This is a genomic window from Streptomyces sp. HUAS MS02 (assembly GCF_055702265.1).
Map to the genome: position 1 here is coordinate 2,908,216 of NZ_CM146747.1, position 57,671 is coordinate 2,965,886.

46 protein-coding genes and 1 pseudogene (2 of these 47 only partly in view) are annotated in these 57,671 nt (G+C 69.9%); 21 read left to right on the plus strand and 26 right to left on the minus strand.

Features of this window, described 5'->3' with window-relative positions:
- Positions 1 to 1,595 carry the 5' end (the start) of a polymorphic toxin-type HINT domain-containing protein gene (locus tag ACZ9QC_RS12195; protein WP_472920172.1) on the minus strand. It extends 5,353 nt beyond the left edge of the window, so only the first 1,595 of its 6,948 coding nucleotides appear in the window; it begins with the start codon at positions 1,593 to 1,595; its stop codon lies off the left edge, out of view.
- 104 nt (positions 1,596 to 1,699) lie between these two features.
- Positions 1,700 to 5,059, minus strand: coding sequence for a laminin G domain-containing protein (locus tag ACZ9QC_RS12200; RefSeq protein WP_472920173.1), 3,360 nt, complete (start codon positions 5,057 to 5,059; stop codon positions 1,700 to 1,702).
- A 67-nt stretch (positions 5,060 to 5,126) separates the two neighbouring features.
- On the opposite strand from ACZ9QC_RS12200, the gene ACZ9QC_RS12205 reads away from it, so the two are divergent.
- Complete coding sequence (locus tag ACZ9QC_RS12205) at positions 5,127 to 5,492, plus strand: hypothetical protein (protein WP_472920174.1); 366 nt, start codon at positions 5,127 to 5,129, stop codon at positions 5,490 to 5,492.
- A gap of 533 nt (positions 5,493 to 6,025) precedes the next feature.
- Here the strand turns inward: ACZ9QC_RS12205 and ACZ9QC_RS12210 are convergent.
- A complete protein-coding gene (locus ACZ9QC_RS12210) occupies positions 6,026 to 8,662 on the minus strand; it encodes a glycosyltransferase family 1 protein (RefSeq protein WP_472920175.1) in 2,637 nt (878 codons plus the stop codon).
- Positions 8,663 to 9,007: 345 nt separating this feature from the next.
- On the opposite strand from ACZ9QC_RS12210, the gene ACZ9QC_RS12215 reads away from it, so the two are divergent.
- The 5 genes from ACZ9QC_RS12215 (at position 9,008) to glgB (ending at position 18,986) form a co-directional block, all read left to right on the plus strand.
- On the plus strand, positions 9,008 to 10,219 hold the full coding sequence (locus ACZ9QC_RS12215) for a S8 family peptidase (RefSeq protein WP_472920176.1): 1,212 nt from the start codon (positions 9,008 to 9,010) through the stop codon (positions 10,217 to 10,219).
- Between the two features lie 229 nt (positions 10,220 to 10,448).
- Positions 10,449 to 12,587, plus strand: coding sequence for an alpha-1,4-glucan--maltose-1-phosphate maltosyltransferase (locus ACZ9QC_RS12220; RefSeq protein ID WP_472920177.1), 2,139 nt, complete (start codon positions 10,449 to 10,451; stop codon positions 12,585 to 12,587).
- A complete protein-coding gene (gene treS / locus ACZ9QC_RS12225; RefSeq protein ID WP_472920178.1) occupies positions 12,584 to 14,284 on the plus strand; it encodes a maltose alpha-D-glucosyltransferase in 1,701 nt (566 codons plus the stop codon). Before ACZ9QC_RS12220 ends, treS begins: the two co-directional genes overlap by 4 nt.
- A 93-nt stretch (positions 14,285 to 14,377) precedes the next feature.
- Positions 14,378 to 15,856 carry a maltokinase N-terminal cap-like domain-containing protein gene (locus ACZ9QC_RS12230; RefSeq protein WP_472920179.1) on the plus strand — a complete coding sequence of 493 codons (1,479 nt, stop codon included), beginning with the start codon at positions 14,378 to 14,380 and terminating at the stop codon, positions 15,854 to 15,856.
- Positions 15,857 to 15,884: 28 nt separating this feature from the next.
- Entirely contained in the window at positions 15,885 to 18,986 is a 3,102-nt protein-coding gene (glgB, locus tag ACZ9QC_RS12235; RefSeq protein ID WP_472920180.1) for a 1,4-alpha-glucan branching enzyme, read from the plus strand.
- Positions 18,987 to 19,313: 327 nt separating this feature from the next.
- Here the strand turns inward: glgB and ACZ9QC_RS12240 are convergent, their stop codons facing one another.
- The 5 genes from ACZ9QC_RS12240 to ACZ9QC_RS12260 all read right to left on the minus strand — a co-directional run bounded on the left by ACZ9QC_RS12240 (position 19,314) and on the right by ACZ9QC_RS12260 (position 25,781).
- A complete protein-coding gene (locus tag ACZ9QC_RS12240; protein WP_472920181.1) occupies positions 19,314 to 20,753 on the minus strand; it encodes a cytochrome P450 family protein in 1,440 nt (479 codons plus the stop codon).
- 143 nt (positions 20,754 to 20,896) lie between these two features.
- Positions 20,897 to 23,146, minus strand: coding sequence for a HelD family protein (locus ACZ9QC_RS12245; protein ID WP_472920182.1), 2,250 nt, complete (start codon positions 23,144 to 23,146; stop codon positions 20,897 to 20,899).
- 177 nt (positions 23,147 to 23,323) lie between these two features.
- Positions 23,324 to 23,656, minus strand: a complete 333-nt coding sequence (locus ACZ9QC_RS12250; protein WP_184899556.1) for a thioredoxin domain-containing protein — start codon at positions 23,654 to 23,656, stop codon at positions 23,324 to 23,326.
- Positions 23,653 to 24,087, minus strand: a complete 435-nt coding sequence (locus ACZ9QC_RS12255) for a MerR family transcriptional regulator (RefSeq protein WP_467313349.1) — start codon at positions 24,085 to 24,087, stop codon at positions 23,653 to 23,655. Before ACZ9QC_RS12255 ends, ACZ9QC_RS12250 begins: the two co-directional genes overlap by 4 nt.
- A gap of 308 nt (positions 24,088 to 24,395) precedes the next feature.
- Positions 24,396 to 25,781 carry a cation:dicarboxylate symporter family transporter gene (locus tag ACZ9QC_RS12260; RefSeq protein ID WP_472920183.1) on the minus strand — a complete coding sequence of 462 codons (1,386 nt, stop codon included), beginning with the start codon at positions 25,779 to 25,781 and terminating at the stop codon, positions 24,396 to 24,398.
- 535 nt (positions 25,782 to 26,316) lie between these two features.
- On the opposite strand from ACZ9QC_RS12260, the gene ACZ9QC_RS12265 reads away from it, so the two are divergent.
- Entirely contained in the window at positions 26,317 to 28,077 is a 1,761-nt protein-coding gene (locus ACZ9QC_RS12265; protein WP_472920184.1) for an ATP-binding protein, read from the plus strand.
- Entirely contained in the window at positions 28,074 to 28,763 is a 690-nt protein-coding gene (locus tag ACZ9QC_RS12270; RefSeq protein WP_472920185.1) for a response regulator, read from the plus strand. Before ACZ9QC_RS12265 ends, ACZ9QC_RS12270 begins: the two co-directional genes overlap by 4 nt.
- A 9-nt stretch (positions 28,764 to 28,772) precedes the next feature.
- Here the strand turns inward: ACZ9QC_RS12270 and ACZ9QC_RS12275 are convergent, their stop codons facing one another.
- Positions 28,773 to 29,330 carry a hypothetical protein gene (locus tag ACZ9QC_RS12275; RefSeq protein ID WP_472920186.1) on the minus strand — a complete coding sequence of 186 codons (558 nt, stop codon included), beginning with the start codon at positions 29,328 to 29,330 and terminating at the stop codon, positions 28,773 to 28,775.
- A gap of 157 nt (positions 29,331 to 29,487) precedes the next feature.
- On the opposite strand from ACZ9QC_RS12275, the gene ACZ9QC_RS12280 reads away from it, so the two are divergent.
- Genes ACZ9QC_RS12280 through ACZ9QC_RS12290 form a run of 3 tightly spaced genes read left to right on the plus strand, consistent with a single transcriptional unit; the run spans position 29,488 to position 32,640 of the window.
- The gene (locus tag ACZ9QC_RS12280) at positions 29,488 to 30,897 is read left to right on the plus strand and encodes an extracellular solute-binding protein (RefSeq protein ID WP_472920187.1); all 1,410 of its coding nucleotides are present in this window, start codon (positions 29,488 to 29,490) and stop codon (positions 30,895 to 30,897) included.
- 10 nt (positions 30,898 to 30,907) lie between these two features.
- On the plus strand, positions 30,908 to 31,810 hold the full coding sequence (locus ACZ9QC_RS12285; protein WP_472920188.1) for a carbohydrate ABC transporter permease: 903 nt from the start codon (positions 30,908 to 30,910) through the stop codon (positions 31,808 to 31,810).
- A gap of 5 nt (positions 31,811 to 31,815) precedes the next feature.
- Positions 31,816 to 32,640, plus strand: coding sequence for a carbohydrate ABC transporter permease (locus ACZ9QC_RS12290; protein WP_472920189.1), 825 nt, complete (start codon positions 31,816 to 31,818; stop codon positions 32,638 to 32,640).
- 9 nt (positions 32,641 to 32,649) lie between these two features.
- Here the strand turns inward: ACZ9QC_RS12290 and ACZ9QC_RS12295 are convergent, their stop codons facing one another.
- The gene (locus ACZ9QC_RS12295; protein WP_472920190.1) at positions 32,650 to 32,841 is read right to left on the minus strand and encodes a hypothetical protein; all 192 of its coding nucleotides are present in this window, start codon (positions 32,839 to 32,841) and stop codon (positions 32,650 to 32,652) included.
- A gap of 51 nt (positions 32,842 to 32,892) precedes the next feature.
- Positions 32,893 to 33,186: pseudogene (locus tag ACZ9QC_RS12300) on the minus strand (regulator); the annotation flags it as partial.
- Positions 33,187 to 33,288: 102 nt separating this feature from the next.
- Between ACZ9QC_RS12300 and ACZ9QC_RS12305 the strand changes: the two are divergent.
- Positions 33,289 to 34,167, plus strand: coding sequence for a 5'-methylthioadenosine/S-adenosylhomocysteine nucleosidase (locus tag ACZ9QC_RS12305; protein WP_472920191.1), 879 nt, complete (start codon positions 33,289 to 33,291; stop codon positions 34,165 to 34,167).
- A gap of 139 nt (positions 34,168 to 34,306) precedes the next feature.
- Complete coding sequence (locus tag ACZ9QC_RS12310; protein WP_472921668.1) at positions 34,307 to 36,223, plus strand: tetratricopeptide repeat protein; 1,917 nt, start codon at positions 34,307 to 34,309, stop codon at positions 36,221 to 36,223.
- Between the two features lie 8 nt (positions 36,224 to 36,231).
- Here ACZ9QC_RS12310 and ACZ9QC_RS12315 read toward each other — a convergent pair whose 3' ends face one another.
- Positions 36,232 to 36,735, minus strand: coding sequence for an ATP-binding protein (locus ACZ9QC_RS12315; protein WP_472920192.1), 504 nt, complete (start codon positions 36,733 to 36,735; stop codon positions 36,232 to 36,234).
- Between the two features lie 235 nt (positions 36,736 to 36,970).
- Here ACZ9QC_RS12315 and ACZ9QC_RS12320 point away from each other — a divergent pair, with 235 nt between their 5' ends.
- Both ACZ9QC_RS12320 and ACZ9QC_RS12325 read left to right on the plus strand, forming a co-directional pair.
- Positions 36,971 to 37,768 (plus strand): helix-turn-helix domain-containing protein, encoded by a 798-nt coding sequence (locus ACZ9QC_RS12320; protein WP_472920193.1) that lies wholly within the window; start codon positions 36,971 to 36,973, stop codon positions 37,766 to 37,768.
- A 16-nt stretch (positions 37,769 to 37,784) separates the two neighbouring features.
- Positions 37,785 to 37,976 (plus strand): hypothetical protein, encoded by a 192-nt coding sequence (locus tag ACZ9QC_RS12325; RefSeq protein WP_472920194.1) that lies wholly within the window; start codon positions 37,785 to 37,787, stop codon positions 37,974 to 37,976.
- Here the strand turns inward: ACZ9QC_RS12325 and ACZ9QC_RS12330 are convergent.
- The gene (locus ACZ9QC_RS12330; protein WP_472920195.1) at positions 37,973 to 38,440 is read right to left on the minus strand and encodes a PPOX class F420-dependent oxidoreductase; all 468 of its coding nucleotides are present in this window, start codon (positions 38,438 to 38,440) and stop codon (positions 37,973 to 37,975) included. The two genes, ACZ9QC_RS12325 and ACZ9QC_RS12330, sit on opposite strands and share 4 nt — an antisense overlap.
- 103 nt (positions 38,441 to 38,543) lie before the next feature.
- Between ACZ9QC_RS12330 and ACZ9QC_RS12335 the strand changes: the two genes are divergently transcribed.
- Positions 38,544 to 39,269, plus strand: coding sequence for a helix-turn-helix domain-containing protein (locus tag ACZ9QC_RS12335; RefSeq protein WP_472920196.1), 726 nt, complete (start codon positions 38,544 to 38,546; stop codon positions 39,267 to 39,269).
- A 50-nt stretch (positions 39,270 to 39,319) separates the two neighbouring features.
- Here ACZ9QC_RS12335 and ACZ9QC_RS12340 read toward each other — a convergent pair whose 3' ends face one another.
- Positions 39,320 to 40,345, minus strand: coding sequence for an ATP-dependent 6-phosphofructokinase (locus tag ACZ9QC_RS12340; RefSeq protein ID WP_472920197.1), 1,026 nt, complete (start codon positions 40,343 to 40,345; stop codon positions 39,320 to 39,322).
- Between the two features lie 261 nt (positions 40,346 to 40,606).
- Between ACZ9QC_RS12340 and pta the strand changes: the two genes are divergently transcribed.
- The 3 genes from pta (at position 40,607) to pyk (ending at position 45,541) form a co-directional block, all read left to right on the plus strand.
- Positions 40,607 to 42,742 carry a phosphate acetyltransferase gene (gene pta, locus ACZ9QC_RS12345; protein ID WP_472920198.1) on the plus strand — a complete coding sequence of 712 codons (2,136 nt, stop codon included), beginning with the start codon at positions 40,607 to 40,609 and terminating at the stop codon, positions 42,740 to 42,742.
- 29 nt (positions 42,743 to 42,771) lie between these two features.
- Positions 42,772 to 43,983: an acetate kinase gene (locus ACZ9QC_RS12350; RefSeq protein ID WP_472920199.1), complete on the plus strand. Its 1,212-nt coding sequence runs from the start codon at positions 42,772 to 42,774 to the stop codon at positions 43,981 to 43,983.
- 127 nt (positions 43,984 to 44,110) lie between these two features.
- A complete protein-coding gene (gene pyk, locus ACZ9QC_RS12355; RefSeq protein ID WP_472920200.1) occupies positions 44,111 to 45,541 on the plus strand; it encodes a pyruvate kinase in 1,431 nt (476 codons plus the stop codon).
- A 129-nt stretch (positions 45,542 to 45,670) separates the two neighbouring features.
- On the opposite strand, the gene ACZ9QC_RS12360 is transcribed toward pyk, so the two are convergent.
- From ACZ9QC_RS12360 to ACZ9QC_RS12375, 4 genes are all read right to left on the minus strand, one after another.
- Positions 45,671 to 47,071, minus strand: a complete 1,401-nt coding sequence (locus tag ACZ9QC_RS12360; RefSeq protein ID WP_472920201.1) for a hypothetical protein — start codon at positions 47,069 to 47,071, stop codon at positions 45,671 to 45,673.
- Positions 47,061 to 47,684 (minus strand): DUF6114 domain-containing protein, encoded by a 624-nt coding sequence (locus ACZ9QC_RS12365; RefSeq protein WP_472920202.1) that lies wholly within the window; start codon positions 47,682 to 47,684, stop codon positions 47,061 to 47,063. Before ACZ9QC_RS12365 ends, ACZ9QC_RS12360 begins: the two co-directional genes overlap by 11 nt.
- Positions 47,685 to 47,849: 165 nt before the next feature.
- Positions 47,850 to 48,485, minus strand: coding sequence for a DUF6230 family protein (locus ACZ9QC_RS12370; protein ID WP_230220458.1), 636 nt, complete (start codon positions 48,483 to 48,485; stop codon positions 47,850 to 47,852).
- A 695-nt stretch (positions 48,486 to 49,180) separates the two neighbouring features.
- Positions 49,181 to 50,158 (minus strand): tetratricopeptide repeat protein, encoded by a 978-nt coding sequence (locus ACZ9QC_RS12375; protein WP_316725768.1) that lies wholly within the window; start codon positions 50,156 to 50,158, stop codon positions 49,181 to 49,183.
- A gap of 187 nt (positions 50,159 to 50,345) precedes the next feature.
- Here ACZ9QC_RS12375 and ACZ9QC_RS12380 point away from each other — a divergent pair, with 187 nt between their 5' ends.
- The gene (locus tag ACZ9QC_RS12380; RefSeq protein WP_472920203.1) at positions 50,346 to 50,972 is read left to right on the plus strand and encodes a TetR/AcrR family transcriptional regulator; all 627 of its coding nucleotides are present in this window, start codon (positions 50,346 to 50,348) and stop codon (positions 50,970 to 50,972) included.
- Between the two features lie 87 nt (positions 50,973 to 51,059).
- Here the strand turns inward: ACZ9QC_RS12380 and ACZ9QC_RS12385 are convergent, their stop codons facing one another.
- The 8 genes from ACZ9QC_RS12385 to ACZ9QC_RS12420 form a co-directional block, all read right to left on the minus strand.
- Positions 51,060 to 52,760 carry an acyl-CoA mutase large subunit family protein gene (locus ACZ9QC_RS12385; RefSeq protein WP_472920204.1) on the minus strand — a complete coding sequence of 567 codons (1,701 nt, stop codon included), beginning with the start codon at positions 52,758 to 52,760 and terminating at the stop codon, positions 51,060 to 51,062.
- Between the two features lie 73 nt (positions 52,761 to 52,833).
- Entirely contained in the window at positions 52,834 to 53,172 is a 339-nt protein-coding gene (locus ACZ9QC_RS12390) for a DUF3817 domain-containing protein (RefSeq protein WP_184899520.1), read from the minus strand.
- Positions 53,173 to 53,228: 56 nt separating this feature from the next.
- Positions 53,229 to 53,738 carry a MarR family winged helix-turn-helix transcriptional regulator gene (locus ACZ9QC_RS12395; RefSeq protein ID WP_472920205.1) on the minus strand — a complete coding sequence of 170 codons (510 nt, stop codon included), beginning with the start codon at positions 53,736 to 53,738 and terminating at the stop codon, positions 53,229 to 53,231.
- Positions 53,739 to 53,962: 224 nt separating this feature from the next.
- Positions 53,963 to 54,595, minus strand: a complete 633-nt coding sequence (locus ACZ9QC_RS12400) for a TetR/AcrR family transcriptional regulator (RefSeq protein ID WP_472920206.1) — start codon at positions 54,593 to 54,595, stop codon at positions 53,963 to 53,965.
- A gap of 47 nt (positions 54,596 to 54,642) precedes the next feature.
- On the minus strand, positions 54,643 to 55,368 hold the full coding sequence (locus ACZ9QC_RS12405; protein ID WP_472920207.1) for a DUF4166 domain-containing protein: 726 nt from the start codon (positions 55,366 to 55,368) through the stop codon (positions 54,643 to 54,645).
- A gap of 5 nt (positions 55,369 to 55,373) precedes the next feature.
- The gene (locus ACZ9QC_RS12410) at positions 55,374 to 56,120 is read right to left on the minus strand and encodes a hypothetical protein (protein ID WP_472920208.1); all 747 of its coding nucleotides are present in this window, start codon (positions 56,118 to 56,120) and stop codon (positions 55,374 to 55,376) included.
- A gap of 180 nt (positions 56,121 to 56,300) precedes the next feature.
- Positions 56,301 to 56,600: an MTH1187 family thiamine-binding protein gene (locus tag ACZ9QC_RS12415; RefSeq protein WP_472920209.1), complete on the minus strand. Its 300-nt coding sequence runs from the start codon at positions 56,598 to 56,600 to the stop codon at positions 56,301 to 56,303.
- Positions 56,597 to 56,941, minus strand: coding sequence for a DUF3817 domain-containing protein (locus ACZ9QC_RS12420; protein ID WP_472920210.1), 345 nt, complete (start codon positions 56,939 to 56,941; stop codon positions 56,597 to 56,599). The genes ACZ9QC_RS12415 and ACZ9QC_RS12420 overlap by 4 nt, the downstream gene beginning before the upstream one ends.
- 154 nt (positions 56,942 to 57,095) lie before the next feature.
- Here ACZ9QC_RS12420 and ACZ9QC_RS12425 point away from each other — a divergent pair, with 154 nt between their 5' ends.
- Positions 57,096 to 57,671 carry the 5' portion of an AIM24 family protein gene (locus ACZ9QC_RS12425; protein ID WP_184903697.1) on the plus strand. 57 nt of this gene lie beyond the right edge of the window, so only the first 576 of its 633 coding nucleotides appear in the window; its start codon is at positions 57,096 to 57,098; the stop codon falls past the right edge of the window.

Here is a 57,671-nt window from a genome sequence, read left to right on the forward strand (position 1 = left end):
TTGCGCTGGCCGTAGCGGATCTCCTTGAGGTATCCGCCGCGAACGTACTCGGTGCCGGTGGTGTCGTCGCCGAGCATGTCGTAGTGGTTGGTCTCGGCCTGGTACCAGTAGCTCATCGCGTTGCCGTGGGTGTCCTCGACGTAGTCGAGGTTCCACCGCCAGGCCTGCTTCTTCTCACGGCCGGAGAGGCCGCTGCCACTGCCGTAGCCGGGTTCACCCGAGTCGTCGCCGAAGACCGGGACGGTCCAGACCGACTCCGTACGGTCGCTCGCGCCCGCGCCGTCGAGCTTGTTCAGGCCGAAGACGTATTTGGTGCCGTCGCCCGTGACGACCGTCCAGTACTCGCCCTTGTCCCCCGCCGAGGTGTCGGTCTTCGCGTCACCGTCATCGCCGTTGTCGGCGCCGACGGAGTGCGTGACCGTGGAGGCGTCGTCGTTCTTCAGGCGCCACTGCTTGGTGGTGTCGTCCTTGACGAGCTCGGTGGCCTTGCCGTTCAGGACGAGGGAGGCGTTGTCGTACTTCCAGCACAGGTCGAACTTGTCGTCCTGCCCGTCGTCGTCACAGGAGCCGTACTTGCGCTCGACATACGAGGACGTGAGGTCGAAACCCTCACCGACCTGGCTGCTCTGGTTGTTCGTGTTGGCGGTACGGCCGTCCACAGCGCCGGAGTCGTACGAGATCGACAGCCCCGGGGCGGGACCGGCCGCGGCCGGCGGCGTACGCAGGGGGTAGGACCAGGTAAACGTGCCGGCCGAGCCGCCCGCCTCCCAGGTCGAGGAGGACGCCAGGGGTGTCGCCTTGTAGTCGCCGCCGCCGGACTGCGTGCCGGCGGCCAGAGCGAGGACCATCGTCTCGGCACGGGACGCAGCGGGTTTGAAGGTCAGCGTCGACGAAAGCTGCTCCTCGGCACGGTCGTTGACCGACACCAGAGGCTTGGGCGCACGGCACTTGCCCGTGTCGCTGTCGCCGAGCAGGCACGCCGGGAACTTCAGCAGGTTCAGCCGGCCGGCCCAGTCACCGCCGTAGGCGGAGGCGAACGCCGCGTAGTCCAGACCGAGTTGAACCCTTCCGCCCGTCTTCGGTCCGGTGACCTTGAGTACAACGCCCTTGATACCGAGCTTGTTCGCCGTCTTCTGATCGAGGACCTCAACTTTGACGGAGCCCGCGCTGCGCGGTTTCTTCTCGGCCTTGGTCGCCTTCGGTGCCGTAAGCGTGACGGGCAGCGAACCAGGGGTGCCCTTGGCCTTGCCCGATCCGTCCAAAGAGAGTGTCGCCGAGCCGCCGACAGGCCAGGTGACCTTTCGCGCGCGGTCCTGACCGGCGCGCTTCACCGCAGCGCGGTTGGCGACTTCGATCTTCTCGGCGAGCGCCGCGACCTTCTTGTTCGTCCTCACCGTCCACGGGGAGACCTTGGTCGCCTTCGGGGCCTGCAGATCAGGCCTGCCGAGCGGATCCACTTCAGCCGCGAACACCACCGGTGTCAGCAGGCCAGGCAGCATCGCGAAGCCCACCACCGAGGCGATGCGCCTCGTCCAGACGCGTCTGCCAGATGTGGCTGTCCCCGCTCCGGACGAGCCTGGGGCGAACTGGGTCATGACAAGTCTCCTTGCGGCGGCGGCTCCGCTGAAACGGCCGCGCACCGTTGAAGGTCAATGGAAGAGAGAGCAGGGGGAAGCTCGCTGAGGCGGGCCCGCGCGATCTACGTGGACGGCTGGGCGATCTGGCTCAGTACCTGTTCCTTCGGCATGGCACCGGACCACACACGGAACTTCGCCAAGTCACCCGGCAGGTAGTGTCCGGTGGTGCCACCCGCCGACCCCCGACCGACCGAGAGTGTGCCCGAACCCTGCTGAGCGGTTTCCAGCCCGTCGTCTTCCTCGCTCTGCTGGGGAAATTGACCGACGTACAGCTTGGCCACGCCGAAACCCTCTGTCCCGTCAGAGGCGCTGAAGGGCTTCACGGCATCGAAGACTCCGGTGACATCGACCCATGTGCCGAACTCCTCTTTGCCGATCAGCTCCTGGGCCACGGAGACGGCGCTGTCGACCACCTTTCCGGTGGAGTCGACTGCCGTCCGACCGAACTTCCACTGATAGACGCCGTCCGCCGCCTTCTCAACCCACAGGGCCCAGGAGGACTCCTTGCCCGCCGGGGTCGCCTGTGCGGCGACCACTCCTCGGTAGCCGTCAGGCTTGGAGTCCAGCAGAGCCTTGCTGAGTCGTACGCGGGCGGACACCGTGAAGGATCCGGTCTCATCGATCACTGGGCCCGTCCTGTACGCGTATGCGGAGGTGCCGTTGAGCACGAGCGCCGTGGCATCCTCACCGGCCAGCTTGGCGTCGCCGGCCAGCGTCAGACCACCGCGTTGGTACGGGAACGAGGTACTGGCCGGGTTGTCGGGGTCCTCCGGGCTCTCCGAGACCTTCGCACCGGACGAGATCGTGGCGTCCCAGTGGGCGACCAGTTCATTGGTCGGCACGTCGTCCATCTTCAGCTGGTGTTCCTCGCGGATCTGCTCAGGCTGCTGCGCCTCCTGCCACACCGCGACCTCGTCCACCCGCCCCCGGAAGTATTCGCCGTACGTACCGCCGACCTTCGAGACTCCGAACATCAGGTTCCGGTCCGCCGCCCAGGGCGTGTACGTCGACGCGGCGTCGGACAGCACGACCGGATCGCCCTGGGGCTTCCCGTTGACGTACAGCTGGATCGTGTCGTTGCTCTTGTCGGCGTCCCTCTTCGCATCGAAGACAGCGGCCAGGTGCGTCCAAACCCGCAGTGGAGGATTGGCCGCATCGGCCACCGAGCGGATGTAGACAGGACTGTCCTTGTCCTGGTCGGTCCGGTTGAACACCCACTTCTTGTACGTGGACGAGTAGTAGAGCGTGAACGCCGAACCCCGGTCGCCGGGCGCGGACAGCACCGTCCTGTTCGCAGAGGCATCCGTGAGGTACGTCCACGCCGACACGGTGAAGGAGTCCTGCGTGTTGACGGCGGGTCCGTCCGTCGACGCGTAGCCGCTCTGCTTGGCCGGGTCCGTACTGTCGTTCAGCCAGAGCGAGTAGTCACCCGCGCCACGGCGTGCCATCGTCGACCAACCGGTCCCGGCCGCGTCACGCAGCACAGCCTTGTGACGTGTCCCGGCCTCGCCGGTGTCCTGGGCATCCGTCACGCCGGAGCCCGGCGTACCGTCGTCGAAGCGCCAGCGGCCCGTCGGGCCGGGCGGCAGCCCCACCTTGAGGACGAACTCCGCCGGCGGTCCCCAACGCACGCGCCCGTCCTTGTCCAGCTTGAGATCGCTGGCTTCCACCGACAGGGTCTGCGTACCGGACAGACCGGGAGTGATGTCCTTTCGTGTCACCGGCTCGTTCGTCTTCGGAGCATTGACCTGCTTCGCCCCACTCGCGCCCGTGGTGAGGAAGCGCCAGCGGTAGGCCATCACGTCCTTGTCGGCGGCGTTCGGTCCGAAGGTGAAAGTGCCCGCCACACCCGGGGCGCCCTTCGGAGCACAGGCATTGACCGTGCACTCGGTGTACGGCTGCCCGGGCACGATGGTCGGCGCCTTGGGCGCGGTCGAGTCGATCCTCAGGTAACACCAGGAGGAGTACGGCGAGAACAGATCACCGGACCGACCGTCATAGCTCCAATGGGACTGGGTGCGAGCACGGAACCGATAAAGGCCTCCGTCCGCCCGGTTGGTCGTCGTGATCGACAGCAGGTCACCGTCCGTGGCCCACCCCTCAGCCGGTCTGTACCCGCTCCACACCTGGGACCAGGTCCCCTTGGTCGTGTCATTGCTGGAGCGCTGCATGACGAACTCCGCCTGCAGGGCGGGCGTCGTCTCGTCCGCACCAGGCTGCACCAGGGTCTGCACTCGCGCGTGAACCGTCGGCGCGAGCACCGTCACCGTCAGCGGGTCCGACAAGGGGCGGCATGGCCCTGTCTTGTTGCCGGTCCCGGGGATGGCGCCCACTGTGGTCGGCACACCCGGCTTGTGCACGTACCAGACCTTGAGTTCCGCGTTGTTGTCGAACCGCTTCCACGCACGCGGCTCGGTCTCGTCCTTGGCCCGCAGCATCAGGGTCAGCCGGGGGAACTTGCCCGCGGCGAAAGCCCGCACGGTGGAGGCGAGATTCTCGTCCGCCTCAGCAGGGTTGTCGTTGAACTCGACCCATGCGTTCGGCTGCTCGGGGCTGCACAGGTCACCGCGGCCCGCCGAGACGTACCTGTCGCCCATCTGATCCAGCTGTTTCGGGCCCGGCCAGCGAGTGCCCTCCGAGATGTTGTCCGTACGCTCCAGGTCGACCCAGTACGGAGTGCAGTTGAACGACCAGGTCTCCCTCGCCCGGAACGTCGCGTCCAGCACATGCTTGCCGGCCAACTTTCCGGGACCGAACTCGAAGTACATGCGGTCCGTGTAGCCGGGACCGCAGGCGTAACCGTCCGCGACACCACACCGGCCGACGCCCTTGGGCTCGGTGAACTTCCAGAACTTGTCACCGTCCGACGACAGCTTCGTCCACTCGGATACACCCAGCCCCACGGGCGGGTCGATGAAGACCGGGTAGACGGTCTCCTTGCCCCGAAGCAGCGCCAGGTCCGGCTTCACGGAGACGGTGCCGTCCCCCACGGTCACCGGAAGCTCCGCCGTGGCGTCCCCCTCACCGGGGTGGGAGAGATCCTCGGTGGCAGCCTCGGTCTCAGCTTTCTCGGCGGCGGCCGTGGAGAAGAGTTGAGTCTGCGGCCCGGCCACCGCGTCGTCTCCCGCCGAGTCCCACATCTGTCCCGCAGGCCCCCGGAACACCGGGTTCCCGTCGGCGTCGACAGCCCGCAACCCCCCGCCTTCGCCAGGCACGACACTCAGGCCCGATCCTGTGGCCGTGAGGCTGATGTGCTCCAGTTCGGCGCTGCCAGCGGCTTCGGCGGACCTGACCACGAGCACCTCGCGGTAGCCCTCGGCCGTCGCCGTCATCTGCAGGTCCACACCGTCGACAGGCACGTTCGCGTACGTCGCGGTGGCACCGTCCAGCGTGGGCGCGGGGAGCGATGTGGGCCAGCCCATCCTCAACTCCTGGCCGTCCCGTCCAAGCCGCAGCAGGCCCGACCCATCCCCGCCGCCCGAAAAAGCCATGTCCACCACGGCGGCCTTCGGTCCGACAGTTCCGTCGGAACGTTTTTCCAGGGTGACGTCAACAGCCTGCCACGTGCCGTCCTCAGCGCGTGCGCGCTGCGGTTGCGTCGACTGGGTGAGGGTGAAGGTGCCGTCGGGGTTCGCCACGGTCGTCGTGTACTCGGTCCGCTCGGACGGTACTTCGACCGGTTCGCCGGTTGCCGCCGCGCGCTCCGAAGCCGACTGCTCGGTCAGCGCCGATGCGGGAACCGCGGCCGCCGCGTCGTCAACGCTCGCGATCGACACAACGGGCAACAACGACAACAGCGTCGCCGCTGCCGACAGCCCCCCGACTACACGACGCGAACTACCTCTTCGCATCTGAACATGGCGATACCCTCGCCTCAACCCCACGACCCCACCCCGTAGCCACAGAAGTCACAGAAGTCACAGAACCTTCATAGATCTGGGCGAGTTAACGCTGCATCAGTTCCCGACGTCAATGTGAACTGCATCACAATTGCCCGCACATGGCGGCCCCTGACCTGGGGTTTTGAGAGACGCCTATCAGCCAACAAGGCGGGAGGTACCCTCATCGCCGCTCACTGCCAGCGACAAGAGCCGGTAGCCGATCGAACAGATCACGCCACTCGCAACGACCACCCGAGCAAACACTCATCCGGCAACCAATGGACAGACACCTACCACTCGAGCAGGCTCGTTGATCTTCAACAACCCGCATGGGGCAGGAACGCCGTGAGCGCGAGATTTCGCCAAGCATCCATTGAAGACAGTCTGTGATCGGCCGGCGTCCCCTACCGACCGTAACCAGCTGCCCTCGGCCTCAGCGACACGATTTCAGTCGCTTCGCCGCCGGGCAGCGGGCGAGGTGAGCGGCGCGCACCCCGCCCGCACGGGTCACCGCATCAGCACCCCCGCCCCCTCCCCCAGTTCCTCCGAAGGCGCCACCACCAGCCCCAGTTCGGCGGCCGAGGCCAGCAGGCGGTGGGTCGGCAGGATGCGGACCGTGTAGCCGAAGGAGCCCGTGCGGTCCAGGGCGAGCGGGCCTTCGTAGACCCAGCGGCCCTCGTCGTCGGGGCCGCTCGCCGGCTTCAGCGGGACGCAACTGGCGTCGGTGATGCGGTCGTCGGTGTCCACGCGCCCGGAGACCGCCTGGACCTCGACGTCGTCCGGGCCCAGGTCGCCCAGGCCGACCCGGACGCGCAGCACCAGCGTCGCGCCCAGCTCGGCGGCCGTGCTGAGCGGGGCCGCCGAGGTCTCCACGTGGTCCACGCTCACCCGGTGCCAGGCGCCCCGCACCCGTCCCTTCCACGCGGACAGTTCGCGGGCCGTGTCCGGGGTCAGCGACCGGTGGGCGCGGGCGGCCGGGGTGTAGAGGCGGTCGACGTACTCCCGGACCATCCGCCCCGCCAGCACCTTCGGCCCGAGGTGGGTGAGCGTCTCGCGGACCATCTCGATCCAGCGGTCGGGCAGCCCGCCGGGCCCGCGCTCGTAGAAGCGGGGGGCGACCCGCCGTTCCAGCAGGTCGTAGAGGGCGGCCGCCTCCACGTCGTCCCGGCGGTCCTGGTCCTCCTCGGACGCCGTGCCGTCCGCCGTCGGGATCGCCCAGCCGAAGTCCGGCCGGAACCACTCGTCCCACCAGCCGTCCAGGACGGAGAGATTGAGACAGCCGTTGAGCGCGGCCTTCATGCCGGACGTGCCGCACGCCTCCAGCGGGCGCAGCGGGTTGTTCAGCCACACGTCGCAGCCCGGGTACAGCTTCTGCGCCATCGCCATGCCGTAGTCGGGCAGGAACACGATCCGGTGGCGGACGCGCGGATCGTCGGCGAACCGCACCAGCTCCTGGATCAGGCGCTTTCCGCCGTCGTCGGCCGGGTGCGCCTTGCCCGCGACCACGATCTGGATCGGGTGTTCCGGGTGGAGCAGCAGCTCCATGAGGCGGTCCTGGTCGCGCAGCATCAGCGTCAGACGCTTGTACGAAGGGACGCGGCGGGCGAAGCCGATCGTCAGGACGTCCGGGTCGAGGACACCCTCGATCCAGCCGAGTTCGGCCGTGCCGGCACCACGCTGCCGCCAGGAGGCGTACAGGCGTTGCCGTACCTCGACGACGAGCTGTTCACGCAGGTCACGGCGCAGGTCCCAGATGTCCTGGTCGGGGATGTCACCCACGGCGTCCCAGCGTTCGGAGCCGCCGACGGTCATGGCGTCCTCGGTCCGTTCGGCGCCGATCTGGCGGGAGCCGAGCCGGAAGACCTCCGGGGCCACCCAGGTCGGGGCGTGCACGCCGTTGGTGACCGAGGTGATCGGGACCTCGTCCGGGTCGAAGCCCGGCCACAGCCCGGAGAACATCTCCCGGCTGACCTGTCCGTGCAGCAGCGAGACCCCGTTGGCGCGCTGGGCGAGCCGGAGCCCCATCACCGCCATGTTGAAGACGTTCGGGTCGCCGCCCTGGTACGTCTCCATGCCGAGCCCCAGGATGCGGCCCACGTCGATGCGCGGCAGTTCGGCGTCGGGGCCGAAGTGGCGGGCGACCAGTTCACGGTCGAAGCGGTCGATGCCGGCCGGGACGGGGGTGTGTGTGGTGAAGACGGTGCCGGAGCGGACCGCCTCCAGACCGGCGTCGAAGTCGAGCCCCTCGTCGCCGAGTTCGGCGATGCGTTCCAGGCCGAGGAACCCGGCGTGGCCCTCGTTGGTGTGGAAGACCTCGGGCCCGGCGTGGCCGGTGAGCCGGCAGTACGTGCGCACCGCCCGGACACCTCCTATGCCGAGCAGCATCTCCTGCAGGAGCCGGTGTTCGCTGCCGCCGCCGTAGAGCCGGTCGGTGACCCCGCGTTCGCCGAGGTCGTTCTCCTCGACGTCCGAGTCGAGGAGCAGCAGCGGCACCCGGCCCACCTGGGCCTCCCAGATCCGGGCGTGCAGCCGGCGGCCGCCGGGGAGCGCGAGGCCGACCCGGGCGTGGGTGCCGTCGGCCTCCTGCAGCGGCACCAGGGGCAGTTCGTTCGGGTCGAGCACCGGATAGTGCTCCTGCTGCCAGCCGTCCCGGGACAGGGACTGCCGGAAGTAGCCGTGCCGGTAGAGCAGGCCGACGCCGATCAGCGGGACACCGAGGTCGCTGGCCGCCTTCAGATGGTCGCCGGCGAGGATGCCGAGGCCGCCGGAGTACTGCGGCAGCGCGGCCGTGATCCCGAACTCGGGCGAGAAGTAGGCGATGGCGGCGGGGAGTTCTGAATGCTGCGCCTGTCCCTGGTACCAGCGGTCGCCGGTGACGTAGTCACGCAGTTCGTCGGCGGCGGCGGTCAGCCGGCGCAGGAACCGCCGGTCCTCGGCGAGCTCTGCCATGCGCCGTACGGAGACGGAGCCGAGGAGTCGTACAGGGTCACCGCCGGAGGCGGCCCAGCGCTCGGGATCGACCGACTGGAAGAGGTCACGGGTCTCCGGGTGCCAGGACCAGCGCAGATTGCGCGCCAGTTCGCTGAGCGGATGGAGGGCTTCGGGCAGGACGGGTCGGACGGTGAATCTGCGGATGGCCTTCACAGAGGATTCCACCTTCGCGCCAGGACGTACGGGCCGGGGGACGCACTCCGCTGTGCGCCGTTCGTCACCCCCCGACGGTAGCGGCGCGGGGGCCGTGGCAACTACGGCGCGTCCCTCCGTATGCAATTACGGCGCATCCGTACCCCGGCCGCCCGGCGGGGCAGTCCGCCCCGGCCCGTTCAGTCCTGAATTCGCCGCAACCCGTCAGCAACGTCCACATGTACCCCACAGGTGATATTGGCTGATTCCACCCCTCTGCGCGGCCTTGTGGCGCTTCACCCCGCACGAGAGGCTTCCGGTGGACCCCGGTGCGGGAGCGCCGGGCCGAGGAGGGGGTTCTCAGACATGCGCCAGCCGGCAGAGACGAGAAACAGGGGTGCGCGCCGGGCGGGTGGGCTCACGGCGGTGATGACGGCCGCGGTGCTTTCGGCCATCACCCTGCCCGCGCACGCCGCACCGGAGGGGTTCGTCCACGGCGCCGGTGGCCCCGGCTCCGTCAACGGCAGTTACATCGTCACCCTCGAACCGGGAACGAGGGCCCCGTCGACGGCGGGACAGGACATAGCGTCGAAGTACGGGGCGAAAATACGCCACATGTACGGCAGCGCGCTGAACGGCTACTCCGTGACGGTCGGTGAGGAACAGGCGAGGCGGCTCGCGGCGGACCCGCGGGTGGCGTCGGTCGTCCAGGACACGAAGGTCGCCTACACCGGCCGCCTGCCCGACCCGCCGTCGTGGGGCCTGGACCGCGTCGACCAGCCGAGCCTGCCGCTCGACAAGAGCTACACCTGGCCGGAGTCGGCGGGCCGGGGCGTCACCGTGTACGTGATCGACACCGGCGTACGGATCACCCACAAGGACTTCGGCGGACGGGCGAGCAACGGCTGGGACTTCGTGCAGAACGACCGCACGGCCCAGGACGGCAACGGCCACGGCACCCATGTCGCGGGCACCGTCGCCGGCACCGCGTACGGGGTCGCGAAGAAGGCCAAGGTCGTCGCCGTCCGCGTGCTCGACAACGCGGGCGGGGGCACGACCGCCCAGGTCATCGCGGGTGTCGACTGGGTCACCGAGCACGCGAGGAAGCCGGCCGTGGCCAATATGAGCCTCGCCGGTCTCGGCAACACCCAACTCGACGAGGCCGTGCGCAACTCCATCGCCTCCGGGGTCACCTACACGGTGGCCGCGGGCAACGACGGACAGGCCGCGGGCCTCTACTCGCCCGCCCGTGTCAAGCAGGCGATCACGGTCGGCGCCACCGACCGGAAGGACGTCCGCGCCGACTTCTCGAACTGGGGCCCGAGCCTCGACCTGTTCGCGCCCGGCCGGTCGATCACCTCCGCCTCGCACCGGAGCGACACCGCGCGGGCGACCCACTCCGGTACGTCCATGGCCGCGCCGCACGCCGCGGGCGCGGCGGCCCTGTATCTGGCCGACCGTCCACGGGCCGCTCCGGCGGAGGTGGCCAAGGCGTTGGTCAAGCGTGCGGTTTCGGGCAAGGTCAAGGACAGATATCCGGGTTCCCCGAACAGGCTTCTTCTCGTCGACCACATGTAGGAGCCCGTAACACCACAGGTGAACGGCTCTTTACCGAGAGCGACTAGAGTGACCGGCCTCGACCCCTTCGGACGAGGCCGGTCTTGTGTGTAGACATACGCGTGAGTAGTTAACAAAGTGCCGGAATGCCCACCCGCACTGTGTGGGAAGGCTCCACCGGTACGTCCCGCTGGCCCCACCTCCCCACACCCTCATCCGCCCACCCACGTTGACGCGGACAGGAGCGGTCATGCCCGCCACGCACCACTCGTCAGCACCCCCGACGACCAGTACCACCCCCGCCCCACCCGACAGCACCGCCGCACGCCCCGCACGCCGGGCGCGCACCGGCCCGCCCGCGCCCTCCTCGGTGCCTCCAACACCCCCGGAGATTCTGGGCGCTCCCACCGTCGGACGGATACCGGTCCTCGATGTGCGGCCGACCGTCCACCACGGCCGCCGACCGGCGAAGGCCGTCGTGGGCGAGGCCTTCGAGGTCTCGGCCGTGGTCATCCGGGAGGGCCACGACGCGGTGGCCGCCAATGTCGTGCTCCGGAACCCGGAGGGCCGCCCGGCCGGGTGGACCCCGATGCGCGAACTGGCCCCCGGCACCGACCGCTGGGGCGCCACCGTCTCCGTACCGAGCGAGGGCCTGTGGTCCTACGCCGTGGAGGGCTGGGGCGACCCGGTCACCACCTGGCGCCATCACGCCCGCATCAAGGTCCCGGCCGGCATCGACACCGAGCTGGTGCTGGAGGAGGGCGCGCGTCTCCACGAACGCGCCGCCGACGGGGTTCCCCAGGGCAAGAGCGGTCGGGGAACCCTCCTGGCCGCCGTGGACGCGCTCCGCGACACCGCCCGTCCCGTCGCGGCCCGGCTGGCGGCGGCGTTGGCGCCGGAGGTGGACGAGGTCCTGGCCCGGCATCCCTTGCGGGAACTGGTCACCTCCTCCGAACCGCTGCCCCTGCTGGTGGAACGCGAGCGGGCCCTGTTCGGCTCCTGGTACGAGTTCTTCCCCCGCTCCGAGGGCACCCCCGAGCAGCCCCACGGAACCTTCCGCACCGCGGCAAGGCGCCTGCCCGCCATCGCCGCCATGGGCTTCGACGTCGTCTACCTGCCCCCCATCCACCCCATCGGGACCACGTTCCGCAAGGGCCGCAACAACACCCTCTCCCCCACCCCCGACGACGTCGGCGTGCCCTGGGCCATCGGCTCCCCCGAAGGCGGCCACGACACCGTCCACCCCGGCCTCGGCACCCTCGACGACTTCGACTTCTTCGTCGCCGAAGCCCGGGCCCTGGGCATGGAGATCGCCCTGGACTTCGCCCTGCAGTGCTCCCCCGACCACCCCTGGGTCCACAAACACCCCGAGTGGTTCCACCACCGCCCCGACGGCACCATCGCCTACGCCGAGAACCCGCCCAAGAAGTACCAGGACATCTACCCCATCGCCTTCGACGCCGACATGCCCGGACTGATCACCGAGACCGTCCGGATCCTGCGGCACTGGATGGACCACGGGGTACGCATCTTCCGCGTCGACAACCCCCACACCAAACCGGTCGTCTTCTGGGAACAGGTCATCGCCCGGATCAACGCCACCGACCCCGACGTCATCTTCCTGGCCGAGGCCTTCACCCGCCCCGCGATGATGCACACCCTGGCCGCCACCGGCTTCCAGCAGTCCTACACCTACTTCACCTGGCGCAACACCAAAGCCGAGCTCACCGACTACGCCCGCGAACTCGCCGGCGAAGCCGCCGCCTACATGCGGCCCAACTTCTTCGTCAACACCCCCGACATCCTCCACGCCTTCCTCCAGGAAGGCGGCCGCCCCGCCTTCGAACTCCGCGCCGTCCTCGCCGCCACCCTCTCCCCCACCTGGGGCGTCTACTCCGGCTACGAACTCTGCGAGAACACCCCCCTCAAACCCGGCAGCGAGGAGTACCTCGACTCCGAGAAATACCAACTCCGCCCCCGCGACTGGGACGCAGCCGAACGCGACGGACGTACGATCGCACCACTGCTCGGCAAGCTCAACGAGATCAGGCGTCGGAGCCCGGCGCTGCGTCAGTTGCGGGATCTGCACTTCCACCACGCCGACCAGGAAGCGGTGATCGTCTACTCGAAGCGGGCGGGCTCGAACACGGTTCTGATGGTGGTCAACCTCGACCCCCACCACACCCAGGAGGCCACGGTCTCGTTGGACATGCCGCGACTCGGCCTGGACTGGCATGAGTCCGTGCTGGTGCGCGACGAGCTCACCGGCGAGGTCTACACCTGGGGCAGGAACAACTACGTACGTCTGGAACCGGGCCGCTCGCCCGCCCACGTACTGACCGTCCTGCGACCGTCCAACCCGCAGATCGGGGGGTCACCCACACAATGATCGTCAACGAGCCCGTTCCGGACACCTTCGAGGACACGCCGCAGAAGGACCGGGACCCGGACTGGTTCAAACGCGCCGTCTTCTACGAGGTCCTCGTCCGCTCCTTCCAGGACAGCAACGGCGACGGCATCGGCGACCTCAAGGGTCTGACCGCCAAACTCGACTACCTGCAGTGGCTGGGCATCGACTGCATCTGGCTCCCGCCGTTCTTCAAGTCCCCCCTGCGCGACGGCGGTTACGACGTCTCCGACTACACCGCCGTCCTCCCCGAATTCGGCGACCTCGCCGACTTCGTGGAATTCGTCGACGCCGCCCACCAGCGCGGCATGCGCGTCATCATCGACTTCGTCATGAACCACACCAGCGACCAGCACCCGTGGTTCCAGGAATCGAGGAAGGACCCCGACGGACCCTACGGCGACTACTACGTCTGGGCCGACGACGACAAACAGTTCCCCGGCGCCCGCATCATCTTCGTGGACACCGAAGCCTCCAACTGGACCTTCGACCCCGTCCGCAAGCAGTACTTCTGGCACCGCTTCTTCTCCCACCAGCCCGACCTCAACTACGAGAACCCGGCCGTGCAGGAGGAGATGATCTCGGCGCTGAGGTTCTGGCTGGACCTGGGCATCGACGGGTTCCGGCTGGACGCGGTGCCGTACCTGTACCAGCAGGAGGGCACCAACTGCGAAAACCTTCCCGCAACCCATGACTTCCTCAAGCGGGTGCGGAAGGAGATCGACGCGCACTACCCCGACACGGTCATCCTCGCGGAGGCGAACCAGTGGCCCGAGGACGTCGTCGACTACTTCGGTGACTTCGCCAGCGGCGGCGACGAATGCCACATGGCGTTCCACTTCCCCGTCATGCCCCGCATCTTCATGGCCGTACGACGCGAATCGCGCTACCCGGTCTCGGAAATCCTCGCCAAGACCCCCGCCATCCCCTCGAACTGCCAGTGGGGCATCTTCCTGCGGAACCACGACGAGCTCACCCTCGAAATGGTCACCGACGAGGAACGCGACTACATGTGGGCCGAATACGCCAAAGACCCCCGCATGCGCGCCAACATCGGCATCCGCCGCCGCCTCGCCCCCCTCCTGGACAACGACCGCAACCAGATCGAACTCTTCACCGCGCTCCTGCTGTCCCTGCCCGGCTCGCCGATCCTCTACTACGGCGACGAGATCGGCATGGGCGACAACATCTGGCTCGGCGACCGCGACGCCGTCCGCACCCCCATGCAGTGGACCCCCGACCGCAACGCCGGCTTCTCCTCCAGCGACCCCGGCCGCCTCTACCTGCCGACGATCATGGACCCGGTCTACGGCTACCAGGTCACCAACGTCGAGGCGTCCATGTCCTCACCGTCGTCCCTGCTGCACTGGACCCGCCGGATGATCGAGATCCGCAAACAGAACCCCGCGTTCGGCCTGGGCACCTACACCGAACTGCCCTCCTCCAACCCCTCCGTGCTCGCCTACCTCCGCGAGTACAAGGACGACCTGGTGCTGTGCGTGAACAACTTCTCCCGCTTCGCCCAGCCCACCGAGCTCGATCTGCGCGCCTACGAAGGACGCCACCCCGTCGAACTCATCGGCGGAGTCCGCTTCCCCGCCATCGGTGAACTGCCCTACCTCCTCACCCTCGCGGGCCACGGCTTCTACTGGTTCCGGCTACGGAAAGACGCCGTGTAAACCCGACCGGAACCCCGGGCGGGCCGGTTTCCCCCGGCCCGCCCGGGGCACGCAGACAGGAACACCCCGCCCCCGGGGAAAGGACGCGATTCCATGTCGGAAGCCGCTTCGCACTCCACCGCGACAAGTCCCGCGCCACCGTCCCCCACAGAACCGACAGCCGGGCTGCTCACCTCCCTGGAGCCCCTGCTGCGCGAGTGGCTGCCGCGGCAGCGCTGGTTCGCGGGGAAAGGGCGACCGGTCACCGGGTTCAGCCTGGTGGCGGCGACGGAACTGCTGCCGGTGGGCACCCCTGCGGCAGGCGGGTCCGGCGGGTCCAAGGCGGGGCTGCTGCATCTCCTCGTCCGCGCGCATCAGCCGCTGGTGCCGTCCCAGGGAGCCGCGACGCACCCCGGTGACTGCTACCAACTGCTGCTCGGCGTACGCAAGACACTGCCGCCCCGGCTGGCGCCCGCGCTGATCGGGCATGTGACGGAGGGGCCACTGGCGGGCCGGACGGTGTACGAGGCGCTGCACGACCCCCGTCTCGCCGATGTCCTCCTGGAGGCGCTGCGCACCCAGGCCCGCGTCGGCGAGCTGCGCTGCGGACGGGACACGCGCCATGACATCCCCGAGGGCCTGGTGCCGCGTCTGGCCACCGCCGAGCAGTCCAATTCCTCGCTCGTCTACGGCGATACGTTCATCCTGAAGCTGTTCCGCCGGGTCGTGCCCGGGGACAACCCCGACCTCGAACTGCCGCTGGCCCTCTCCCAGGAGGGCTGCCCCCGGGTACCGGCCCCGGTGGCCTGGATGGTGGCGGACCTGGGCCGCTCCGGCGACCCCGACGGCCATCATGTCCTGGGCGTCCTGCAACCGTTCCTGCACGGGGCGGCGGACGGCTGGGAACTGGCGCTGAGCATGCTGTCCAAGGGCGAGGACTTCACCGCCGAGGCACGGGCGCTGGGGCGGGCCACCGCCGAGGTGCACACCGCGCTGACCAGCGCCCTGCCCACCGTCACCCTGGGCCGGGCCCAACTGGAGGCGCTGGTCGAGGGGATGACCGAGCGACTGGAGGCCGCCGCGCAGGCCGTCCCCGCGCTGCGGCCGTACGCGCCCGGTCTGCGCACGGCCTTCGCGGCGCTGGCCGACCTGGCCGCGGAGGGGCACACGTGGACGGCGCAGCGCATCCATGGCGACCTGCACCTCGGGCAGTGTCTGCGTGCGCCGTCCGGGGAGTGGTCGCTCATAGATTTCGAGGGTGAGCCGTCGAAGCCGCTGGCCGAGCGGCGGATGCCGCAGCCCGTCGCCCGCGACATCGCCGGCATACTCCGCTCCTTCGACTACGCGGCGCACTCCCTGCAGCCCCCGGCCGCCGACTGGGCGACCGCCTGCCGGGCCGCGTACTGCTCCGGGTACGCGGAGGTCGCCGGGGTCGATCCGCGGACCGATCCCGTGCTGCTGCGCGCGTACGAGACCGACAAGGCCGTGTACGAGGTCCTCTACGAGGCCCGCCACCGTCCCGACTGGCTCCCGGTACCCCTGGCCGCGGTCCGCCGCCTGGCTACGGACCCCTGCACCGACACCACCCCCTGACACCACCCCTCCCGAGGAGACCGTCCCTGTGACTCCCCGCCCGCCGTCCGACGACAGCACGCAGCCCCCCGCCGCCGGGGCCGAGGTACCGGCCCCGGTGAAGAAGACCGCCGCGAAGAAGACGGCCACGACGACGAAGAAGACGGCCGCGAAGAAGACGGCAGCGGCGGCGAAGACCGTCGCCAAGAAGGCGACGGCGACGAAGACGACGGCCAAGAAAGCGGCGGCGAAGAAGACGGCGACGAAGACCGCGACGAAGACGGCGGCGAAGAAAACGGCGGAGGACGCGGTCGCGGCCGCGGAGGCCGCCACCACGACCGCCGCAGCCACGGAGGCGCCGGCCAAGCAGGCGGTGGCGAAAAAGGCCCCGGCCGCGAAGAAGGCCGTGGCGAAGAAAGCTCCGGCCGCGAAGAAGACCGCCACCAAGAAGGCCGTGGCCAAGAAGCCGGTCGCGAAGAAGACCACCGCCAAGACCACCACGGCCGGCAAAGCCGCCCCCGTCGGCACCGCCACCGCCGGTGATGTTGCCGCGGGAGCCGTGGCCGCCGAAGACGTCGCCAGGAAGGCCGTAGCCAAAAAGGCAGCCACCAAGAAAGCCGTGGCCAAGAAGCCGGCCACGAAGAAGACCACCGCCAAGAAGGCGGTCGCGAAGGCGGCGGGCGCGAGGAAGGCCGTGGCCGCCGCTCCCGAGTCGGCCGTGGTCGAGCCGTCCGCTGCCGTGTCGGTGCTGGCCGGGTCGGCCACTCCCCCCGGGGCGACCGTTCCCCACCAGGCCACCTCCGAGCCGGGCGGAGCCGATCCGCTGGTCCCGAGGCAGGCCACCGCCGAGCCGGTGCTCGGCGAGGCCGACGGAGTCGACGGAGGCGACGGAGGCGACGGAGGCACGGTTGCCGCACCGGTCGGCGGCGAGGCCCCCGGGGCCCCCCTCGCCCAGCCCGCCTTCTCCCCCGCGATGGACGGCGGTGACCGGGAGCGGCTGCTGGCCGGTACGCACCATGAGCCGCACGCCGTGCTCGGAGCCCATCCCGCGCCCGGTGGTGTCGTGTTCCGGGCGTTCCGGCCGTACGCCCTCGGCGTGTGCGTGGTCGTGGGGTCGCTGCGGGCGGAGCTGCACGACGACGGAGGCGGCTTCTTCTCGGCGCTGCTGCCACTGCGGGAGGTCCCGGAGGCGTACCGGCTGCTCGTGTCGTACGAGGGGACGGAGCAGGAGACCGAGGACGCGTACCGTTTCCTGCCCGCGATCGGTGAGCTGGACCTGTATCTCATCGGTGAGGGCCGGCACGAGCAGCTGTGGCGCGCGCTCGGTGCCGAGCCGATGACCCATCAGGGCGTCACCGGCACCCGCTTCACCGTGTGGGCCCCGAACGCGCGCGGGGTACGCGTGGCCGGCACCTTCAACTTCTGGGACGGCTCGGGCTTCCCGATGCGTGCGCTCGGCTCCTCGGGCGTGTGGGAGCTGTTCGTGCCCGGGATCGGCGAGGGTGAGCTGTACAAGTTCGAGATCACCCGGCCGGACGGTTCCCGGACGCTCAGGGCCGACCCGCTGGCCCGCCGTACGGAGGTCCCGCCCGCCACGTCGTCCGTCGTGTACGCCTCGCACTACGAGTGGGGCGACGAGGAGTGGCTGGCGAAGCGTGCCGAGACCCCCGCGCACGAGGCGCCGTTCTCGGTCTACGAGGTCCATCTGCCGTCCTGGCGACCCGGACTGACGTACCGTCAACTCGCCGAACAGCTCCCGGCGTACGTCTCCGACCTCGGCTTCACGCACGTCGAACTGCTGCCGGTCGCCGAGCATCCCTTCGGCGGTTCCTGGGGCTACCAGGTCACCGGCTTCTACGCCCCGACGGCCCGCCTCGGCACCCCGGACGACTTCAAGTACCTGGTGGATGCCCTGCACCGGGCCGGGATCGGGGTGCTGATGGACTGGGTGCCGGCCCATTTCCCGCGCGACGACTGGGCGTTGGCGGAGTTCGACGGACGTCCGCTGTACGAGCACGGGGACCCGGCGCGGGCGGCGCACCCCGACTGGGGGACGCTGGAGTTCGACTACGGCCGCCGCGAGGTGCGCAACTTCCTGGTGGCGAACGCCGTCCACTGGTGCGAGGAGTACCACATCGACGGGCTCCGAGTGGATGCCGTCGCGTCGATGCTGTACCTCGACTATTCGCGCGAGCCGGGTCAGTGGACGCCGAACGAGCACGGCGGCCGGGAGAACCTGGACGCGGTCGCCTTCCTCCAGGAGATGAACGCGACCGTGTACCGGCGGGTGCCGGGTGTCGTGACGATCGCCGAGGAGTCCACGGCCTGGGACGGGGTCACGCGTGCCACCCACCACACGGGTCCGGGCGGCTTCGGAGGGCTCGGCTTCGGCCTGAAGTGGAACATGGGCTGGATGCACGACTCCCTGGACTACATGGCCAAGGACCCGATCCACCGCAAGCACCACCACCACGAGATGACCTTCTCGATGGTGTACGCGTACAGCGAGAACTACGTCCTGCCCATCTCGCACGACGAGGTCGTGCACGGCAAGGGCTCACTGGTGTCGAAGATGCCGGGCGACTGGTGGCAGCAGCGCGCCAACCACCGCGCGTACCTGGGCTTCATGTGGGCCCACCCCGGCAAGCAACTCCTCTTCATGGGGCAGGAGTTCGCCCAGGGCGCGGAGTGGTCGGAGGCGCACGGGCCGGACTGGTGGCTGCTCGATCCCGCGTACGGCGCGGAGGCGGACCACCGGGGGGTGCGGGACCTCGTCCGTGATCTCAACGCCGTGTACCGGCGCACCCCCGCGCTCTGGGAGCAGGACACCCGGCCGGCGGGCTTCTCCTGGATCACGGGGGACTCGGCGGACGACAACGTCCTCGCGTTCCTGCGGTTCGCCGAGGACGGGAGTCCGTTGCTGGCGGTCTCCAACTTCTCGCCGGTGGTGCGCGAGGACTACCGCCTCGGGGTGCCGGACGATGTCTCGGCGTGGCGCGAGCTGCTCAACACGGACGCGGGTGTGTACGGCGGGACGGATGTCACGGCGTCGGACCCGGTGAAGCCGGAGCCCCACCCCTGGCACGGTCGGCCCGCCAGCATCCGTGTCACGCTCCCGCCCCTGACCACCCTCTGGCTCCGCCCGGCCTGACCTCCCTCGCCCCCGCCGCCCCTACCCGTCCCATCCCAGGGGCCTGCACCCCTTCGACCCCCAGGGTGCGTTGTTCGGGTGCGGGTCCGGTGGGGGGCTGGTCGCGCAGTTCCCCGCGCTCCTGGAAAAAGCGGGGCTGCGCCCCGGCTTTTTCCAGGCCCGCAGGGCCTGGAGCTCTTAGGGGCGCGGGGAACTGCGCGACCAGCCCCCACCGGACCGACACGTACCCACCCACCCCGCGCGGAGCGCGAGAGGGGGTCCCAGGGGCGCAGCCCCTGGGATGGGACGGGTAGGGGCGGCGGGGGCTACACCCTTGGCTGACAGGTGTCAGCCGCCTCTCCTCCCACCCGGCATCATCCGCCGCAACGCCCCCAACAACCCCCGGCCACCCGCCCGATCCACCCCCGGCTCGACAGCAGCCTCCACCGGCGCGACCGGCGGCACCGGCCCATCACCCCGCCGCTCCCCCATCCCCCGCACCGAACTGTGCGCCGCCAACTCATAACGCACCGGCAACAACTTCAACCCCCGAACCACAGGCCCCGACCGCCACGGCAACTGATCCGGCGGCAGCGTCAGCTCCGCCCGGCCGAAGTGCTCGAAGATCCTCCCCACCGCGGTCGTGACGATCGTCCCCGCCAACTCCCGCGCGGCACTGGGACACTGATGCGGGCCGGCCCCCCACGCCAGATGCGCCCGCGTACTGACGGCGGAGTCGACGAGGTGCGAGGACCCGATGCTCAGCAGATCCCGGTGCGCGGCGGCGACGGACGGCGACACGATGTCCCCGGCCCGGATCAGGAAGTTCCCGAGCCGCACATCACGCGCCGCGAACCGGAAGCACAGATTGGCCGTCGGCGGATTCACCAGCGCGGCCCGGTTCACGGTCTCCCCGAGCTGCCCGTTGGACAGGCTCCGCCGCACGGTCGCGTTCCCCCGCAGCACCTCCAGCAGCGTGTTGCAGACCATGTTCCCGGTGATGTCGTTGAGGTAGACCGCGTTCATGAACAGCTCACGGCCGAGCTGCTCGTCGCTGAGCGACGGATCGGACAGCAGCATGTAGGAGGTCAGGTCCTCCCCGGGGCGGGACCGCCGGTGCGCGGCCAGCCGGGTCATCGCCCCCAGCGCCCGCCCGGTCGCCGGCCCCGCGTCCGGCCCGCCGTCCAGCATCCGCCACAGGTCCATGACCATCTCGTCGCCGAGTTCGACGGGACACCCGAACAGCTTGGTCGTCACCATGAGCAGCAACGGCCGGGTGTACTGAGCCGCGAGGTCGGCGAAGCCGGTGGTCCCGGACTCGGCGGCGAGCAAGGCGATCAGTTCGTCGGCGTAGCGCGCGACGGCCGCCCGCAGCTCCCAGCCCTCGGGCGAGTGCCCGTCCTGGAAGGGCCGCATCGCCGAGTGGTAGCTCTGCCGTGCGTGCCGGTGCTCCTCGTCGTCGAAGAACATGGTCTGCCGGACCTCGTACCCGGCGAGCAGCGGCCAGTCCGGCGGCAGCCGTCCCTCCGCGCGCGCCCGCCAGTGGCGTACGTCGCGCCGCCACACGCTCTCGTTGCGCAGGACCTCCAGCACCTCGCGGTAGTCGAGAACCAGCCACGCCGGCACTCCCATCAGCCCCACCGGTGCCACAGGGCCGTACGTGCTCCGCAGTCGCGCGTAGACACTGCCCGGATCCCGGTCGAACTCCGAGGTCAGCAACGGCTCCACGGCCAGCGATTCCAGGCCGGGGCCGCCGGCCGGAGCTGCCGCGAACGGATGTGTTTCCATGCCGACACGCATACCGCATGAACCATGTACGAGCAGTGACGATGACGCCAACTGTTACGGGTTGGTGATCCCCGATGCACCTGTGGTGACGGTGGCGGGGGTGCTGCCTGCCCGGTACCCGGCAGCCGGCACCCCCGCCCACTTCAAGCCAAGGCCGGCAACTTCTCCAGCGCCTTCGGCAGTTGTTCCGCGTGCACGACACCGAGCGCCTGTGTCGCACGTGTCAGCGCCACGTACAGATCGCTGGTGCCGAACCTCCCGGGTTCGACGACGAGGACGGAGTCGAACTCCAGGCCCTTGGCCTGCCGGGGGTCGAGGAGGACGACGGTCCGGGTCAGGTCGGGCTCCGCGCCCGCCGTCACGTCGTCCAGCCGGGTGGCCAGGGTCCGGTGCAGCTCACGCGGCGCGATCACGGCGAGGCGCCCTTCGGCGGGCGTGAGTTCGGCGACCGCCCTGGCCACCTCGGCGGACAGCTCGCCCCTCGCCGCGCGGCGCGCCCAGGGCCGTACGCCGGTGGACCGTACGGAGCTCGGCGGTTCGAAGTCCGGCCGCTCGGCGCGGACGACACCGGCCGCGACCGCCATGATCTCGGCGGGGGTGCGGTAGTTGACGCCGAGCCGGGTGTGCTCCCAGCGATCCTGGACGTACGGGGCGAGGATGTCGGCCCAGGAGCCGACGCCCGCGGCCTCGGCCGTCTGGGCGGGATCGCCGACCAGGGTCATGGAGCGGGTCGGCGAGCGGCGCATCAGCAGCCGCCAGGCCATCGGCGACAGCTCCTGCGCCTCGTCGACGATGATGTGCCCGAACGCCCAGGTCCGGTCGGCCGCCGCCCGCTCGGCGGCGCTGCGGTGGTCGTCCTCCTCGTGCCGCTCGGCGAACCGTTCGGCGTCGATGATGTCGTGGGCGGACAGCACCTCCGAACCGTCGCCGTCCGGATCGATGTCCTCCCTGTCCTCGAACTCGTACGTCCGGGAGGCGTAGGACACCTCCAGCACGCCCTGCGCGTAGGCGATCTGGGTCTCCCGCTCAAGCTCGGCACGGGCGCGGGCCAGGCGGTCGTCCTCGCCCAGCAGCTCGGCCGCCTCGTCGAGCAGCGGCACGTCGGCGACGGTCCACGCGCGCGTGACGGGACGGCGTACGGCGTCGGCCTCCTCCTTCGGCAGATACGCGTCCGGCTCGGCGAGGAAGTCGGCGATCAGCCGGCGCGGGGTGATCCGGGGCCAGAGCTGGTCGATGGCCCGCCAGACCTCGGGGTTCTCGGCCAACTCGTCGCGGATCTGGGTGATGTCACTGGCGTCGAGGAGGTTGGAGCCGTCGTAGGGGTCGGTGCCGATGCGTTCGGCGACCATCTCGGTGAGGGTGTTGAGGATGTAGCCCTCGAAGTGCTCGCGGGCCACGTTGTGCGGGAGCTTCGCCTCGCGGGTGCGCTCGCGGGCGACCCGTGCGAGGTCGTCGTCGAGCATGAGGATCTCCCGGTCGTGCTCGATGGCGAGCACCGGGTCGGGCAGCGCCTGCCGGTCCCGTACGACGGCCGCGAGGACGTCGGCCATGGCGGCGCTCCCCTTCACCCGTGCGGCCTCCGGGGTGTCGGTGGCGGTGGCCCGTACGCCGGGGAACAGTTCGCCGACCGTGGACAGCAGCACACCGGTCTCGCCCAGCGACGGCAGCACCTCGCCGATGTAGCCGAGGAAGGCCGGGTTGGGTCCGACGACGAGGACGGCGCGTTTGGCGAGCAGTTCGCGCTGCTCGTAGAGGAGGTACGCGGCGCGGTGCAGGGCGACGGCGGTCTTGCCGGTGCCGGGGCCGCCCTCCACGACCATCACCCCCTGGTGCGGGGCGCGGATGATGCGGTCCTGCTCGGCCTGGATGGTCTGCACGATGTCGCCCATGCGCCCCGTGCGGGCGGAGTTGAGGGCGGCCAGCAGGACGGCGTCACCGGTCGGGTCCTCGTACCCGGTGCGGGTCGCGTCGCCGAGGTCGAGGATCTCGTCGTGCAGGGCGGTGACCCTGCGGCCCTCGGTGGTGAGGTGCCGGCGGCGGCGCAGCCCCATCGGGGTGTGGCCGGTGGCGAGGTAGAAGGGGCGGGCGACATCGGCGCGCCAGTCGATCAGGATCGGGGTGCGCTCGGTGTCGTCCTCGCGCAGCCCGATGCGGCCGATGTGGTGGACGGCCCCGTCGGCGAGGTCGAGCCGGCCGAAGCAGAGCGACCCGTCGACGGCGTTCAGCGCGGCCAGCAGCCCCGAGCGCTCGGCGACCAGGATGTCCCGCTCCAGACGGGCCTGCATGGGTGTGTTGCCCTGGGCGAGCGCGTCCGTGAGGGAGCCCTCCGTCTCACCGCGCAGGGCGTCCACGCGGGCGTACAGCCCGTCGATGAATTCCTGCTCGCGCCGCAATTCATCGTGTGAATCATGCGAAAAGCCGGTGTTTGACAATTCCACTCCCGCCCGGATATACTGTGCTCACTGAACTTCTTTGCGACTCCATTCCCTCGAAGTCGCGAACTATTAAATATACGCAAGAAAAACCCCCGAGCGCAATTACGCTCGGGGGTTTTTCTTCTCTTACCGATGTCAGAGCACGTCGTCAAGTTCCGCCAGCAGCCGGCGCTTCGGCCGCGCGCCGACCATGGCCTTCAGCGGCTCGCCGCCCTTGAACACCAGGAACGTCGGCATCGACAGCACCTTGTACGCCCGGGTGGTCTCCGGATTGGTGTCCACGTCCAGCTGCACCACCTTCAGCCGCTCCCCCTCCTCCGCCGCGAGCGCGCTCAGCACCGGCCCCATCTGCCGGCACGGCGGACACCAGTCGGCCGTGAACTCCACCAGCACCGGCAGTTCCGCCCCGATCACCTCCGCCTCGAAGTCCGCGTCCGTCACTTCCGCGACACCCGCCGCCCTGATCACAGCGCCCCGCCTCCCGCTCCGAGTTCGCACTCCGGCTCCGGACCCCCCGGAACCTCCGCCTCGGCCGCCAGCCGCTCCCGCGCCCGCTCGGCCCGCGCCAACTGCTCACCGACCGAGGCCCGCACCGCCGCCAACTCACCGATCAGCGCGTCGAGTTCGTCCAGCTTCCGCCGGTACACCGCCAGCGACGCCGGGCACGAGTCGCCCTCCGGGTGCCCCGCCCGCAGACACTCCACGAACGGCCGCGTCTCCTCCAGGTCGAACCCGAAGTCCTGCAGCGTCCGGATCTGCCGCAACAGCTTCAGATCCGCCTCGTCGTACGTCCGGTACCCGTTCCCTGCGCGCCGCGCGGGCAACAGCCCCCGCGCCTCGTAGTACCGCAAGGCCCGCGTCGTCGTCCCGGCCCGCTCCGCCAGCTCCCCGATGCGCATACGAGGACGGTATGCGTTGACGCCGACGTCAAGGCAAGACCGCGCGCCCGGCACGACAAAGACCGAGTGGCCAGGTCTATAGGGGGAGGACCTGGCCACTCGGGGTTCTGAAGCTGTTCGGTTGTGTCCCGTACGGCCGGATCTACGGGGGAGGACCCGGCCGTACGGAAGTCTCGGGGCGCCTTGCCGGTGCGGGCCGCCCCGGCCCCGTCAGGGGCGCGGGGAACTGCGCGACCAGCCACACTCGACCGGCGGCCGAAAGACGACCCGCAGTCCCCGGCGCCTGATCCGGCGCCCCAGCGGAGCGCTCACGCCTTGGCGAGCTCTTTCTCACCCTCCGGCTCGGCCGCGGCCTCAGCCGGCGCAGCCGACCCGTGGCCGTCGTCCAGCAGCGTCGCCTCGTCGAACGGCGCGTGCCCGGCGAGAACCTCGTTCACCCGCTCCTTGTCGATCTCCTTGGTCCAGGTACCGATGAGGACCGTGGCCACCGCGTTGCCCGCGAAGTTCGTCAGGGCGCGGGCCTCGCTCATGAAGCGGTCGATGCCGACGATGAGGCCGATACCGTCCACCAGGGCCGGCTTGTGGGACTGGAGGCCACCCGCGAGGGTCGCGAGACCGGCACCGGTGACACCCGCCGCGCCCTTGGAGGCGACCAGGAGGAAGAGCAGCAGCGCGATCTGCTCGCCGACCGCCATCGGCGTACCCATGGCGTCGGCGATGAACAGGGACGCCATGGTCATGTAGATCATGGTGCCGTCGAGGTTGAAGGAGTAGCCGGTCGGGACGGTGATGCCGACGACGGGCTTGCTGACACCCAGGTGCTCCATCTTCGCGATGAGGCGCGGCAGCGCGGACTCGGAGGAGGAGGTGGACAGGATCAGCAGGAACTCACGGCCCAGGTACTTGAAGAACGTGAAGATGTTCAGCCCCGCGACGATCTTCAGCAGCGCGCCGAGGACGATGAAGACGAAGAGGAAGCAGGTGACGTAGAAGCCGATCATCAGCACGGCGAGGCTCTTGAGGGCGTCGAGGCCGGCGGACCCGGTCACGGCCGCGATGGCACCGAACGCGCCGATCGGGGCGGCCCACATCACCATCGCGAGGATGCGGAAGACGAGGCGCTGGATGTGCTCGATACCGCGCAGGATCGGCTGGCCGGCGTCGCCCATGGCCTGGAGCGCGAAGCCCGCGAGCAGGGCGACCAGCAGGGTCTGCAGGACCTCGCCGCCGGTGAACGCGGAGACGATCGTGGTCGGGATGATGCCGAGCAGGAACTCGGTGGTGTCCTTCGCCTCGGCCGAGACCTGAGCCTGACCGGTCTCCTTGATCGCGTCGGTGACCGCGAGACCCGTGCCGGGCTCGACGATGTTGCCGACGACCAGACCGATGGCCAGGGCCACCAGCGACATGATCAGGAAGTAGACCAGGGCGATACCACCGACGGCGCCGACCTTCGCGGCCTTCCGTACGGAGCCGATGCCCAGCACGATCGTGCAGAAGATGATCGGCGAGATCATCATCTTGATCAGGTTCACGAAGCCGGTGCCGATGGGCTTCAGCTCGACGGCGAAGTCGGGGGCGATGAGACCCACGGCGATGCCGAGGGCCACAGCCACGATCACGGCGATGTACAGGTAGTGGGTGCGGTCCCGCTTGGCGGGAGCGGTAGGTGCCGTATGAGTGGTGCTGGCCACGGCTGCCCTCCTCGTCGACGACGTCGTCGGCTCGCTGTTCCGGCGTGCGGCTCACGTCCGGGGGAATTCGGGAGACGGTCCTCCCAAGGGGTGGGAACCGGCGGGTTCCCGGGTGGGAGCCCTGGGGCTCCCGGTGGGAGACCGGCTCCCGGTGTCGGGAGCCGGCGGGCTCCCGGAGCCGGCAGCTGGGGGACTTCCGGCGGTGGGAGCGGGGCTCCCTTGGGGTGGGGAGAGCCCGCCGCTCCCGGCGGTGGAAGCCGGCGGGCTTCCGGAGCCGGGGGCTGGAGGGCCTCCGGCGGTGGGAGCTGGGGGGCTCCCGGGGCGGGGAGACGGGCTCCCGGTGGGAGACATGCCTCCCGGTGATGGGAGACGGGCTCCCGGCGGCTCGGGTCGTGGTGTCCCGGGGCGGGAGTCGTGCTCCCTGTCGGTGTCCAGGTGCTGGACGGGTCGATGCAGTGACTATCTCCCTCCCTGTGAGGGCGGTCACCCTTCCGTTCATTTAGTTCACGCCTACACGGCGATGCAGACTGTGGGCATGCGCGTCCCGCCCCGCCTCCGTCCCCGCAGCCTCGCAGGTCAGCTCTTCGCCGTTCAGGCGGTACTGATCGCCGCCGTGGTGGCCGGGTACGCGCTGTTCACGTACGTCAGCGACCGCTCCCAGGCGGAGGAGGCGGGAGGCCGTCAGGCCCTGGCCGTGGCCGCCACCGTCGCCGACTCCCCGTCGGTCCGTGCGGCGATCCACACCTCCGACCCCACGGCACGGCTCCAGCCGTACGCCACCGAGGTGCAGCGGCACGCAGGCGTCGACTTCGTGACGATCATGACGCCGGACGGCATCCGCTGGACCCACCCGGACCGCGACCGGATCGGTGAGCACTTCCTCGGCCACATAGAGGAGGCGCAGAAGGGCGGCTCGATCACCGAGACCTACACCGGCACGCTCGGCCCGTCGGTCCGCGCGGTCACCCCGATCATGGAGAACGGCGAGGTCATCGGCCTGGTCAGCGCCGGAATACGGGTGCAGGCGATCAGCGACCGCGTCGAGGATCAGCTCACGGCACTGGTCGGCGTGGCCGCGGGCGCCCTCGCCCTCGGTGGCGTCGGCACCTATATCGTCAACGCCCGCCTGCGCCGCCACACCCACAACATGAACGCCGCCGAGCTGAGCAACATGCACGACTACCACCAGGCCGCCCTGCACGCCGTGCGCGAGGGCCTGCTGATGCTCGACGGCCAGTACCGGGTGGCCCTCATCAACGACGGGGCGCGGGAGCTGCTGGGGGTGACGGACGACGTGGTCGGCCGTTCGGTGGCGGACCTGGGGCTGCCCGCCCCGCTGACGGGCGCACTGCTCTCCTCCGAGCCCCGGGTGGACGAGGTGCTCCTGACCGCCGAACGGGTGCTGGTGGTGAACACCTCGCCGGTGTCGGGCGGCCAGCGCCGGGGCGCGGTGATCACCCTGCGCGATGTGACCGAACTCCAGTCCCTCACGGGTGAGCTGGACTCCGAGCGCGGCTTCACGCAGGCGCTGCGCTCCCAGGCGCACGAGGCCGCCAACCGCCTCCACACGGTCGTCTCGCTGATCGAGCTGGGCCGCTCGGACGAGGCGATCGACTTCGCGACGGCGGAACTGGAGCTGGCGCAGGCGCTGACGGACCAGGTCGTGGCGGCGGTCAGCGAACCGGTGCTCGCCGCGCTGCTGCTGGGCAAGGCCGCCCAGGCGAACGAACGGGGCGTCGAGCTGGTGGTCTCGGAGGACAGCCGTATCGACGACGGCCTCCTCCCGGAGACCCTGCCGGCCCGAGACCTGGTCACGGTCCTGGGCAACCTGATCGACAACGCGGTGGACGCGGCGCAGGGGTCGGTCGGGGCGAGGGTGACGGTGACGGCGTACACGGACGAGCGGGCCGGGGCGGCGGACGGCTCCGTGCTGGTGCTGCGGGTGTCGGACACGGGAAGCGGGGTGGACCCGGCCCACGCGGAGGCCGTCTTCGAGCGCGGCTTCTCCACGAAGCCCTCCGGTCCCGGCGGCCGTGGTCTCGGCCTGGCTCTCGTACGGCAGACCGCACGCCGCCACGGGGGCACGCTGAGCGTGTCGGAGGCGGCCGGGGGCGGGGCCGAGTTCGAGGTGCGGCTGCCGCTGGGCGCGCACGGCGGCGACGGGGCGGGGCAGGGACGTTCGGCGGGGCGGGACTCCGTGGCCGGGTACTCCGTGGTGCATGATGCCGCGGAGCAGGACAACGACGACGATGTCCAGGCCCCTCGGGCCACGGTGGCTGGAGGCGACGACGCATGACGAAGGCCGGGTCCGACCCCATCAGAGTCCTGGTCGTCGAGGACGACCCCGTGGCCGCCGACGCGCACATGATGTACGTCGGCCGTGTCCCCGGCTTTACGGCGGTCGGCAAGGCCCACACGGGCGCGGAGGCGCGGCGCGCGCTGGACCGGTTGCCGGTGGATCTGCTGCTGCTGGACCTCCACCTGCCGGACGTGCACGGTCTGCAGCTGGCCCGCTCGCTCCGCGCGGCCGGCTACCACGCGGACGTGATAGCGGTGACGTCGGCGCGGGACCTGACGGTGGTCCGGGAGGGCGTCTCGCTGGGCGTGGTCCAGTACGTCCTGAAGCCCTTCACGTTCGCGACCCTCCGCGACCGTCTCGTCCGTTACGCCGAGTTCCACGCGGCGGCGGGCGAGGCGAGCGGGCAGGACGAGGTGGACCGGGCGCTGGCGACCCTGCGGGCCCCGGGTCCGGCGGCGCTGCCGAAGGGGCTGAGCGCCCCGACCCTGGAGCGGGTGACGGTGGCCCTGCGGGACGCGGGCGAGGGCCTGACGGCGGCCGGGGTGGCGGAGACGGTCGGCATCTCACGCATCACGGCCCGGCGCTATCTGGAACATCTGGTGGACGCGGGCCGCGCGGCCCGGAGCCCGCAGTACGGGCAGGTGGGACGGCCGGAGCTGCAGTACCGGTGGGTGAAGGGGTAGCAGGGCGGGTCAGTCGGCCGATGGGGCGGGCCGTCCGGAGGGCCTGGCGTAGAGGACGATCTGCACCCCGAGCCCGACGACCGTGAGCGCCTCGACACCGGAGAGGACGACGAGACCCGCGCTGGTCTCACCGCTCACCCAGTACACCAACAGCCCGGCGAGCGGAACGACACAGAAGGCCAGCAGATCGATTCCGCCCTGTATGACCTTGCGCGACCTCCTGCGCACATCGCCCCGGTGCGCGACTTCCCATTCGAAAACTTTCTGCGCACCGGCGAGCTGGGCGAGCCGCGGCCCGAGATCGCCCCGCACGTACGCCCCGATCGCGGAGATCTTCTCGTCGTTGACGAGGTAGGTCCATCCGAGAACGACACACACGGGCGGCAGCGCGAGCAGCATCGCCGGCTGCCTCGCCTGCGCCGAGGCGGCGATGACGGCGGCGAGCACGGTGAGGGTGACGTAGAGCAGATTGTCCCGAAACCCGATCCGCGTCTTCTGCTCCTCCTTGACGACCTGATACTCGACGAGCAACAACTGCCCGACGGTGACGTCGTCCTGTTCCGGCACCCCAGCCCCCTACCACTGCGACAACAAAGCCTCTGCTCAAGCAACTTGCCCAGCACCTTACGGCGAACCAGTGCAGACGCATTGACCTGACTAGACCACTCCCCTTACCGTCACCGGGCACCACCCAAGGCCACAGCGACGTAGCCAGCAGGAGGTCGTGCCCGTGCGCCCCACCGCACCCAGCTCCCGCCGATCCCCCCTCCGCCTCCTCCTCACCGCCGCCCTGGCGGTCACCGCGCCGGGCGCGCTCACCGCCTGCGGCAGCGGCTCCGGCAGCGACCCGGACACCGTGGAGGTCTCCTACAAACAGTCCACGGACAACCAGGTCCGGGTGATGGACACCTTCCTCGCCGACGTCAAGAAACAGTTCGAGAAGGCGAATCCGGGCAAGAAGGTGAAGCTCGTCCCGATCAAGGCCCCGGACTCGGAGTACTACACCAAGGTGCAGCAGATGCTGCGCTCCCCGAAGACGGCGCCGGATCTGGTCTACGAGGACACCTTCCTCATCAACTCGGACATCACGAGCGGCTATCTGAAGCCGCTGGACGACTACTTGGCCGACTGGAAGGACTGGGACCAGTTCATCGACACGGCCAAGACGGCGGCCAAGGCCGAGGACGGGAAGACGTACGGCGTCCCGGACGGCACGGACACCCGCGGCCTGTGGTTCGACAAGGCGATCTTCGCGAAGGCGGGCCTGCCGGCGGACTGGCAGCCGAAGACGTGGGACGACGTGCTCGACGCCGCGCGCACCATCAAGGAGAAAGTCCCGGACGTCATTCCGCTGAACGTCTACACGGGCAAACCGGCCGGTGAGGCCGCGACCATGCAGGGCTTCGAAATGCTTCTGTACGGCACGGAAGGTGCCACAAGTGGTGGCGCCGACCCGTTGTACGACGAGAAGTCGAAGAAATGGAAGGCGGGCACGCAAGGGTTCAAGGACGCCCTCACCTTCGTGGAGACGGTCTACAAGGAGAAGCTCGGCCCGGAGGTCTCCGACGCCCTCGACCCGAACATCTCCACCCGCGTACGCGGCGAACTCCTCCCCGAGGGAAAACTCGGCATCAACCTGGACGGCTCCTGGCTCCCCCAGGACTGGCTGCCCGGCAGCGGTCACGAATGGCCGGAGTGGTCGGAGAAACTCGGCCTCGCGTACATGCCCACGCAGAACGGCCAGTCCCCCGGCAAGGTGAGCATGTCCGGCGGCTGGACCTGGGCCATCCCCGACAAGGCCGGAAACCCCGACCTCGCTTTCAAGTTCATCGAGACGATGCAGTCGAAGACGAACGCCCAGAAGTGGTACATCGCCAATTCCGGAATCGCCGTCCGCGAGGACGTGGCATCGGACCCCGCCTACGCCGAGGCCCAGCCCGGCATCAAGTTCTTCACCGATCTGGTGTCGAGCACGCACTACCGCCCGGCGTACCCGGCGTATCCGAAGGTCTCCACGGCCATTCAGGAGGCGATGGAATCCGTGACGACGGGCGACGCGTCGGTGGCGGAGGCGGCGAAGAACTACGACGAGGAGCTGAAGACGGCGACGGACGACCAGGTGATCGAAGAGTGAGCCCCCGCGTATGAAGGGGCCGACGAGGACCGTGTCCGGGCCGGCGCCCCACCCCGCACTCCGCACCGCGACCCGCCTCCTCCCGCTCACCCCCGCCACCGTCCTCCTGCTCCTCTTCCTGGCCGGCCCCATCGCCTACTGCGCCTACATCGCCTTCACCGACCTCCAACTCACCGGCCAGGCCGAGGACTCCTTCATCGGCTTCGAGAACTTCCGCACGGCGTTCGGGGACGAGGCGTTCCTGAACGCGGTCTGGCTGACCCTGGTCTTCACGGTCGTCTCGGCGCTGCTGGGCCAGAACACACTGGGCCTGGCGCTGGCGGCGCTGATGCAACGCGCCTCGAAACCCGTCCGCACGCTGGTCGGAGGAATGGTCGTCACGGCATGGGTCCTCCCGGAGGTGGTGGCGGGCTTCCTCCTCTACGCCTTCTTCCGACGCGAAGGAACCCTGAACGCCGTCCTGGACTGGCTCCATCTCCCCACCCAGAACTGGCTGTACACACTCCCGATCCTGGCGGTGTCCTTCGCGAACGTCTGGCGAGGAACAGCCTTCTCCATGCTGGTCTACTCGGCGGCCCTGAACGAGATCCCGAAGGAGATCACGGAGGCGGCGGAGATGGACGGCGCGGGCGGCTGGCGCCGCATGTGGCACATCACCCTCCCGATGATCCGCCGCTCCATCGGCACGAACCTGATGCTGATCACCCTCCAGACCCTGTCGGTCTTCGGCCTGATCTGGGTGATGACGAGAGGCGGCCCCGGCGGCAAAAGCCAAACCCTCCCTCTCTTCATGTACGAGGAGGCGTTCCAGAAAAGCATGATCGGCTACGGCACGGCGGTGGCGCTGTTGCTGCTGGTGGTGGGTTCGCTGTTCTCGGTGATCTATCTGCGGCTGCTGCGGACGGAGGTGTGAGTGCCGTGGCCTCCCCGAACTCCCGACGGCTGGCGGCGGACGCGGGCCTCCTCGTCGTCGCCGCGGCCTTCGTCCTCCCCCTGGCCTGGGTGATCCTCTCCTCGGTGGACCCGAAGGCGAACCTGACGGTGAAAATCCCGGACGGCGTGACCCTGGACAACTTCGACGCCGTCCTGACCCCGGAGATCACCTTCACCCCCCTCCTGAACAGCCTGCTGCTGTGCGGCGGAGGCACCGCGCTGACGGTGATATGCGCAGCGCTCGCGGCCTACCCGCTCTCCCGCTTCCGCTCCCGCCTGAACCGCCCCTTCCTCCTGACGATCCTGTTCGCGACGAGCCTGCCCATCACGGCGATCATGGTCCCGGTCTACGCACTCTTCGTCCAGGTGAACCTGATCGACACCATGCAGGGCACGATCTTCTTCTTCGCCGCGTCTCAATTGCCGTTCGCGATCTGGCTGATGAAGAACTTCATGGACGGCGTCCCGAAGGAGCTGGAGGAGGCGGCGTGGACGGACGGCGCGTCGCCCTTCCAGTCCCTGACCCGGGTCGTACTACCGCTCATGGGCCCGGGGGTGGCCGTGGTCACCGTCTTCTCGTTCGTGATGATGTGGGGCAACTTCTTCGTCCCGTTCATGCTGCTCCTGACCCCGGAACAGATGCCGGCGGCGGTGAGCATCAACGAGTTCTTCGGGAATCGGGGGACGGTGGTTTATGGGCAGTTGGCGGCGTTCTCGGTTATCTATTCGACGCCGGTGATCTTGCTGTATGTGGGGGTGGCGAGGCGGTTGGGTGGGGGGTTCGCTTTGGGTGGGGCGGTCAAGGGGTGACGTGGGATGTCACTCCAGGGCCTCGGCCCAGGTACGGGCCTGGGTGGCCTGAAACAGGGCGTTGGATCGCTTGAAATCGTCGACGGGTCTGACATAGCAGATACGGGCCTGACTGGGGTCGTGGACCACCTCGTGGGCGAAAGCCAGGCTTGCGAGAGCGTGGCCCATGCGGCACCAGTCCTCGAATTCCCCGTGGATCACCAGGGCTCGGTTGTAGGCCCTGATGGCTTCGTCCAGCCGTCCGGCCTAACCCCGGAAGTCGGAGTGGTCCCCGCCGTACCAGAGCGCCCCGCTCCCCGGCGCATGCCGCTCCATGGCTGCCGCCACGGCACCCGCGACGGTCAGATCGTCGGCGAGCACGTCGACCAACCGCTCACCCCACTCACGTACGGCCTCCCGCCGTGCCGGTTCCCGTGCGGCCTCGGCGACTTCCACGACCGAAGCCCCGACCTCCAACCCGACCGCCCGCGCCGGCGACTCCACCGCCAGGCGCCCGTCGTCCCCGCACGCGCCCTCGGTCAGGGCGGTCAGCAACGCCGCTTTCATGCGTCCACGGTAGGGCGTCAGCAGTCGGCCGGTACCGGTGTGTCGGCGTCTCGCCCGGTCAACATTCGCCCTCGGTGCACCACTCGGCAGTACCGTGAAGCGGTGCCGCAGACTTACCCCACCGCCCTCGTGCTGACCGCGCTCGCGCTGGAGTACGCCGCCGTGCGTCCCCACATCGGGGACCGGGAGGAACTCGTCCACCCCGACGGCGCCGGAACCCGGGTCGAGCGGGGCAGCCTCCCTGGTACCGGCTGGCATATCGCCCTCGCCGAACTGGGCGAGGGCAACACCAACGCCGCCGCGCTCACCACGCAGCTCATCGGTTGGCTGAAGCCTGAAGCGGTGCTGTTCGTCGGGGTCGCGGGCAGCCTCAAGTCCGACATCGGCATCGGGGACGTCGTGGTCGGCACGAAGGTGTACGGCATCCACGGCGGCAAGCAGACGGAGACGGGTTTCAAGGTCCGTCCGGAGGCGTGGCCGGTGTCGAACGCGCTGCTGAGCGCGGCGCGTTCCGCGGTGCGGGACATGGACGGTGTACGGGCCCACTTCAAGCCGATCGCCTCCGGTGACGTGGTCCTGGCCGACGCCGAGTCGGAGATCGCCCAGCATCTGCGGGACCACTACAACGACGCCGCGGCGATCGAGATGGAGGGCGCGGGTGCGGTACGTGCAGCCCACCTGAACGGCCAGTTGCAGGCCCTCGTACTGCGGGGCATCAGCGACCACGCCGACGCCGCGAAGCACGAGGCCGACGCGACGGGTTCGCAGGAGCGGGCGGCGGCCCGGGCGGCCTCGGTGGCGCTGGCGACGCTGCGGAAGCACCGGCCGCGCGGGGCCCGGGGCGGCTCCTCCGACACCGAGGAGGGTCCCCAACGGGTCGACGGGAACGGCGGAGCCTCGTACGGCGGCGACCACATCGACTTCCGGGGCGGCACCTTCTACGGACCCGTCATCGGCAAACAGGTCGGCAACTGGCCGTAGAGGCACGCTCCACGGCCCGGTCCCGGTCGCGACCACCACCCTCCCACCCCGCCCTCCCGGCTTCACCGGCCGCGACGCGGACCTGACCCGCCTGCTGCCCCGCCTCGCCCCCACCTCCGACGAGGGCACCCCGCTCCTCATCTCGGCCGTCACCGGCATGGGCGGCATCGGCAAGACGGCGCTCGCGGTGGAGGCGGCGCACCGGGCCCGGGCGGAGGGCTGGTTCCCCGGCGGCTTCCTCTTCGTCGACCTGCGCGGCTACGACGACGACCCGGTGACGGCGGACCAAGCGGTCCTCGCCCTGCTGGACGCCATGGGCGTGCAGGGCGCGGACCTGCCGTCCACGACGGCCCGCCAGTACGACGCCTACCGCACTCTCCTCACCGAGCGGCGCGACCGCACACTGCTGATCCTGGACAACGCCTCCGACCCGTCCCAGTACCGCCCCCTCATCCCGGGCACGGATCACCACCGGGTGCTGATCACGTCCCGGGACCGCCCGGACGCCCTCCCGGTCCGCGTCATCGACCTCGAAACGCTCGCCCCCGACGAGTCCACCGCGCTCATCACCCACGCGCTGCACGACGCCGACGAACGCGACGACCGTCCGGCACACGAACCGGAGGCTCTGCACCAACTCGTCTACCTGTGCGGCCACTTGCCCCTGGCCCTCCAGATCGCCGCCGGGATGCTACGACGCCGCCGTCACCGGGAGATCGCGTCGCTGGTGGAGGAGATCAGGGAGGCCGAAGACCCGATGACCACCCTCGACAACGGCAGCCCCGGCACCGACCTGTACGGCCGCTCACTGGTTCTACGGCCGGTGTTGGAGACCTCCTACCGCCGACTACCGGAGGACCAGGCCCGGTTGCTGCGTCTGCTGTGCCTCGCGCCGGGGGCCGAGATCGGATCGGAGGCCGTGGGGGCGTTGGCGGCTCTGGACGAGGAGATCGCCTTGCCCCTCCTGGAGTGCTTGGCTGCCGCGTATCTGGTCACGCCGGTCCGCGGCGAGGGCGGGCTGCGGTGGCGATTGCATGACTTGGTGCGGGGGTTCGGGGCGGGTGTGGTGGCGGGGGATGTGGGGTTGCGGAAGGAGGCGGAGGAGGCTCGGAAACGGGTGCTGGGGTTCTATCTACGGTGGGCGAATGCCGCGGATGAGCGGTTGCGGTGGTTGCCGGGGGCTCCGGTGCCGGAGCGGTTCTCCGATCGGAGGGAGGCGTTGGGGTGGTTCGACGGGGAGCGGGCCGGGTTGGTGGCGGCGGTGTCGTGGGGGCGGGAGGAACAGCTCACGGACGCGGCAGTGCTGCTGGCAGAGCGCCTGGGCACATACCTGAATTGGCGGCGGTACTTCGACGACTGGATTACGATCTGCCAGGCTGCGCGACAAGCCGCCCACCGCGCCGGCAACGGCATCAGTGAGGCCGGCGCGTGGACCAACCTCGGCAACGCCCTACGAGAAGCGGGCCGGACAGAGGAGGCGATCGACGCCCACACCCAAGCCCGTGGCCTCTTCCACACCGCTGGGGATCCCCGCGGCGAGGCCATGGCGTGGAACAACCTCGGCAACGCGCTCCAAGGGGCTGACAGGGCGAAGGAAGCAATCGACGCCTACACCCACGCCCGCGATTTCTACCGAGCCACCGGGAACCGGGATGGAGAAGCCGGGGCGTGGAACAACCTCGGCATCGCCCTGCAAGTGGCGGACAAATCGGACGAGGCAATCGACGCCCACACCCGCGCCTGCGAACTGCACCAGACCACGAAGAACCGCCACGGGGAAGCCATGGCGTGGAACAACCTCGGCCTCGCCTTGCAGAAATCGGACCGGGGGAATGAGGCGGTCGAGGCACATCTCAAGGCCTTGAGCATCTACCGCGAGTTCAAGGACTGGTATCGCGCAGGCACCGCGCTACACAACCTGGCCTACGCCCACAGGATCGCCCAGCGCCCCGCCACAGCCCGCGTCCACTACCTTGAGGCCGCCGATGCCTTCACCCAAGGCAACGACCCCGCGGCAGCCGCCCAAGCCCGCGCCCAAGCCGCGCGCCTGGCTTGACTCGACCCTCACCCAACCTCCCCAAACCCCAAAGCCCCCCACCCCGGCAACACCACCCACATCCGAGTCCCACCACCCGGCTCCCGCGCCTCCCCGAACCCCCACTCCCCCTCGCACGCCCGCACCACGCACCCCAACACCCGAAGCGCCGCCCGCCGCCGCGCATCGCACGCCGCGACCAGCCGGGGATGCCCGTGCCGCCGATGCCCGTCGTACAGGACGATCTCCAGGCCCCCGTCCCGGTACCGCAGCGACACATGCGCCACCTCATCCGGCGTGAACTGCCAAGCACACGCGACGAGTTCACCGATCACCTGCACGGCGGCGTCCACCATGCCGAACATCCCGTACGCCGACAGCACGGCCCGCGTAGAGGCCCGCGCGATTCGGGGGCTCAGCGGGCCGAGCGGCATGGCGAGCCGATAGTCCAGGTGCTCCGGATGCACCGAAGCTACGGGCTGCGGCGCCTCACCGAAGACGGGGCACTTCAGGACGGCGAGCTGTACAGACATGGGCAACTCCGTTTTTGCAGGCCGAGCGTGAGCAACTGGTCACCGACCGTACCGCAAAAGAGGAGTACGCGTACTACTCTCAACCCAACCTAGGTGGACCAAGCCCCCTCCGCGACGGCACACTGACCCCGTCGACCATCCGGACACGAGGGACCGCATGCCGCCGAGAAGTGCACCGACAGAGCGCCAACGGCGACTGGGCATCGAGTTGCGGAGGATGCGGACGGCGGCCGACATGACCGCCGAGCACGCGGCCAAACTGCTCGGCGTGCCGCGTACGAACGTGCCCAACATGGAGTCCGGCCGCTCCGGCATCAGCCCCGACCGCGTACGCACCCTCGCCGCAAACTATGGCTGCGCCGACACGGAGTACGTGGACGCGCTGGCCTCCATGGCCGCGAGCGCCGCGAACCGCGAGAAGGGCTGGTGGGAGGCGTATCGGGGACAACTCGCAAGCGGCTTCCTGGACATCGCCGAGATGGAGTGGTTCGCCACACGACTACGGAGCTACCAGACCGTCCACATCCCGGGCCTGCTCCAACTCGGCGAGTACGCCCGCTCCATCTTCGCCGCCGTCCTCCCCGCCCTGCCGAAGCCAGAGGTCGAACTCCGCGTCGCGCACCGCCTGCGACGACGACAAGTACTCGACCGCGAGCAGCCCGGCCAGCCCCGGCCGCCGGAGTACATCGCGTACATCCACGAATGGGCCCTGCACATGCAGTTCGGCGGACGCCGCGCCATGCGCGAGCAACTGCTGCACCTGTGCGAGTCGACCGAGCGGGACAACGTCGACGTACGCATCCTGACCGCCGAGACCGGCGCCTTCCCCGGCGCCGGTCACGCCGTCCTCTACGCCGACGGGGCCGTGCCGAGGCTCGACACCGTGCAGTTGGACTCCGCGCACGGAGGCGAGTTCGCCCACTCCGAAGCGCAACTCGCCAAGTACCGGGCCCACATGGAGTGGTGGCACACCCACACGCTCGGCCCGACCGACTCACGCGATCTCATTCACGCCCTTGCCCGCCAGCTCTGACACGAGAGGCAACACGATGGCCGACATCACCTGGGAAGCGCCGTTCTGCGGCGACGGAAACAATTGTTTCCGCCTCGGCACCGACCGCCACGGCAACGCCTACATAGCCATAGCCGGCCAAGAGGACACCCCCCTCACCGACACCCGCGAAGCCCTCCGCACCCTCATCCGCGACATCAAGGCCGGCAAGGCCGACCACCTGCTCTAGGCGCCCAGCCTCCCGGCCCGGAACGGCTCCACCCCCACCACCCGTCGCACCCGCACCGGCTCGATCAGGATCATCAGGCGCCGCTCCCCGGGCAGGAGCCACGGATAGCGCTCCTCCCCGATGTACTTCCGGGTCAGGCGGTCCATCGCTCGCTCCGCTTCCTCCCCCTCCACGAATCGGACGACACGGCCCCGGATCTCCGCCCGGTCGTAGGGGTTCTCGGGGTCGTGGTGGGACAGGGAGACGAGCGGGTTGCGGCGCAGGTTCTCCTCCTTCACCCGCCCCACCGACGTGTTGACCATGACGTACTCCGCCCCGGTGGCACCCTCTCCGTCCTTCTCGATGTCCACCCACATGGGTGACACCTGAGGCGCCCCGTCCGGCCCCACCGTCGCCAAGTGCCAGAAATTCGGCGCCAGTAGGCGCTCCCGAATGTGCCCGTCCAGCTTCTCCAGCTTCGTCATGCGGCCATCCCTACCCACCCTCACCAACCGTAGGTTCCTACAATCCGTGTTTGTGGCCGAACAGTCCGTAGTCATCGCAGCCCCGCGCCCCTACGTTGTGCGCGTGCACCGACGCTCAGCGCATGAAACCGCCGACTCCGCCCCCACCCCGCCCTTCAACGCCCCCGCCGCCCGGAAACTGCGCACGGCGCTGGGCATGGGGCCCGAACACGTCGCCTACGGAATGCGGTCCTCGTACGGCTTCCCGTACGTCACCCCGGACCTGGTCGCCGCCTGGGAACGCGGCACCGTCTCACCCACCGGCCCCGAACTCACCGCGCTCGCCGGGGTGTTGTGGTGCTCGGCAGGTGAACTGATCGGCTCCCCCAGAACGTTGCGCGAGCACCGCATGGCGCAGGGGGCCGCCGCCGAGGACGTCGCCCGCGCGGTCGGACTCGAACTCGGTACCTACCTCCGCATGGAGGAGACCGGCGAGTGGCGCGGCACCGACCGGCAGTGCGCCGCCCTCGCCACCGCGCTGGGCCTCTCCCTGCCCGACCTGATCACCGTCACGGGCCGCGAGCCGAAGCTCAGGGAACTGCTCCACAGCGCGGTGACCACCCGCTGGCAGGCCCATGTGCGCCCCACCGCGAAGTTGCTGTCCCTCGACCGACGCCTCCTGGAGGACGTCCTCCGCGAGATGCACACCGACTACCAGGGCCGGGTGGCCGCCACCCTCACCTGGGCCAACGGCACCGCCGCGACCGACTCGGGCGACGCCGGCCGCGCCTACCTGGACGGGATCACCGATCATTTCTGGTCACTGGTGCGGCGAACGGCCACCTACTGACCCCGACCCACCCGAACCCGGCCCACCCGAGCCCGGCGAATGCCCTAGCCCTAGAACACCGACTCCGCCTCGTCCATCCGGTCCTTCGGCACCGTCTTCAGTTCGGTCACCGCCTCCGCCAGCGGCACCATCACCACCTCGGTGCCGCGCAGGGCGGTCATACGGCCGAAGTCGGCCCGGTGCGCGGCCTCGACCGCGTGCCAGCCGAAGCGCGTGGCGAGCACCCTGTCGTACGCGGTCGGGGTGCCACCACGCTGGACGTGCCCGAGAATGACCGGCTTGGCCTCCTTGCCGAGGCGGCGCTCCAGCTCGTACGCCAGTGCCGTGCCGATGCCCTGGAAGCGCTCGTGGCCGAACTGGTCGATCTCGCCGTGGCCGTAGTCCATGGAGCCCTCGGCGGGGTGCGCGCCCTCGGCGACACAGATGACCGCGAACTTCTTGCCCCGCGAGAAGCGCTCCTCGACCATCTTCACCAGGTCGGCGGGGTCGAAGGCCCGCTCCGGCAGGCAGATGCCGTGCGCGCCGGCCGCCATGCCCGACTCCAGGGCGATCCAGCCCGCGTGCCGGCCCATGACCTCGACGACCATCACCCGCTGATGGGACTCGGCGGTCGTCTTCAGGCGGTCCATCGCCTCGGTGGCGACACCCACGGCCGTATCAAAACCGAACGTGCGATCGGTCGACGAGATGTCGTTGTCGATGGTCTTCGGGACGCCGACCACCGGCAGCCCCGCGTCGCTCAGCATCCGCGCGGCCGTCAGCGTGCCTTCGCCGCCGATCGGGATCAGTACGTCGATACCGAACCGGTGGGCCATGTCCTGAGCGTTCTCGCAGGCCTCGCGCAGGCGGTCGCGCTGGAGGCGGGAGGAGCCGAGAATGGTGCCGCCACGGGCCAGGATGCCGCCGACGTCCTCCAGGTCGAGGTTGCGGTAGCGGCCGTCGAGGAGGCCCGCGTAGCCGTCCTCGAAGCCGATGACCTCGTCGCCGTACTGGGCGACCGCTCGGTGCACGACCGACCGGATCACTGCGTTCAGGCCCGGACAGTCGCCGCCTGCGGTGAGAACTCCGATACGCATCGTGCTGTGTCTCCTGCTCGTCCTGATCGTCCTGATCGGTGCTGGTACTTATGAGCCAGTCCGATTGTTTCACGGCCGACCGGGGGTCGCCGCGCCCGTCCGGCCCAGCCCGGCACCCCTTCCCGTTGATGGGCGCCTTATCCATGGTCAGGGGTATTGTCAAGAGGGTTTCCGTCCGCCGTGACGGTGATTTGCGCCCCTCCCCTGCCGAACCAGTCGAACCAGTCGAACCAGTCGAACCACATGAAACGGAGAGCACGCGTGACGCGCAGCGTGTACGTGACCGGGATCGATCGCGGCGACGGCCGCCAGGTCGTGGAGCTGGGGGTGATGGAGCTCCTGACCCGCCAGGTCGACCGGGTGGGGGTGTTCCGGCCGCTGCTGCACCACGGACCGGACCGGCTCTTCGACCTGCTGCGCGCACGCTACCGGCTCACCCAGGACCCGGCGACCGTGTACGGCATGGACTACCACGAGGCGTCCACCCTCCAGGCCGAGCACGGCACGGACGAGCTGGTCTCGACCCTCGTCGACCGCTTCCACGCCGTCGCCCGGGACTACGACGTCGTCCTCGTCCTCGGGACCGACTTCGCCGACACGCAGTTCCCGGACGAGCTCTCGCTCAACGCACGGCTCGCCAACGAGTTCGGCGCGTCCGTGATCCCGGTGGTCGGCGGACGCAAGCAGACCGCCGAGTCGATCGTGGCGGAGACGCACAACGCCTACCGCGCCTACGAGGGCCTCGGCTCCGACGTGCTCGCCATGGTCGTCAACCGGGTCGCACCGGCCGACCGCGACGAGATAGCCGAGCGGCTCGGTGACTCGCGGCTGCCGATGCCCGTGCCCTGTTACGTCCTGCCCGACGAGCCCGCGCTCTCCGCCCCGACCGTCGCCCAGATCACCCACGCGCTCGGCGGCAAGGTCCTCCTCGGCGACGACTCGGGCCTCGCCCGCGACGCGCTGAACTTCGTCTTCGGCGGGGCCATGCTGCCGAACTTCCTCAACGCCCTGACCCCGGGCTGCCTGGTCGTCACCCCCGGCGACCGCGCGGACCTCGTCATCGGCGCCCTCGCCGCGCACAGCGCCGGCACCCCGCCGATCGCGGGCCTGCTGCTCACCCTTGACGAACGGCCCAGCGACGAGATCCTCACCCTCGCCGCCCGCCTCGCCCCCGGCACGCCCGTCGTCGCCGTCGAGTCCGGCTCCTTCCTCACCGCCTCCGAACTGTTCTCCATGGAGGGCAAGTTGAGCGCGGTGACGCCGCGCAAGGCGGAGACCGCGCTCGGGCTCTTCGAGCGGCACGTCGACACCGCCGAGCTGCGCGGCCGGGTGTCGGCACCGAGCAGCGACCGGATCACGCCGATGATGTTCGAGCACACCCTCCTCGAACAGGCCCGCTCCGAGCGGCGCCGGGTGGTCCTCCCCGAGGGCACGGAGGAGCGCGTGCTGCACGCGGCCGAGGTCATCCTCCGCCGCGACGTCTGCGACCTCACCCTGCTCGGTCCCGTCGAACAGATCCGCAAGAAGGCCGCCGACCTGGGCATCGACCTCGGCGACAGCATGCTGGTGGACCCGGCGACCTCAGAGTGGCGGGACGCGTTCGCGGAGAAATACGCCCAGTTCCGCGCCCACAAGAACATCAGCATGGAGCTGGCGTACGACGTGGTGTCCGACGTGAACTACTTCGGCACGCTGATGGTGCAGGAGGGGCTGGCGGACGGGATGGTCTCGGGGTCCGTGCACTCCACCGCCGCCACCATCCGGCCGGCCTTCGAGATCATCAAGACCAAGCCGGACGCCGACATCGTCTCGTCCGTCTTCTTCATGTGTCTCGCCGACAAGGTTCTGGTGTACGGGGACTGCGCGGTGAACCCGGACCCGAACGCCGAGCAGCTCGCCGACATCGCGATCCAGTCGGCCGCCACCGCACGGCGGTTCGGGGTGGAGCCGAGGATCGCGATGCTGTCGTACTCCACGGGGACGTCCGGGTCGGGCGCCGACGTCGACAAGGTGCGCGAGGCCACCGAGATCGTGCGCTCCCGGCGGCCCGACCTGCTGATCGAGGGGCCGATCCAGTACGACGCGGCCGTGGAGCCGAGTGTCGCGGCGACCAAGCTGCCGGACTCCGAAGTCGCGGGCCAGGCAACGGTGTTGATCTTCCCTGACCTGAACACCGGCAACAACACCTACAAGGCCGTCCAGCGGTCGGCCGGCGCGCTCGCGGTCGGGCCGGTCCTCCAGGGGCTGCGCAAGCCGGTCAACGACCTGTCGCGGGGCGCCCTCGTCCAGGACATCGTCACCACGGTCGCCATCACGGCGATCCAGGCCCAGACGCCCGCGGCCGCGGCCGTGCCCTCAGCCGCACCCTCTGCCGCGCCCGCAGCCGCGGCCAAGTGACCCCCTCCGACGACAGAAAGCCGACCGCTGTGACCGCCACCCGCGTCCTCGTCCTCAACTCCGGTTCCTCCTCGGTCAAGTACCAGCTCCTCGACATGCGCGACAGCAGCCGCCTGGCCATGGGCCTGGTGGAGCGCATCGGCGAGGAGACCTCCCGGCTGAAGCACACCCCGCTCACCGACGGGGGTGCCTCCCGCGAGCGCACCGAGCCGATCGCCGACCACGAAGCCGCCCTGAAGGCCGTCGCCGAGGAGCTGGCCGAGGACGGCCTCGGCCTCGACTCCCCCGACCTGGCCGCCATCGGCCACCGCGTGGTGCACGGCGGGCAGAGCTTCACCCGGCCGACCGTGATCGACAGCGCCGTGCTCGCCGAGATCGAGCGGCTGATCCCGGTGGCACCGCTGCACAACCCGGCCAACCTCACCGGGATCAGGACCGCCCGGGCGCTGCGGCCCGACCTCCCGCAGGTCGCCGTGTTCGACACGGCGTTCCACACCACCATGCCGGAGTCGGCCGCCCGCTACGCCATCGACGTCGAGACGGCCGACGCGCTCCGCATTCGCCGATACGGCTTCCACGGCACCTCGCACGCCTATGTGTCCCGGGCGACGGCCGAACTGCTGGGCAAGGACCCGTCCGAGGTGAACGTCATCGTGCTGCACCTCGGCAACGGGGCGTCGGCCTCGGCGGTCGAGGGCGGCCGGTGCGTGGACACCTCCATGGGGCTGACGCCTTTGGAGGGGCTGGTGATGGGTACGCGGTCCGGAGACATGGACCCGGCCGTCATCTTTCATTTGATGCGCGTTGGCGGAATGTCCACGGACGAGATCGACACTCTCCTCAACAAGAAGAGCGGTCTGATCGGGCTGTGCGGCGACAACGACATGCGGGAAATCCGCCGGCGAATCGACGAGGGCGACGAGCGGGCGAAGCTGGCCTTCGACATCTACATTCACCGGTTGAAGAAGTACATCGGCGCCTACTACGCGGTGCTCGGCCGGGTGGACGCGGTCACGTTCACGGCCGGGGTCGGCGAGAACGCGGCGCCGGTGCGCGAGGCCGCCGTCGCCGGTCTGGAGGGCCTGGGCCTGGCCGTGGACGGCGACCTCAACGCCGTACGGGGGGACGCGCCGCGGCTGATCTCGCCGGCCGGTGCGCGGGTCGCCGTCGCGGTGGTCCCGACGGACGAGGAGCTGGAGATCGCGGCACAGACGTACGCCCTGGTCGAAAGGAACATCTGAGCCCTGAAAAGAACACCTGAGCGCCACCGGGCAATACACGCCGGTAACACGATTGAGCGCAGAGCCGCCCATATGCATTCCGCCAGACGGAATATTCCGTAGCGAAACAAACCGATAGGATCGTCCCATGCGCCGTTCGAAAATCGTCTGTACTCTCGGCCCCGCGGTCGACTCCCACGAGCAACTGGTGGCCCTCATCGAGGCCGGCATGAACGTGGCCCGTTTCAACTTCAGCCACGGCAGCCACGCCGAGCACCAGGGCCGCTACGACCGGCTCCGGGCCGCCGCCGCGGAGACCGGCAAGGCCATCGGTGTCCTCGCCGACCTCCAGGGCCCGAAGATCCGTCTGGAGACCTTCGCCGAGGGTCCGGTGGAGCTGGTGCGCGGTGACGAGTTCACCATCACCGCCGAGGACGTGCCGGGCGACAGGCAGATCTGCGGTACGACGTATAAGGGGCTGCCCGGGGACGTCTCCCCCGGCGACCAGGTGCTCATCAACGACGGCAACGTCGAGCTGAAGGTCCTGGAGGTCGACGGGCCGCGCGTGCGCACCGAGGTCGTCGAGGGCGGTGTCATCTCCGACCACAAGGGCATCAACCTGCCCGGCGCGGCCGTCAACGTGCCCGCGCTGTCCGAGAAGGACGTCGAGGACCTGCGGTTCGCGCTGCGCATGGGCTGTGACCTGGTGGCGCTGTCGTTCGTGCGGGACGCCAACGACGTGCGGGACGTCCACAAGGTGATGGACGAGGTGGGCCGCCGGGTCCCCGTCATCGCCAAGGTGGAGAAGCCGCAGGCGGTGGAGAACATGGAGGACGTCGTGATGGCGTTCGACGGCGTGATGGTCGCCCGTGGCGACCTGGCCGTCGAGTACCCGCTCGAGAAGGTCCCCATGGTGCAGAAGCGGCTCATCGAGCTGTGCCGCCGCAACGCCAAGCCGGTGATCGTGGCGACCCAGATGATGGAGTCGATGATCACCAACTCCCGTCCCACGCGCGCCGAGGCCTCCGACGTGGCCAACGCGATCCTGGACGGCGCGGACGCGGTCATGCTGTCGGCGGAGTCCAGCGTGGGCGCGTACCCGCTGGAGACCGTCCGGACGATGTCGAAGATCGTCACGGCGGCCGAGGAGGAGCTGCTCTCCAAGGGTCTGCAGCCGCTGGTGCCGGGCAAGAAGCCGCGTACGCAGGGCGGTTCGATCGCCCGTGCCGCCTGCGAGATCGCCGACTTCCTCGGCGGGCGGGCCCTGGTGGCGTTCACGCAGTCCGGTGACACCGCCCGTCGGCTCTCCCGCTATCGCGCGTCGCAGCCGATCATCGCGTACACCACCGACGAGTCCACCCGGAACCAGCTGGCGCTCAGCTGGGGTGTCGAGTCGCACGTCGTGCCGTTCGTGAACAGCACCGACGAGATGGTCGACCTGGTCGACCACGAGATGGTCAAGCTCAACCGCTTCAACGAGGGCGACATCGCGGTCATCACCGCCGGCTCGCCCCCCGGCGTCCCGGGCACCACCAACATGGTGCGGGTGCACCACCTGGGCGGCGGCGCCCGCGACTGACGCGGCCGTCACCGTCGTACGACAACGCTGAGGGCGCCTCCTGGGAACAGGGGGCGCCCTCAGTGCTGTGCGGCTCCCGGAACGGGTCCTGTGAGGGCCCGGTTTCCCGGGCCCGGGGTGACCGGCTGCTCAGTCGGTCATGAACTGGTGCATGCCGGGAACGGTGAGCGTTCCGCCGAACTGGCCCGCCTGGACGACCTTCACCTTGGTGAAGTAGATCAGCGGGATGTTCAGCGGCGGCGGGTGCTTGGGGTCGAAGGTCACCGGGATCAGACCGAGCAGGTTGCCGGAGATCTTCTCGGTGTACATGACCGTCTTGCCCTCGCGGATCGTGGACGTGGTGCCCTTGCCGGCCTGCACGTGGTAGGTCACGCCGGCCTGCTTGTCCTCGACCGTCTGGTGCAGGTCGCCGATGTCGGTGCCGTCGGATATGACGTACTTCAGCACCTCCTTGACCGAGCCGTCGGCGGTCTTCACCTTGACGACGCCCTGGTAGTCGGCGCCCTTCAGCAGCAGCGAGCTGGCGTCGAGATACCAGGGGTCGTTCGGCAGCGGCGGTATGCCCTTCTCCACGCCGCTCTCGTCGTCCGTGGCGACGGGGCAGCCCTCCAGGTCCGTGCTCTCGCTCGGCGAGGGGCTCGGCGTGGCGGTGGCGTCGTCCGTGGCGTCGTCGGCCGTCTTCTCCGTGTCCTCGGCGTCGCCGGTGACGTCCTTCGCGGCGTCCTCGACCTTGTCGGAGGCGTTGTCGGCGGTGTCCTTGGCGCCCTTGCCGGCGTCCGAGCCCGAGTCGTCCTTCTCGCCCTCGTCGGAGCCGGAGGCGTCGTCCGAGGGGGAGGGAGAGGGGGACGGGCTGGTGGACGTGGACGGAGCGGGGGTCTCCGTCTCCTTGTCGTCCGGCGTGAACAGGTCCTCGATGGCCGTGCCGATGTCCTCCAGCACGTTGCCGCCGCTGCCGGTCCCGGAGGTGTCGGCCGAGGGGGCCTCGCCGGAACCGGCCGTGTCGGTCGCGGACTTGTCGCTGTCGTCCGTCGACGACTCGTCCGAGGCGGAGCCGTCCGCGTCGTCGGAACCTGAATCCGACGACGCGGAGTCGTCCGTGGTCGTGTCGTCGGTGGCCGGGTCGCCGGAGGAGTTGCCGTCGCCGGCGGTGTCGTCGCCCGCGGACGTGTCCTCGTCCTTGCCCTCGTCCGTGGGGGCGGCGCTCTCCGAGGCCTCGGCGGACGGGGTGGGGGTCGGCGAGGCGGAGGCGTCGGCGCCCTCCTCGGCGGCCTCCAGTGCCTCCACGCAGTCCTTGTACTCGTCCGCCGTCAGGCTGAGCTTCGCCGGGTCGTCGGCGCGGGCGAGCGTCAGCGTGGGCGTGAAGCCCATGCCCATGAGGACCGCCGTCGGCATCGCCGCCAGGGCTATCGCCTTGCCCGCGGGCACGTTCAGCCTGGTGAGAAGGGGCTTCTTGGGCGCCGCGTGCCGCGGTCCGGATCTCGCACGGGACTCTCCCACCGAAGTCCCGTGGGTCACCTCGTCAGCCGGCACTGTGCCTCCCGTTCGTCCCGTTCGTGGGGGTGGTACCTGTCAGGTCGTCGCCCTCGCCGTTCGACGCCCCGCTCACCGAACCCGCTTCCGCGGGCTCCGGGGCGTCGCCCTTGTGCAGGGCGACCGCACCTTGCTGTGCCGTGTTCTCGGGGGCCGTGTCCTGCGGCACCGGCGTCCGCGACGGGGTCTTGTAGGTGGACGGCACCGCCGCCTCCTCGTGACCGGGCGCCCAGGCGATGGCCAGCGCACCGCCGATCAGGGAGAGCAGGAAGCCGACACCGAAGCCGCCGAGGTTGGAGACCGGGATGGACACGAGCGCCAGGAGGATCGCCGCCGTACCGGCGAAGGTGCGTACGTGCCGCTGGAACCAGAGGCTGACCCCGAGCACCACCAGCAGCACGCCGATGATGAGGGATCCCGCGCCGCCCGTCGTCGACATGGCGAGCGTCAGGTGGCCTATCTGGAGGTTCGCGTACGGCAGGTACATGATCGGGAAACCGCCGAGCAGGACCAACAGGCCCGCCCAGAAGGGACGTGAGCCCCTCCAGTCACTAAAGCGCCGCCGAAAGGCGCGGAGATAGTCTTCGTTCTGCCCCGTGGACTCGGCGCTCATGGACAACAGCTCCCTGGAACGGTGTTGCTGTGAGAAGTTCACGTACGTCACGTACGAGGACGACGTACGGAATTCAGGTACGGAGATCGCGTGCGCGGTGGAGCGCACGGCGAGAGGGACGGGCGGGCGAAGAAGCGCAGGCCCCCTCACCCGCCCAGGGAGTGCTCAGTAGCACTCCACGACGCCCTTGTGGAGCGACATCTTCAGGTTGCTCAGCTTGAAGGTTCCGGCGGTGGTCGCCCACGCCGTCTGCTTCACGCCGGTCAGCGAGGCCGAGTCGGCCTGCTGCGCGAACCCGTAGGGGTTGGCCTGCTCCGAGCCACCCTTCATGCCCGGACCCTTGTTGGCGTCCTTGGCCGCCACACCGATGTCGATGCCCTTGAAGACGGCGTCCGCCTCAAGGTCCTCGACGTCGATGTAGAGGTTCTCGGCCTCGACCTTCTTGCCACCGGTACCGGCGGTCAGCTTGAGGCTGACGCTGCCGAGCAGCGGGACACCCGGGGTGACGACCGACTGGCACATGTTGGTGATCGTCGCGGACTTGAACGCCGAAACGGCGACGGGGTGAACCGTCTTCTCGCCCTTGAGGGTGTAACCCTCGTCGAGCGCTCCGTACTGCGAGAAGCCCGTGCCGTCGAGCTGACCGGCCGTCACCTTGAACGACTGGCCCGACACACTGAACGACGCGGCGAGAGCACCCTGCGCGAGGGCGACACCTATCGCTGCCGTGGCGGCGACGCTGGGCACCATGACCACAGCGAACCGCTTCCATCTGGTCCCGCCACGCACCTGGGACTCCATATTTCCTCCTTCTCGGACGTACATCTCCTGACACCGGCTCGCCCCTTGGCGGCGGCTCAGCCGGACAGGGATGGGAGAAGTAGCTACGTCCTCGGGAAGGAGAGCGCCCGCGCTCGGTGGCGCGAAAAAGCGCCCGAATCACCGGCGATCACCCCCGAGCGACAACCACTGGTCGCGCCTGACACGCATCACGCACAACCTGCTGGACAGGCTCCGCGGTTGGCGGAGACCCCCCTGCCCAAGAGCCGGCGCCACTGTCGCCCGCTCTACTCGGTGGGGACCCACAAAACCCGTTGACCCGACTGGCTGGCGGGGTACGGGACAGGACCGAGCGTCGCCGATCGTGGTGCATTCTCGCCGCCCCCGCAAGGGGGGTCGTTACTGGCTAGTAACGGACGGATAACCGAACAACGACCCATCGGCATCGGCCAGCGACCCTGGGTGGCGCCGAGTGAGGCGACACATGGGCGGACAGTCGGACAGAGTCCGACAGAACGACGGGTTTCTCTTACTGCCAGTAACAGCGGCCGCGATTACCAAGATTTGGTAAAGCGCGGCCGCGGTATCGCTGTGTCGCCAAATCTCTCACTCGCGCACCACCCGCCCCGGCACTCCGGGACGGGGGTGCTCACGAGCCCCCCGGACCTCAGCCCGTCACAGCCAACGCTCAGCCGAGGCAGGGGTTCACGGACAGGTCAGAACAGGGCCCGCGCCAGCGACCGACGCGCCGCGGCCACCCGCGGGTCGTCACCGCCGACCACCTCGAAGAGCTCCAGCAGCCGCAGCCGTACGGCCTCCCGGTCGTCACCGGCCGTGCGCCGCACCGTGTCGATGAGTCGCCCGAACGCGTCCTCCACATGTCCGCCGACGAGGTCGAGGTCCGCCGCCGCGATCTGCGCCTGCGCGTCACCGGGGTTCTCGGCGGCCGCCTTGCGTACGTCCTGCGGATCGGCACCTTGCACGCGCTGGAGCAACTCGGCCTGCGCGAGGCCGAGTTTGGCCTCGGTGTTGCCCGGGTCGTCGCTCAGCACGTTCTTGTACGCCTGCACCGCGCCGCCGAAGTCGCCCGCGTCCAGGGCCCGTACGGCGGCTTCGAGCAGGTGGTCGTAGGGGCCGGCCGGGATCTCCGGGGCCGCCTCCACGGGGGCGCCGGACTCGGCGTCCGGGTCCACCACCAGGCCGGTGAGCCCGAAGCGCTGCTCGGCGACCTGGACGAGCTGGTCGAGGGTCGCGCGGATCTGCTGCTCGGGGGCGGCACCCTGGAAGAGCGGGAGGGCCTGTCCCGCGACGACGGCGAACACGGCCGGGATCCCCTGGATCCCGAACTGCTGCATCAACATCTGGTTGGCGTCGACATCGATCTTCGCGAGGACGAACTTGCCGTTGTACTCGACGGCGAGGCGCTCCAGCACCGGACTGAGCTGCTTGCAGGGCTGGCACCACTCGGCCCAGAAGTCGATGACGACGGGGACTTCGGTGGACCGCTGCAGGACCTCGCTCTCGAACCCGGCCTCGTCGACGTCGATGACCAGGTCGGCCGGGGAGACCGCCCCTCCTCCGCCCTGCCGGGCCGCTTCGGCGCGCGCCTGCTCCGCCTTCGCCTTGGCCTCCTGGGCCGCCTTCACCGCGGCGAGGTCGACGACTCCGCTCATGGACATGTTCCGTGGCTGCATGAGTACATCCTCCCCCTTCCGAGCACGCAGGTGAAAAGCGTCCTGGGCCAGGAGCCCGCCAGACTTTCGCTACGACCCGTAGCGTAACGGGCCCGGAGGCTCTCCTGTACCCCTCAGTACCCACTCCGCGGTGATCTGCCTCACGACGACGGGCAGGACTTGGACAACGGCCGGATATGGTCGGCGGATGCAGAGCAGCACCCCCGCCCCCCGCGCCACGGGCGGCCGTCCACGCAGCGCCGCCGCGGACACCGCGATCCTGGCAGCGACCCGTGCGGCGCTGGTCGAGCTGGGCTGGTCGAGGCTGACCCTGGGCGACGTGGCCGGCCGGGCGGGTGTCGCGAAGACGACCCTCTACCGCCGCTGGGCCGGCAAGAACGAACTCGTCGTGGACGCCGTGGCGGAGCTCTTCGACGAACTGCGCCTCCCCGACCGGGGCAGCCTGGCGGCCGACATCGAGGGCGTGGTGCTCCAGTTCGCGGCGATCCTGGCTCGCCCGGAGGCCAAGAGCGGCCTCATGGCCGTCGTCGCCGAGTCGACCCACGACGACGCCCTGCGCGAACGCATCCGCGCGTCCATCGTCGACCGCCAGAAACGCCTCGTCCTGGAGGGCCGCGCCCGCGCCCAGCTCCGCGGCGAACTCCCCCCGGAATCCGACCCCGCCACCGCCGCCCGCACCGTCGACCTCATCTTCGACGTCGTCGCGGGTGCGGTGGTCCACCGCACCCTGGTCAGCGCGGAACCGGCGGACGAGGAGTGGGCCCGCGGCTTCACGGCCCTGCTGCTGCACGGCCTGCGCAGGGGCGCCCCGTAAGTCAGCGTCCCGTAAGGGGCGCGAGGAACTGCGCGACCAGCCCCCACGCGCCCGCACCCGACGACGAACCCCCGAGGTGGCGGCTCCCTAGAACCCCGCAGGCTCCGTATACACCCCCCACTCCTCCCGCAGCACCCCGCAGATCTCCCCCAACGTCGCCTCGGCCCGCACCGCGTCCAGCATCGGACCGATCATGTTGGCCCCACCCCGCGCCGCCGCGAGCATCGCGTCGAGCGCGGACCGCACGGCCGCGTCGTCCCGCGCCCCCTTCCGCGCCGCGAGCACCCGCACCTGCTCCCGCTCCACCTCGTGACTGACCCGCAGGATCTCCAGGTCCCCGGTCACGGAGCCGTGGTGGACATTGACCCCGACGACCCGCTTCTCCCCCTTCTCCAGCGCCTGCTGGTACCGGAAGGCGGACTCCGCGATCTCCCCGGTGAACCACCCGTCCTCGATCCCCCGCAGGATCCCGGACGTGATCGGCCCGATCGGATGCACCCCGTCCGGATGCGCCCGCAGTCCCCGCTCCCTGATCTGGTCGAAGATCTTCTCGGCGTCGGCCTCGATACGGTCCGTCAGCTGCTCGACGTACCACGAACCACCCAGCGGATCGGCGACGTTGGCGACCCCGGTCTCCTCCATCAGCACCTGCTGCGTCCGCAGGGCGATCTCCGCGGCCTGCTCGGACGGCAACGCCAGCGTCTCGTCCAGCGCGTTGGTGTGCAGCGAGTTGGTCCCGCCGAGCACCGCCGACAGCGCCTCCACCGCCGTACGGACGACGTTGTTGTACGGCTGCTGCGCGGTCAGCGAGACCCCGGCGGTCTGGGTGTGGAACCGCAGCCACTGGGCCTTCTCCGTCCGCGCCCCGTACACGTCCCGCATCCACCGCGCCCAGATCCGGCGCGCCGCGCGGAACTTGGCGATCTCCTCGAAGAAGTCGACGTGCGCGTCGAAGAAGAAGGACAGCCCGGGCGCGAACACGTCGACGTCCAGCCCCCGACTGAGTCCCAGCTCCACGTAGCCGAAGCCGTCCGCGAGCGTGTACGCCAGCTCCTGCGCCGCCGTGGCCCCGGCCTCACGGATGTGGTAGCCGGAGACGGAGAGCGGCTTGTACGCGGGGATCTGGGCCGCGCAGTGCTCCATGAGGTCGCCGATGAGGCGCAGGTGCGGCTCGGGCTGGAAGAGCCACTCCTTCTGCGCGATGTACTCCTTGAAGATGTCGGTCTGCAGGGTGCCGTTGAGCACGCCCGGGTCGACGCCCTGCCGCTCGGCGGCCACGAGGTACATGCAGAAGACGGGGACGGCGGGCCCGCTGATCGTCATGGAGGTGGTGACGTCGCCCAGCGGGATGTCCTGGAACAGCACCTCCATGTCGGCGGCGGAGTCGATGGCGACCCCGCAGTGCCCCACCTCGCCGAGCGAGCGCGGCTCGTCGGAGTCCCGCCCCATGAGCGTCGGCATGTCGAAGGCGACGGACAGGCCCCCGCCCCCGTTGGCGAGGATCTTCTTGTACCGCTCGTTCGTCTGCTCCGCGTTCCCGAACCCCGCGAACTGGCGGATCGTCCAGGTCCGCCCCCGGTAGCCGGTCGCATACAGCCCGCGGGTGAAGGGGTACTCCCCCGGCCAGCCGATCCGCTCGAAGCCCTGGTACGCGTCCCCCGGCCGAGGCCCGTACACGGGCTCCACCGGGTCCCCGGAGAGCGTCGTGAAGTCGGCCTCCCGCTTCCGCGCGGAGTCGTAGCGTTCCTGCCAGCGGCGGCGGCCCTCTTCGATGGCGTCAGCGTCCATACCACCAATTTACTAGGACGTCCTAATAAATGTCGACGACAGACCGCCGTACGCGTCCGTACGGCGGTAGGGCCTACGCCTTGGCGGTCGCGAGCGAGCTGTCCTCGATCTTCGCTTCCAGCTCGCGGCTGACCTTGCGCTCCACGAAGAAGGCGGCCGTCGGGATCGTGCCCGCCAGCAGCACCCAGATCTGCTTCTTGACCGGCCACTTCGCCTTGGAGCCGAGATCGAAGGCGAAGACCAGGTACAGGACGTACAGCCAGCCGTGCGCGAGGCTGACCACGTACGTGAAGTCCGCGGCGCCGTCCAGTTCGAGCACGTACTTGCCGATCATGCCCAGGGTCAGCAGAACCAGCAGGACACCGGTGACGTAGGCCAGGACGCGGTAGCGGGTCAGCACGCTCTTTTTCATGCCCACGAGCGTAGCCACAGGTCCGGCACGATCTTCGAGCGCCCCTCGGTCGCCGCTCAGCTCTCCTCGAAGTCCCCCGCCGCCACCCGCAGCGGCCGGAGCATCGCGAAGATCTCCGCGCACTCCTCGGCGTCGTAGGCGCCGAGGCCGAAGTCCATGGACATCAGGTCACGGGTGGCCGCGTCGCAGACCTCGCGCCCCTTGTCGGTGATGGAGGCGAGGGTGCCCCGGCCGTCGTTGGGGTTCGGGCGCTTGTCGACGAGGCCGGACCGCACCAGGCGGTCGACGGTGTTCGTCACGGACGTGGGGTGCACCATGAGCCGCTCGCCGATCTTGGACATCGGCAGCTCACCCTTCTGCGAGAAGGTGAGCAGCACGAGGGCCTCGTAGCGCGCGAACGTCAGCCCGTACGGCTTGACCACCGCGTCGACCTCCGCCAGCAGGATCTGGTGGGCACGCATGATCGACGTGATCGCGGCCATGGACGGGACGTTTCCCCAGCGCTGCTTCCAGTGCTCGTCGGCGCGCGAGATGGGATCGAAGGAGAGGCTGAGCGGCTTCGGCACGGCACCGACCTTACCGGCCGGTCACATCCCGGTCAGCCCCGTCTCGCCTTTCGGTCGCCCTCTGGGGGCGCGGGGAACTGCGCGAACGGGGTCCGGGGCGGAGCCCCGAATCCTTGACGGGGGGTCGAAGGGGGCGCGCAGCCCCCTGGAGGATGGGCAGGGTAGGGGCGGCGGGGGCGAGAAAACCCGCCGCACCCACGGCCGACAGCCCCCGCAGCCGACGCTCACCGCCCCGCGACCCTCCGCAACTGATGCCGAACCGCCCGCTGCGCCACAGGCCCCAGCCCATCCAACGCCGCGACTACCCCCGCAAGCTGCTCAAGCGCCCCCAACGCCTCCCCCGCCCCCTCCGGATCAACCCCCTCATACAACTCCAGCCCCACAAAAGACGAAGCCACGGCCCGAGCCAACCCCCGGGCGTCGGCGAACTCCCCGAGTGGCGAAGCCGCGAGCACCCGCCGCAGCACCCCCTCCACCTCCGCGATCCACAGGTCCAGCCCCGCCGCCGTAGCCGGCGCCAGCCGAGGATGGGTCTGCGCCCCCGCCAGCAGCTGACCGAGCACCGCCACATGCCCCGCCGCCCGCTCCTCCACATGCATCTCCCGCCCGAAGGCCAGCAGTTCGGAGAGCGAGCCGATCGCCGCCATCCGCTCCCGGTGGCGGGCGACCCGCTGCTCCGCCCCGTACCGGCAGGCCTCCGCCAGCAGTTCGTCCACGGAGCCGAAGTGGTAGAAGACCAGCGCCTGGTTCACCCCGGCGGTCGCCGCGATCGTACGGGCGGAGGTCTTGGCGATCCCCTGCTCGACGAGCGTCCGCAGCGCGCCCTCCAACAGCTTCGTCCGCGTCGCCGCGCTCACACCCGCACCCCTCTCATACCGTCGCCCCGCTCACACCTGTGCCCCGCTCACGCCCGCGCCTCCTCACGGACCGGCCGCAACCCGGCCCGCACCCCGCACACCCGCACGTCCTGGTAGCTCGCGGTGAACGAGCCCTCGTAACCGAAGAGCGGCCCGAAGTGACGGTTCACCACCCGCACCTGGATCCGGAAGCGCCCCGTCCGCTCGTCGAACCGCTCCCGCACCTCGGCGTCGCCGCCGATGAGACCGGGGACCCGGACGTCGACCGGCCCCTCCCGGAAGCGGTGCTCGCCGGAGCGGATCAGCAGCGATCCATCGGGCTCCGCCGCGAAGTGCAGGTCGCTGGCGAGGTGCTGATGGGTGCCGAGGTAGTCGAGGACGCGGTCGCCCTTAGGGCTCAACACCATCTGGGCGTCGAACCGGCGCGGCCGGCCCGGCAGGTCGAAGGTACGCACGAAGGTCACCGTCTCACGGTCGAACCCGTCGACGTACGGCACGTTCTCGATGGTGAAGGGCACGTCGCGCCCCTCGCGCGGGACGAGGATGTTCCGGGTGCCCCCGAGCGCGAGGAACGGCTTCACCAGGCCCCGCCCGTGCCAGACACGGTCCATCACCCCCCGGCCCGTGCACGCCTGCCCGCTCGCCAGTCCGACCGAGAAGCGGCGGCGCAGCTCGGGATGGAGCCGTTCGAAGTCCGCACCCATGACCGTACGGAAGATCGAGGCCGGCGCGGTGGCGCGGGACGGGACGGTCCCCGGTGTCGTGGCATCCATGCCGATCATCCCTTCAGAGTCGCGAGCAGACGAGGCGCACGCGCACGTGCGGGTGCCTTCCGCACGCAGCGGCGGGCGGACGGGGTGCCGGGCAGTGGCGGTACGAGCAGGGCGGCCAGCACCGCCGACACGGCCAGGACCGGCGTCGCGAACAGCGCGAGCGGCGCCAGGGCGCCCGCCGGCTCCCCCAGCGCCCCGTACGCGAGCCCGGCGCAGGCGGCCACGACGGTCAGCCCGCGCACGACCGCCTCGGCCAGCCAGCGCCGCAGGGCGCGTTCGGGGGTGATGTCCCGCTCCAGCCAGAGACGGAGGCGGTCGAAGGACCAGGCGGTGGCCCAGCCCATGAGCGGGCGGAACAGCACACGGTCGGCGAGGGCGCCCGGGCGGCCCCAGCGGGGGCGGTAGTCGTAGCCGGTGAGGAAGCGGACGCCCGCGCCGTCCGGGACGTAGCGCCAGTAGCCGCTGCCCTCGGCGATCAGGGAGAGCGGGTGCGGCGAGGCGAACCGCAACACCGAGGTCCGGGTGCCGTCCGGGCGCTCCTTCTCCCCGGCCGAGACGCCGGTCCCGGCGACCGTCAGGCCGGGGAGCACGCGGGTGGCGTACCGGAAGCGCTGCGGCTCGCCGTCGCCGCGCGGGAGGTAGTCGATCTCCGTGAAGCGCAGGTCCCACCGCTGGTGGAGGGCCGGCTCCTGGGTGCGGGCCCACACCTCCTCCAGGTTCGCCCGTACTCGTGCCTCGATGTAGAGCCCCATCCGCGTTCCCCCAGGTCGGTGCCGTCACTGAGCCATTTTTGAGCGACTGCTCAATGTGCTGGACACGACCGTACTCCGATTTGAGCGATCGCTCAAACAGCACGGCACGAGAAAACCCCGGTCCGAAAGGACCGGGGTGGGGTTCTCAGAACGGCGACGGCGACCGCGTGCGGGACGCCGCTACGACGGCTCGGACAGGTGGCGTTCCACCGTCTCCACCTTGGAGGTGAGGCCGTCCGTCACGCCGGGGCGGATGTCGGCCTTGAGCACGAGGGAGACGCGGGGCACGCGCTCCTCGACGACGGCGACGGCTCGGCGCACGACGTCCATCACCTCGTCCCAGTCACCTTCTATCGAGGTGAACATGGCGTCCGTCCGGTTCGGCAGCCCCGATTCACGGACGACCCGTACGGCTTCGGCGACGTACTCCCCCACGTCCTCGCCGACCCCGAGGGGGGTCACGGAGAAGGCGACGATCACGCGTTCACGACCCCTTCCTTGCGGGCGCGGCCGGCGATCACCGCGTCCTCGGCCTCACGGCGCAGCTTGCGCTCGGCGAAGAAGCCGCCGGCGGGCAGGACGGCGAGGGCGAAGTAGAGCGCGGCGGTCTTCAGCGACCACTTCGTACGGTTCCAGGCGTCGGCCCAGAAGATCAGGTACAGGATGAAGAGGATGGCGTGGACCCAGCCCATCACGGGCACCGCGTTGAACTCCGTGGTCCGCTTGAGCACCGAGCAGACGAGAAGCAGCAGGAAGGAGACGGCCTCGGGGGCGGAGACGAGGCGCAGGCGGCGGAGGGCGGAGGCGGTCTTTATGTCCACGGGTCACCTTCGGTCTTTGTGAACGGAAGCACAAGCTCGGCCCATTCTGACATCCGCCGCCCCAGGGAGGCCCCCTAGGGTCCCTTCAGGGGCGAGATCCACCTCTGGGCCCTGTCCTGTCCGGCCATCGGCCGGTTAACGTCACCCCGTGGCAATGTTCCGACTTCAAGGCAGCAAGGTGCTGGCCGTCGACATGACCGGGGACGCCGTCAAGGCGAAGAACGGCTCGATGGTCGCCTACGACGGTCAGATGTCGTTCAAGAAGCTGAGCGGCGGCGGTGAGGGCCTGCGCGGGATGGTGACGCGGCGCCTCACGGGTGAACAGATGACGTTGATGGAGGTGACCGGGCAAGGGACCTGCTGGTTCGCGGACCGGGCCTCCGAGATCAACCTCGTGAATCTTCAGGGGGACAAGCTGTACGTGGAGTCGAGCAATCTGCTCGCGACGGACTCCGGGCTGCGTACGGGCACGAGCTTCACGGGGCTGCGCGGCGCCTCGCAGGGCAACGGCCTGTTCACCACGACCGTCGAGGGCCACGGCCAGGCGGCGATCATGTCCGACGGCCCGGCGGTGGTGCTGCGGGTGAGCCACCAGTACCCGCTGACGGTCGACCCGGGGGCGTACATCGCGCACCAGGGCAACCTCCAGCAGTCCTTCCAGTCCGGTGTGACGTTCCGCACGTTCATGGGCGAGGGCGGCGGCGAGGCGTTCCAGATCCGCTTCGAGGGC

Excerpts from the sequence above, each read along its gene's own strand:
- ACZ9QC_RS12215 (WP_472920176.1), top strand. The coding sequence starts at position 9,008 with ATGCGCCAGCCGGCAGAGACGAGAAACAGGGGTGCGCGCCGGGCGGGT.
- ACZ9QC_RS12240 (WP_472920181.1), bottom strand. The coding sequence starts at position 20,753 with ATGGAAACACATCCGTTCGCGGCAGCTCCGGCCGGCGGCCCCGGCCTG.
- ACZ9QC_RS12230 (WP_472920179.1), top strand. The coding sequence starts at position 14,378 with ATGTCGGAAGCCGCTTCGCACTCCACCGCGACAAGTCCCGCGCCACCG.
- ACZ9QC_RS12285 (WP_472920188.1), top strand. The coding sequence starts at position 30,908 with ATGAAGGGGCCGACGAGGACCGTGTCCGGGCCGGCGCCCCACCCCGCA.
- ACZ9QC_RS12265 (WP_472920184.1), top strand. The coding sequence starts at position 26,317 with ATGCGCGTCCCGCCCCGCCTCCGTCCCCGCAGCCTCGCAGGTCAGCTC.
- ACZ9QC_RS12325 (WP_472920194.1), top strand. The coding sequence starts at position 37,785 with ATGGCCGACATCACCTGGGAAGCGCCGTTCTGCGGCGACGGAAACAAT.
- ACZ9QC_RS12255 (WP_467313349.1), bottom strand. The coding sequence starts at position 24,087 with ATGCGCATCGGGGAGCTGGCGGAGCGGGCCGGGACGACGACGCGGGCC.
- ACZ9QC_RS12375 (WP_316725768.1), bottom strand. The coding sequence starts at position 50,158 with ATGCAGCCACGGAACATGTCCATGAGCGGAGTCGTCGACCTCGCCGCG.
- ACZ9QC_RS12390 (WP_184899520.1), bottom strand. The coding sequence starts at position 53,172 with ATGAAAAAGAGCGTGCTGACCCGCTACCGCGTCCTGGCCTACGTCACC.
- ACZ9QC_RS12205 (WP_472920174.1), top strand. The coding sequence starts at position 5,127 with ATGTCCACCACGGCGGCCTTCGGTCCGACAGTTCCGTCGGAACGTTTT.
- ACZ9QC_RS12410 (WP_472920208.1), bottom strand. The coding sequence starts at position 56,120 with ATGGGGCTCTACATCGAGGCACGAGTACGGGCGAACCTGGAGGAGGTG.
- ACZ9QC_RS12330 (WP_472920195.1), bottom strand. The coding sequence starts at position 38,440 with ATGACGAAGCTGGAGAAGCTGGACGGGCACATTCGGGAGCGCCTACTG.
- treS (WP_472920178.1), top strand. The coding sequence starts at position 12,584 with ATGATCGTCAACGAGCCCGTTCCGGACACCTTCGAGGACACGCCGCAG.
- ACZ9QC_RS12220 (WP_472920177.1), top strand. The coding sequence starts at position 10,449 with ATGCCCGCCACGCACCACTCGTCAGCACCCCCGACGACCAGTACCACC.
- ACZ9QC_RS12315 (WP_472920192.1), bottom strand. The coding sequence starts at position 36,735 with ATGTCTGTACAGCTCGCCGTCCTGAAGTGCCCCGTCTTCGGTGAGGCG.
- ACZ9QC_RS12370 (WP_230220458.1), bottom strand. The coding sequence starts at position 48,485 with ATGGAGTCCCAGGTGCGTGGCGGGACCAGATGGAAGCGGTTCGCTGTG.
- ACZ9QC_RS12200 (WP_472920173.1), bottom strand. The coding sequence starts at position 5,059 with ATGGGCTGGCCCACATCGCTCCCCGCGCCCACGCTGGACGGTGCCACC.
- ACZ9QC_RS12365 (WP_472920202.1), bottom strand. The coding sequence starts at position 47,684 with ATGAGCGCCGAGTCCACGGGGCAGAACGAAGACTATCTCCGCGCCTTT.
- ACZ9QC_RS12320 (WP_472920193.1), top strand. The coding sequence starts at position 36,971 with ATGACCGCCGAGCACGCGGCCAAACTGCTCGGCGTGCCGCGTACGAAC.
- ACZ9QC_RS12340 (WP_472920197.1), bottom strand. The coding sequence starts at position 40,345 with ATGCGTATCGGAGTTCTCACCGCAGGCGGCGACTGTCCGGGCCTGAAC.
- pyk (WP_472920200.1), top strand. The coding sequence starts at position 44,111 with ATGCGCCGTTCGAAAATCGTCTGTACTCTCGGCCCCGCGGTCGACTCC.
- ACZ9QC_RS12385 (WP_472920204.1), bottom strand. The coding sequence starts at position 52,760 with ATGGACGCTGACGCCATCGAAGAGGGCCGCCGCCGCTGGCAGGAACGC.
- ACZ9QC_RS12380 (WP_472920203.1), top strand. The coding sequence starts at position 50,346 with ATGCAGAGCAGCACCCCCGCCCCCCGCGCCACGGGCGGCCGTCCACGC.
- ACZ9QC_RS12270 (WP_472920185.1), top strand. The coding sequence starts at position 28,074 with ATGACGAAGGCCGGGTCCGACCCCATCAGAGTCCTGGTCGTCGAGGAC.
- ACZ9QC_RS12405 (WP_472920207.1), bottom strand. The coding sequence starts at position 55,368 with ATGGATGCCACGACACCGGGGACCGTCCCGTCCCGCGCCACCGCGCCG.